The 57,671-nt window shown below is 34.7% G+C and carries 49 protein-coding genes and 1 tRNA gene (2 of these 50 cut by a window edge); 21 read left to right on the top strand and 29 right to left on the bottom strand.

The genetic code is table 11. The features are described 5' to 3' along the window. The 7 genes from PXD56_RS00310 to cobA form a co-directional block, all read right to left on the bottom strand. A protein-coding gene (locus PXD56_RS00310; RefSeq protein ID WP_276491367.1) for a 2Fe-2S iron-sulfur cluster-binding protein crosses the window boundary here: on the bottom strand, window positions 1–468 show its 5' end (the start). Its footprint begins 561 nt before the window's first position; only the first 468 of its 1,029 coding nucleotides appear in the window; it begins with the start codon at window positions 466–468; its stop codon lies off the left edge, out of view. 8 nt (window positions 469–476) lie between these two features. Beyond that, the gene (locus PXD56_RS00315) at window positions 477–956 is read right to left on the bottom strand and encodes a hypothetical protein (protein ID WP_276491368.1); all 480 of its coding nucleotides are present in this window, start codon (window positions 954–956) and stop codon (window positions 477–479) included. Window positions 957–973: 17 nt separating this feature from the next. Then, window positions 974–1,804 carry a c-type heme family protein gene (locus PXD56_RS00320; RefSeq protein ID WP_276491369.1) on the bottom strand — a complete coding sequence of 277 codons (831 nt, stop codon included), beginning with the start codon at window positions 1,802–1,804 and terminating at the stop codon, window positions 974–976. 25 nt (window positions 1,805–1,829) lie between these two features. Continuing rightward, the gene (locus PXD56_RS00325) at window positions 1,830–2,243 is read right to left on the bottom strand and encodes a globin family protein (protein WP_276491370.1); all 414 of its coding nucleotides are present in this window, start codon (window positions 2,241–2,243) and stop codon (window positions 1,830–1,832) included. A 240-nt stretch (window positions 2,244–2,483) separates the two neighbouring features. Next, window positions 2,484–3,242, bottom strand: a complete 759-nt coding sequence (locus PXD56_RS00330; protein ID WP_276491371.1) for a Crp/Fnr family transcriptional regulator — start codon at window positions 3,240–3,242, stop codon at window positions 2,484–2,486. A gap of 12 nt (window positions 3,243–3,254) precedes the next feature. After that, window positions 3,255–4,682, bottom strand: coding sequence for a NarK family nitrate/nitrite MFS transporter (locus PXD56_RS00335; RefSeq protein ID WP_276491372.1), 1,428 nt, complete (start codon window positions 4,680–4,682; stop codon window positions 3,255–3,257). A gap of 248 nt (window positions 4,683–4,930) precedes the next feature. Next, window positions 4,931–5,704 (bottom strand): uroporphyrinogen-III C-methyltransferase, encoded by a 774-nt coding sequence (gene cobA, locus PXD56_RS00340; protein WP_276491373.1) that lies wholly within the window; start codon window positions 5,702–5,704, stop codon window positions 4,931–4,933. A gap of 124 nt (window positions 5,705–5,828) precedes the next feature. Here cobA and nirB point away from each other — a divergent pair, with 124 nt between their 5' ends. From nirB to PXD56_RS00365, 5 genes are read left to right on the top strand one after another with little or no spacing between them, the layout of a single operon-like run. Then, on the top strand, window positions 5,829–8,348 hold the full coding sequence (gene nirB, locus PXD56_RS00345; RefSeq protein ID WP_276491374.1) for a nitrite reductase large subunit NirB: 2,520 nt from the start codon (window positions 5,829–5,831) through the stop codon (window positions 8,346–8,348). A gap of 36 nt (window positions 8,349–8,384) precedes the next feature. Then, entirely contained in the window at window positions 8,385–8,762 is a 378-nt protein-coding gene (nirD, locus tag PXD56_RS00350; protein WP_276491375.1) for a nitrite reductase small subunit NirD, read from the top strand. Window positions 8,763–8,783: 21 nt separating this feature from the next. Further along, the gene (locus PXD56_RS00355) at window positions 8,784–9,374 is read left to right on the top strand and encodes a DUF4202 domain-containing protein (protein ID WP_276491376.1); all 591 of its coding nucleotides are present in this window, start codon (window positions 8,784–8,786) and stop codon (window positions 9,372–9,374) included. Window positions 9,375–9,397: 23 nt separating this feature from the next. Beyond that, complete coding sequence (locus PXD56_RS00360) at window positions 9,398–11,248, top strand: ATP-binding protein (protein ID WP_276491377.1); 1,851 nt, start codon at window positions 9,398–9,400, stop codon at window positions 11,246–11,248. Beyond that, window positions 11,235–11,819, top strand: a complete 585-nt coding sequence (locus PXD56_RS00365; protein ID WP_276491378.1) for a precorrin-2 dehydrogenase/sirohydrochlorin ferrochelatase family protein — start codon at window positions 11,235–11,237, stop codon at window positions 11,817–11,819. Before PXD56_RS00360 ends, PXD56_RS00365 begins: the two co-directional genes overlap by 14 nt. A gap of 1 nt (window position 11,820) precedes the next feature. On the opposite strand, the gene PXD56_RS00370 is transcribed toward PXD56_RS00365, so the two are convergent. Continuing rightward, a complete protein-coding gene (locus tag PXD56_RS00370) occupies window positions 11,821–12,375 on the bottom strand; it encodes a hypothetical protein (protein WP_276491379.1) in 555 nt (184 codons plus the stop codon). Between the two features lie 182 nt (window positions 12,376–12,557). Between PXD56_RS00370 and PXD56_RS00375 the strand changes: the two genes are divergently transcribed. After that, complete coding sequence (locus tag PXD56_RS00375) at window positions 12,558–13,616, top strand: phosphotransferase enzyme family protein (RefSeq protein WP_276491380.1); 1,059 nt, start codon at window positions 12,558–12,560, stop codon at window positions 13,614–13,616. Here PXD56_RS00375 and PXD56_RS00380 read toward each other — a convergent pair. The 3 genes from PXD56_RS00380 to PXD56_RS00390 all read right to left on the bottom strand — a co-directional run bounded on the left by PXD56_RS00380 (window position 13,611) and on the right by PXD56_RS00390 (window position 16,553). After that, the gene (locus PXD56_RS00380; RefSeq protein ID WP_276491381.1) at window positions 13,611–14,468 is read right to left on the bottom strand and encodes an SdiA-regulated domain-containing protein; all 858 of its coding nucleotides are present in this window, start codon (window positions 14,466–14,468) and stop codon (window positions 13,611–13,613) included. The genes PXD56_RS00375 and PXD56_RS00380 overlap by 6 nt on opposite strands. A gap of 120 nt (window positions 14,469–14,588) precedes the next feature. Continuing rightward, window positions 14,589–15,863, bottom strand: coding sequence for a sensor histidine kinase (locus PXD56_RS00385; RefSeq protein WP_276491382.1), 1,275 nt, complete (start codon window positions 15,861–15,863; stop codon window positions 14,589–14,591). Between the two features lie 12 nt (window positions 15,864–15,875). Beyond that, on the bottom strand, window positions 15,876–16,553 hold the full coding sequence (locus PXD56_RS00390; protein WP_276491383.1) for a response regulator transcription factor: 678 nt from the start codon (window positions 16,551–16,553) through the stop codon (window positions 15,876–15,878). Between the two features lie 161 nt (window positions 16,554–16,714). On the opposite strand from PXD56_RS00390, the gene PXD56_RS00395 reads away from it, so the two are divergent. Further along, a complete protein-coding gene (locus tag PXD56_RS00395; RefSeq protein WP_276491384.1) occupies window positions 16,715–17,161 on the top strand; it encodes a PepSY-like domain-containing protein in 447 nt (148 codons plus the stop codon). A gap of 61 nt (window positions 17,162–17,222) precedes the next feature. Here PXD56_RS00395 and PXD56_RS00400 read toward each other — a convergent pair whose 3' ends face one another. The 8 genes from PXD56_RS00400 to PXD56_RS00435 all read right to left on the bottom strand — a co-directional run bounded on the left by PXD56_RS00400 (window position 17,223) and on the right by PXD56_RS00435 (window position 22,631). Next, window positions 17,223–17,789 (bottom strand): TlpA family protein disulfide reductase, encoded by a 567-nt coding sequence (locus PXD56_RS00400; RefSeq protein WP_276491385.1) that lies wholly within the window; start codon window positions 17,787–17,789, stop codon window positions 17,223–17,225. Window positions 17,790–17,921: 132 nt separating this feature from the next. Beyond that, window positions 17,922–18,110: a hypothetical protein gene (locus PXD56_RS00405; protein WP_276470627.1), complete on the bottom strand. Its 189-nt coding sequence runs from the start codon at window positions 18,108–18,110 to the stop codon at window positions 17,922–17,924. Window positions 18,111–18,155: 45 nt separating this feature from the next. After that, complete coding sequence (locus PXD56_RS00410; protein ID WP_276491386.1) at window positions 18,156–18,398, bottom strand: hypothetical protein; 243 nt, start codon at window positions 18,396–18,398, stop codon at window positions 18,156–18,158. A 36-nt stretch (window positions 18,399–18,434) separates the two neighbouring features. Beyond that, window positions 18,435–18,632: a hypothetical protein gene (locus tag PXD56_RS00415; RefSeq protein WP_276491387.1), complete on the bottom strand. Its 198-nt coding sequence runs from the start codon at window positions 18,630–18,632 to the stop codon at window positions 18,435–18,437. Then, a complete protein-coding gene (locus PXD56_RS00420) occupies window positions 18,598–18,990 on the bottom strand; it encodes a hypothetical protein (protein ID WP_276491388.1) in 393 nt (130 codons plus the stop codon). The genes PXD56_RS00415 and PXD56_RS00420 overlap by 35 nt, the downstream gene beginning before the upstream one ends. Window positions 18,991–19,029: 39 nt before the next feature. After that, window positions 19,030–19,299: a hypothetical protein gene (locus PXD56_RS00425; RefSeq protein WP_276491389.1), complete on the bottom strand. Its 270-nt coding sequence runs from the start codon at window positions 19,297–19,299 to the stop codon at window positions 19,030–19,032. Window positions 19,300–19,308: 9 nt separating this feature from the next. Continuing rightward, window positions 19,309–19,485: a hypothetical protein gene (locus PXD56_RS00430; protein WP_276491390.1), complete on the bottom strand. Its 177-nt coding sequence runs from the start codon at window positions 19,483–19,485 to the stop codon at window positions 19,309–19,311. A 530-nt stretch (window positions 19,486–20,015) separates the two neighbouring features. After that, window positions 20,016–22,631 (bottom strand): M14 family metallopeptidase, encoded by a 2,616-nt coding sequence (locus PXD56_RS00435; RefSeq protein ID WP_276491391.1) that lies wholly within the window; start codon window positions 22,629–22,631, stop codon window positions 20,016–20,018. A gap of 234 nt (window positions 22,632–22,865) precedes the next feature. On the opposite strand from PXD56_RS00435, the gene PXD56_RS00440 reads away from it, so the two are divergent. Further along, the gene (locus PXD56_RS00440; RefSeq protein ID WP_276491392.1) at window positions 22,866–27,629 is read left to right on the top strand and encodes an FG-GAP-like repeat-containing protein; all 4,764 of its coding nucleotides are present in this window, start codon (window positions 22,866–22,868) and stop codon (window positions 27,627–27,629) included. A 189-nt stretch (window positions 27,630–27,818) separates the two neighbouring features. Here the strand turns inward: PXD56_RS00440 and PXD56_RS00445 are convergent, their stop codons facing one another. The 3 genes from PXD56_RS00445 to mce form a co-directional block, all read right to left on the bottom strand. Continuing rightward, on the bottom strand, window positions 27,819–28,355 hold the full coding sequence (locus PXD56_RS00445) for a hypothetical protein (protein WP_276491393.1): 537 nt from the start codon (window positions 28,353–28,355) through the stop codon (window positions 27,819–27,821). Window positions 28,356–28,624: 269 nt separating this feature from the next. Continuing rightward, window positions 28,625–28,698: transfer RNA gene (locus tag PXD56_RS00450), tRNA-Ile, on the bottom strand. Window positions 28,699–28,832: 134 nt separating this feature from the next. Continuing rightward, complete coding sequence (gene mce, locus PXD56_RS00455) at window positions 28,833–29,237, bottom strand: methylmalonyl-CoA epimerase (RefSeq protein WP_276491394.1); 405 nt, start codon at window positions 29,235–29,237, stop codon at window positions 28,833–28,835. Between the two features lie 64 nt (window positions 29,238–29,301). Here mce and rbfA point away from each other — a divergent pair, with 64 nt between their 5' ends. Beyond that, window positions 29,302–29,694, top strand: coding sequence for a 30S ribosome-binding factor RbfA (gene rbfA, locus PXD56_RS00460; protein ID WP_276491395.1), 393 nt, complete (start codon window positions 29,302–29,304; stop codon window positions 29,692–29,694). Between the two features lie 4 nt (window positions 29,695–29,698). Then, entirely contained in the window at window positions 29,699–30,904 is a 1,206-nt protein-coding gene (locus PXD56_RS00465; RefSeq protein WP_276491396.1) for an ABC transporter permease, read from the top strand. On the opposite strand, the gene dusB is transcribed toward PXD56_RS00465, so the two are convergent. Further along, on the bottom strand, window positions 30,901–31,899 hold the full coding sequence (gene dusB, locus PXD56_RS00470; RefSeq protein WP_276491397.1) for a tRNA dihydrouridine synthase DusB: 999 nt from the start codon (window positions 31,897–31,899) through the stop codon (window positions 30,901–30,903). The genes PXD56_RS00465 and dusB overlap by 4 nt on opposite strands. A gap of 210 nt (window positions 31,900–32,109) precedes the next feature. Between dusB and PXD56_RS00475 the strand changes: the two genes are divergently transcribed. Genes PXD56_RS00475 through PXD56_RS00485 form a run of 3 tightly spaced genes read left to right on the top strand, consistent with a single transcriptional unit; the run spans window position 32,110 to window position 34,443 of the window. Beyond that, window positions 32,110–32,886, top strand: coding sequence for a prolipoprotein diacylglyceryl transferase family protein (locus tag PXD56_RS00475; RefSeq protein WP_276491398.1), 777 nt, complete (start codon window positions 32,110–32,112; stop codon window positions 32,884–32,886). Beyond that, on the top strand, window positions 32,858–34,252 hold the full coding sequence (locus PXD56_RS00480) for a radical SAM protein (RefSeq protein WP_276491399.1): 1,395 nt from the start codon (window positions 32,858–32,860) through the stop codon (window positions 34,250–34,252). Before PXD56_RS00475 ends, PXD56_RS00480 begins: the two co-directional genes overlap by 29 nt. Beyond that, complete coding sequence (locus PXD56_RS00485; protein WP_276491400.1) at window positions 34,249–34,443, top strand: hypothetical protein; 195 nt, start codon at window positions 34,249–34,251, stop codon at window positions 34,441–34,443. Before PXD56_RS00480 ends, PXD56_RS00485 begins: the two co-directional genes overlap by 4 nt. Window positions 34,444–34,449: 6 nt before the next feature. Here the strand turns inward: PXD56_RS00485 and PXD56_RS00490 are convergent, their stop codons facing one another. After that, the gene (locus PXD56_RS00490) at window positions 34,450–36,849 is read right to left on the bottom strand and encodes an outer membrane beta-barrel protein (protein WP_276491401.1); all 2,400 of its coding nucleotides are present in this window, start codon (window positions 36,847–36,849) and stop codon (window positions 34,450–34,452) included. A gap of 110 nt (window positions 36,850–36,959) precedes the next feature. After that, window positions 36,960–39,362, bottom strand: a complete 2,403-nt coding sequence (locus PXD56_RS00495; RefSeq protein ID WP_276491402.1) for an outer membrane beta-barrel family protein — start codon at window positions 39,360–39,362, stop codon at window positions 36,960–36,962. Between the two features lie 203 nt (window positions 39,363–39,565). On the opposite strand from PXD56_RS00495, the gene lepA reads away from it, so the two are divergent. Further along, the gene (lepA, locus tag PXD56_RS00500) at window positions 39,566–41,362 is read left to right on the top strand and encodes a translation elongation factor 4 (protein WP_276491403.1); all 1,797 of its coding nucleotides are present in this window, start codon (window positions 39,566–39,568) and stop codon (window positions 41,360–41,362) included. Between the two features lies 1 nt (window position 41,363). Here lepA and PXD56_RS00505 read toward each other — a convergent pair whose 3' ends face one another. The 4 genes from PXD56_RS00505 to PXD56_RS00520 form a co-directional block, all read right to left on the bottom strand. Beyond that, a complete protein-coding gene (locus PXD56_RS00505; protein WP_276491404.1) occupies window positions 41,364–42,128 on the bottom strand; it encodes a LytR/AlgR family response regulator transcription factor in 765 nt (254 codons plus the stop codon). Between the two features lie 10 nt (window positions 42,129–42,138). Beyond that, a complete protein-coding gene (locus PXD56_RS00510; RefSeq protein ID WP_276491405.1) occupies window positions 42,139–43,146 on the bottom strand; it encodes a sensor histidine kinase in 1,008 nt (335 codons plus the stop codon). Between the two features lie 13 nt (window positions 43,147–43,159). Then, the gene (locus PXD56_RS00515; RefSeq protein WP_276491406.1) at window positions 43,160–45,526 is read right to left on the bottom strand and encodes an outer membrane beta-barrel protein; all 2,367 of its coding nucleotides are present in this window, start codon (window positions 45,524–45,526) and stop codon (window positions 43,160–43,162) included. A gap of 179 nt (window positions 45,527–45,705) precedes the next feature. Further along, window positions 45,706–47,565 carry a cation:proton antiporter gene (locus tag PXD56_RS00520; protein WP_276491407.1) on the bottom strand — a complete coding sequence of 620 codons (1,860 nt, stop codon included), beginning with the start codon at window positions 47,563–47,565 and terminating at the stop codon, window positions 45,706–45,708. 555 nt (window positions 47,566–48,120) lie between these two features. Here PXD56_RS00520 and PXD56_RS00525 point away from each other — a divergent pair. The 7 genes from PXD56_RS00525 to PXD56_RS00555 form a co-directional block, all read left to right on the top strand. Beyond that, the gene (locus PXD56_RS00525; protein ID WP_276491408.1) at window positions 48,121–51,957 is read left to right on the top strand and encodes a PAS domain S-box protein; all 3,837 of its coding nucleotides are present in this window, start codon (window positions 48,121–48,123) and stop codon (window positions 51,955–51,957) included. A gap of 1 nt (window position 51,958) precedes the next feature. Continuing rightward, window positions 51,959–52,357 carry a response regulator gene (locus PXD56_RS00530; RefSeq protein WP_276491409.1) on the top strand — a complete coding sequence of 133 codons (399 nt, stop codon included), beginning with the start codon at window positions 51,959–51,961 and terminating at the stop codon, window positions 52,355–52,357. Between the two features lie 128 nt (window positions 52,358–52,485). Further along, on the top strand, window positions 52,486–53,346 hold the full coding sequence (locus tag PXD56_RS00535) for an MBL fold metallo-hydrolase (RefSeq protein ID WP_276491410.1): 861 nt from the start codon (window positions 52,486–52,488) through the stop codon (window positions 53,344–53,346). A 41-nt stretch (window positions 53,347–53,387) separates the two neighbouring features. Further along, on the top strand, window positions 53,388–55,037 hold the full coding sequence (locus PXD56_RS00540) for a S8 family peptidase (RefSeq protein ID WP_276491411.1): 1,650 nt from the start codon (window positions 53,388–53,390) through the stop codon (window positions 55,035–55,037). 18 nt (window positions 55,038–55,055) lie between these two features. Continuing rightward, window positions 55,056–56,909: a M1 family metallopeptidase gene (locus PXD56_RS00545; RefSeq protein WP_276491412.1), complete on the top strand. Its 1,854-nt coding sequence runs from the start codon at window positions 55,056–55,058 to the stop codon at window positions 56,907–56,909. A gap of 74 nt (window positions 56,910–56,983) precedes the next feature. Beyond that, a complete protein-coding gene (gene rnpA, locus PXD56_RS00550) occupies window positions 56,984–57,367 on the top strand; it encodes a ribonuclease P protein component (protein ID WP_276491413.1) in 384 nt (127 codons plus the stop codon). Next, window positions 57,348–57,671: the 5' end (the start) of a S41 family peptidase gene (locus tag PXD56_RS00555; RefSeq protein ID WP_276491414.1), read on the top strand. It continues 1,305 nt past the right edge of the window; only the first 324 of its 1,629 coding nucleotides appear in the window; the start codon lies at window positions 57,348–57,350; its stop codon lies beyond the right edge, outside the window. The genes rnpA and PXD56_RS00555 overlap by 20 nt, the downstream gene beginning before the upstream one ends.

Below are 57,671 nucleotides of genomic sequence, written 5' to 3' on the forward strand. Positions count from 1 at the left end.
TTTCTCTTTAAATATTATAGAATTTAAAAATCGATTGGCATAAATAAGGATAATTTTAGACTTAGGTTCTTTGGTTAAAACCGAATTAATTATTGAAAATATGGGCGTAATTCCACTACCTCCAGCAAAAAATACGTAGTCTTTTTGTTGTGCTTTCTCCGGTATTACAAAAAAGCTTCCGTCTGGTTTATCTATTTGTAGCTTATCTCCAACTTTTAAAGAGTCGTGCATATAATTAGAAACAAGTCCATTTTCAACACGTTTAATTGTAATTTTTGGCTCTTTATCTGTAAAAGGATTACTACTAAATGAATAAGCTCTTTTATGAATTTTATCATCTAGGTTAAAATGCAAGGTTACAAACTGCCCTGGTTTATAATTCAGCTTATTGAAAAAGCCCCCGTTTTTAAAACTTATACTTACAGTATCTGCCGTTTCTTGTTCAATATTTTTTACTGTTAGTTTCATCTTTATTTTTATTTATAATAAAAAACCATGGTAATATGAAAGAACATTAAGATGGTTATGACGATAGAAAAGGCAACGTGTGCTATCATCCACCCTTTAAACAAGACATCACTATTATTTTTTAAAACATCTAAATTCACGTATCCTAAAAGAGCATTTGCAAAAAACAAATAAGATAATAGTGCCAAGTAACCATAGCCAATACCCATACTGTGTGCATAGAAAAATATAGGACTCAACGCTCCGGCCCATTTATGCATTGCAGTCATTTTAATTGAATGCTTTCTTAACTTTTTAACCATCCTAAACAACGTTAACACCCATTGAAAGATTATAAAAAGTGCTATAAATAGACCAGACCATCTTTTATACATTTCTTGCTGCTGCTGTATTTTTAACCATGTCCATTCTAGTTTTAAAAAAAATTGTAAAAAGAACAAGAATAAAAGCAGTAGACCTAATATTGTAGTCAAGTTTTTGTTTTTCAAAAAATTGAGTTTTCTAATTATTTACTGGCTATTAACGTTTTCATGGTATCGTAAGAAGAAAGTTTTCTAACACTATCTAGAAAAACTTCTGGCGAAGGAAGGTAGTTCCCTTCTGCTGGCCACTTATCTCCAATTATTGGTTTCTCTGAAGATTTAAAAGCTGCTATTTCATCTAGGTATTCTACATAAATATCAACTGTTCCCTGCGCATAGGCATTTAATACTTCCACTGCACCCGAGTATGTTAAAGAATCTTTTGGATATTGCCATGTAGTGGCACCCATTACATCACCTAATTTCCAGTCTGTTTTTGCTGTTTGAGGATGGTCATTGTGGCAGGTAACACATGCTTGCGCACTTGCCAAATCTGCAAACATCGCTGTATGTAATTCTTGAGATTCATCGTAAAAAAATTTTGGTTCTTGTGTTACTTTTATATCTTCAAATAGAGACTCTTGTTCGCCTTCGAATTTATTTGCATTATTAATTGGAAAGTCTGACCCTAAGTATAAACCCAAAGGAACTGGTCCTTTACGGATACTTGTGGCAACACCACGTAAAAATAATGCTGGTAAAGGACCCGCTTCTACATCATCTTTACGCCAATCTTCATCAAATTTCATTCCTTGTAGCTTGCCTTTTCCTACAATTGCTTTGGTATATAAAGTTCTGGTAACATCATTTTCTTTAGATACCATTTCTAAAACTTCGTCAACAGAGAATACATTTTCTTCTGCAATACTGCCGCTACCTTTTTCTTCAGGAACACCACCACATGAATTTAGAACGATAAGGCTTACAACAAGAATTATTAACACAAGAAAGGGAGAGTTTTTTAGCTTTTTCATAGTCTAATGTTTTTAGGTTATTATGTTAGTAGGATGCTTTTATCATTACCGAAGACATGGTGCCATAAACTTTTGCCCAAGCATCTTTTACATCTGGAGTAAATTCATCGCCTAAGCCAGTTTCTAGTGTACTCAACAATGCTGAACCTACCGTATTATAATGCGATGGTTCTACTTTATAATCCACATGGCGTTTTCCTAAATTTTCTAAAACTGGAACTAGCATTTCTAAATTATTTAACCCAGCAACCGCACTTCCTAGCATGGTCATTAATTTGTTTCCCTGCATGGCCATAGCTTCTTCACTTTTTGGAAAAATGCTTTTTAAAGAAGGGTCTAATTTAAATAGCTTATCATAAAAAATTTTAGCTGCCGTATCTGCAATTGGCTTTACTTTTTCAAATGAATCTTGTACTAACATTATAGTGTTCTGTTCCATAATAGTATTTTGGTTTTTTAAAATGTTGATTAAATAAATAAGTACTTATACTTAATGATTAAAGCAAATATAAAACCTTGACTACGTACTTGTTATGGAATAACATAGTAGAAAAAAGACTTTTATACCATAGTTAAATCTGCGTTATTGCAGTTTTATTACAGAAATATGAATAAAATATAGGTCTGACCCACTTATTATATATAAGTAGATATACGATACGTATTTAAACTGAAGTTTTTAGTTGTCTAAGTAGAAATTGTGTTCTGCTATCTCTTTTTTAAGTAGTGCGATATTGGCAATGCCTACTCTTTTACCTTTGGTAATTAAGAGCTTTTCTTTCTTAAGAATTGAGAACATTCTTATAACTTGTTCTTCTGTAGTACCGGCATAATCTGCGTACTCTCGTCTACTTAATAGCAATGTAGAAAAACCATTTGTTTCTCCAAATTTGCGATTTATATATAATAAGGTATCTATGACACGTTCACGAACTGTCATTTGAGATAAAGATTTTACTCGAATTTCACTGCGATTAAGTTCATTCGCATAGAACAACATAAAATCATAGGTTAAACTAGGTGTTTCCCTTAATGTTTCTTGAAGTAATTCTTTAGAAAAATAACATAAGGAACAATCTACTAAAGCTATGGCACTTATGGGGTACGTCTCTTCTGTACCAAAACCTCTATGCCCTATTATTTCACCTCGTACCGCAAAACGAACAATTTGTTCTTTACCATGAAGCCCGGTCCTTAATACTTTTACCTTACCACTCAATAGAAAAAACAGACCTGTAACAGAAGCACCTTCCATGATAAACTGCTGCCCTTTTTTACATTTAATTTCCTTTCTAGCTTGAACTAATTTTTCAATATTAGAAGAATGAATGTTCTTTTGAATTAAGCATTTCTTATTGGAACAAACACCACAGGCACTATCAAGTAGCTCCGGATTTTCGGAAGAAAACTTTGATATGTTTGTTGTACCTGTACGCATAGATAATCTTATTTATATAGTACTTGGAGATAATTTAACAACTGGAGATTCCGTTTTTTTCAATTCTTCCTTCACCTGTTTTTCATCTTCAGCAGAGAATTTAATAGCCAAGGTTGTCAACGCGGTAACAATTACAAAACCGCCAATAATAAAGTAACCGCTAGAAACTGCTCCTGATGCGGCTGCAGATTGTGCCGCCTTCATAGCCTCTTCTCCTAAATTAGCATTCGCAGCCAAGGCGTTGGTCTCTGCCAATGCCGATTTAGATTTTAATAAAATGGCAGCTAAAAATGCACCTACATTTCCGCCAGCACCAACAATGCCAGATATAGAACCAATTGCTTTTTTGTTTATAAATGGTACTACCGAAAAGGTTGCACCTTCTGCCATTTGCACGGTTAAACTAAAGGCAATTAAGAATACGATACCCATTGCAAAACTTGTGGCTAAAGAGAATGTTGAAAGCATAACCCCTTCAAGCGCTAGTATCACGGTCAAAAAAAGTACCCTGCCGCGTAAGCCTTTAAGCCTACCAAAACGATCACCGAAGAATCCACCCAATGTACGTGCAAATATATTCATGAGTGCAAATGAAAGCACCAAGTTACCCGCAGTGGATCTTGTTAGTCCGAATGTATTCTGCAAATAATCATCCATAGTGCCGTAAACGGTAAGCTCCATTCCAAAAGATGCTGCGTAAACGATGAAGAGAATCCACACTCTATAATCTTTCAATACACTAACAAATGATTCTTCATCTTTTTTAAGCTTTGGCATTTTGCCAGCTTCCTTTAATTCTTTGAAGTTGCCTTCAGGAGTATCTTGTGTAAAAAAGTAGTATACAACACCCATTATCATTGCAATAACACCGGCAATAATCATAGAATACCTCCACGCAATTTCATCTGCAACTCCAAAACTTACTACTGCAGCTGCAATTAATGGCATACCAAGACGATTGGCACCACCACCTAAATTTCCCCATCCTGCGGAAGTAGCATTGGCAGTACCAACAATATTGGGGGCGAACATAATTGAAGTGTGAAACTGAGTAATTACAAATGATGCACCAATAAAACCTATAAACAGTCTACATATTAAGAATTGCGTAGGTGTTTGAACAAATCCTATCAATATTACGGGTATGGCACCCAAGATCAACAAATAGGTATAACACAATCTAGGACCATATTTATCACAAAGCTTACCAATTAACAGTCTAGCGAAAACAGTTCCTGTAACCGCCAATATAATAGAGTTCCATTTTTGATCAGGAGTCAACCCTAAATCCTTAACTACATCTGGCATAAAAGGAACTATACCAAACCATGCAAAAAAGCATATAAAAAATGCTATCGATGTAATCCAGAAAGTACGTATGGGCATGCTTTTTAAATCAGTTAACTTTAAAGTTGTAGATTTTTTGGATTGATTTTCCATGCTATATAATATTACGTTTATGAATCAGTGCAAACCTAACATATTTTATACGTAATTATACGTAGTTTTAAATATTTCATTTATTTACTACGTATAATTACATAATATCTAGAATGAGGAATACAAATTTGTAGTATTCGGAATTTCAGGATAACAAAAATCAATTATTACTAATTTTTGAATTTTAAACAGGTACATTTTTTAGTAAATACTAAGTAGTAACAAATCATTTACTGGGGAAAAATTCTTTAAATAGCATCATGTAATATGCGTTGCACTTCTTCTTCAAAAAAGGATGGATGATCAGCTACAACATCACCTATTACAATGATTCCGTGCATGTTTGTATCTATAGAAGATTGATGTTGGTGAATGGTATCTAAGGTTGCCACAACGCACCGCTCATTTTCTGTTGTTCCGTCTTGTATTACGGCAACAGGGGTCATTCTACCCCTATATTTACTAACCTCATCTATTATTTTACTTAGCTTTTTTATACCCATTAATATGACCATTGTGGTAGATGATTTAGCGGCATATTGTAAATCTTGAGAGAATGTACCATCTTTCTTAGTAGCGGTCATTACCCAAAAACTACTACTTACTCCTCTTTTGGTCATAGGTATTCCTTGACTAGACGGTACGGCAATTGAACTTGATATTCCGGGTATAATACTTACAGGTATACCAAATGCCTCTACATATTCTATCTCTTCGTTTGCCCTACCAAAAACAAAAGGATCTCCGCCTTTTAATCTTACTACATGTCCAAATTCAAACGCGTATTTGACTATCAATTCATTAATTTCATCTTGAGTATGAGAGTGCTTACCACATCTTTTTCCTGTATAAATCTTAGGGATATCAGTACGTAGTCCAGATAATAGTTCATCGTTAATTAATGCATCGTACAAAATAACATCTGCCTCTTTTAAAACTCTTAAACCCCTTACTGTTATTAGGTCTTTTGCTCCTGGTCCTGCTCCAACCAAACTTACTTTTGCTGTTTTCTCTAATTCCATCTTCATAGTATTTAGCATTATTAATTATCGATTCTGCAACAAGAATACGTATTTATTTTGGTATAATTATAGAATATATACGTATTTATACGTAATATTGCTGTGTAGCATAAATAATAAGGGTATGAAAACTATACTAGTTGTCGGTAATGGAATGGTAGGGTACAAATTCTGTGAGAAGTTTGTCGCTAAAGAGGAAAGCAAACAATTTAAACTTATTGTTTTTGGTGAAGAGCCAAGACCGGCGTACGACAGAGTTCACTTAAGTGAGTTTTTTGAAAACCAAGATGCTAAAGCTTTAGAAATGGCTCCTGCAGAATGGTACGCAGAAAATGGTATAGAATTAATCGTAGATGAACGCGTTGCGGATATCGATAGAACTAACAAAACCATAACTACGGCCAAAGACAGAGCGTTTTCTTATGACTACCTTGTTTTAGCAACAGGATCATCTGCTTTTGTACCACCCATTAAAGGCGTTGAAAAAGAAGGTGTTTTTGTATACAGAACTATAGAAGATTTAGAAGGCATGTTGGCTTATGCAGCAAAAATAAAAGCAAAGAACCCAAATGCTAAAGCTGCTGTATTAGGTGGCGGGCTGTTAGGGCTTGAGGCTGGTAAAGCGGTTATGGATATGGGTCTAGAACCACATATTGTGGAGTTTGCGCCTAAATTAATGCCAAGACAGTTAGATTCTAGAAGTAGTCAGGTACTACAATTGAAACTGGAATCTATTGGTTTAAACATTCACTTAAGCAAAGCCACCAATCAAATTCTTGGGGATGATGGATACATTACGGGAATGGAGTTTGGAGAAGATGACGTTCTCGATGTTGAAATGTTAGTAGTTTCTGCAGGTATTCGTCCAAGGGATGAACTAGGAAAAAATTCGGGATTAGAAGTTGGTGTTCGTGGCGGTATCGTCGTGGACAACAAAATGAAAACATCTGACAGTAATATATATGCCATTGGCGAAATTGCTCTTTACAATCAAATGATATATGGTTTGGTTGCCCCTGGATACGATATGGCCGGTATTGCCGTTGAGCAGATTTTAGGTAAAGCGGACGCTTTAATGCCCGCATCAATAGACATGTCTACCAAATTAAAACTAATTGGTGTTGATGTTGCTAGTTTTGGAGAGCCATTTATGCCAGCTTCAAAAGGACACTCTATAATATTTGAAAATAAAACACAGCACCTTTATAAAAGAATAAATGTAAGTCTTGACGGCAAAAAACTGTTAGGAGGAATTTTAGTTGGTGATGCATCAGATTATAGCATGCTGCACCAAATATTTTTAAATGGAATGGCTATTCCTGAAGATCCTGCACAATTAATTTTACCTGCAGGTGAAGGTGGTGGTTCTTTTGGTGATGTTATGGATTTACCAGATAAAGCACAAATATGTTCTTGTGAAAATGTTACAAAAGGACAAATTTGCGGTACTATTGAGAGTGGTGAATCTAAGGACCTTGCCGATGTGGTTTCTTGTACTAAAGCAGGTACTGGTTGTGGTGGCTGTAAACCCATGGTAAAAGACCTTACCGAAGCAACATTAAAATCTTTAGGTATAGAAGTTAAAGATTCAATTTGCGAACACTTTGATCTAAACAGACAAGATCTATATAAAATCATTCAAATAAAAGGCTATAAAACATTTAATGAAGTTCTTGATAATCACGGAAACGGTGGTCATGGTTGCGAATTGTGTAAACCGGTTGTTGCTTCTTTGATGGCTAGTATTAATGCAGATACTGCTAATAAAGAGTATGCCATACAGGATTCTAATGATAGGTTCTTAGCAAACATTCAGCGTAATGGAACGTATTCTGTTGTTCCTCGTGTTCCTGGCGGAGAAATTACACCAGATAAGCTAATTGCTCTTGGAGAAATTGCTAAAAAATATGATTTATACACCAAAGTAACTGGTGGTGTTCGTATCGATTTATTTGGTGCTACCTTAAACCAATTGCCATTAATCTGGAAAGATTTAATAGACCATGGTTTTGAAAGCGGACATGCCTACGGAAAATCTTTACGTACAGTAAAGACTTGCGTAGGTTCTACATGGTGCCGATACGGTATGGCTGAAAGTGTAAGTTTTGGTATTGAATTAGAAAATAGATACCGAGGAATACGTGCTCCACACAAAATTAAAGGTGGTGTTTCTGGCTGTATTCGTGAATGTGCCGAAGCTCGTGGAAAAGATTTTGGTTTAATTGCTGTAGAAGGTGGTTGGAACTTATACCTTGGCGGTAATGGTGGCGCTACACCAAGACATGCTGAGTTATTTGCAGAGCAAATAGATAATGAAACCGTAATTAAATATATTGACCGTTACCTAATGTTCTACATGCGTACTGCAAAACCTTTACAAAGAACAGCGGCATGGCAAGAACGTTTAGAAGGTGGTCTTGATTATTTAAAAGAAGTAATTATAGATGATAAATTAGGGATTGCAGAAGATTTAGAAAATGAAATGCAAACACTAGTTAATAAGTTTGAGTGCGAATGGACACAAGCTATTAATGACCCAGAAATGATGAAGCGTTTTAATCACTTTGTAAATAGTGAAGAAGAAGATGACAACTTAGTTTTTGTTCCATTAAGGGAACAAAAAATGCCAGAAAAATGGGTCTAACTACGTTTTAAACAACCAATTTCTAAAATTTAAACAATGACTATAGTTTCAGATAAATATAAGACCGTAAAACCAGAGGAAGTAGCCGTTTGGTTTAAAGCAGCACCAGTTACTGCGTTTCCAAAAGATGGAGGCGCTTGTGTAAAATATAAAGATCTACAAATTGCCGTATTTAATTTTGAACGACTAAATACATGGTACGCTTGCCAAAATCTTTCTCCTGAAAAACAAGAAATGGTTCTAAGCAGAGGTATGATCGGTGATCATAAGGGGATACCAATGGTAGCCTGTCCGTTACACAAAAAGACATTTTCATTAGAAAATGGCGAAAATTTAAATAGTGATTTGGACCCAATAGCGGTATATCCTATTAAAATTGAAGATGACTTTGTGTATGTTGGCTTTTCTGAATAGCTTTGAGTAAACATAAGACTTATGGCGACCACGGATAAATTATTAGTAGCATTTCAACATTTTGACGAAGCCAATAAGCAAGATCCCAATACCGAAGTTTTTGAAGGTACTACCTACCCCAAAGAAGTACTTTACGGTATTAGAATGACAGAGCGATTAAACGAATTTGAGCCAACAGCGTCTGAAGCTCTACGGTTAACCGCAAGATGTCAACATATCTGTAGATGGGAAATACCGAGAGAATCCTATGAAATGAACCGTGAGGGCTATTTGAGATGGCGACAAGAATTAAAGAAGTTTCATGCAAAAAAAGCTGCTTCTATTTTAGAGGATCTAGGTTATGATGACGAAACCATTGACAACGTTAAGTTTCTTTTAGAGAAAAAACAGCTAAAGAAAAACGAAGAAACCCAAGCATTGGAAAATGTTATCTGTTTAGTATTCTTAGAGTTTTATTTTGAGCCTTTTGCACATAAACATGAGGAAGACAAAACTATAGATATCCTTCAGAAAACATGGAGAAAGATGTCTATTAAAGGACAAGAAGCTGCATTAAAATTACCGCTTTCTAAATTTTCTTTAGATTTGATTACCAAGGCACTTCAAGCCTAATTACAATTTACTATACATTTTTTATGGCCAATAATGAGCAGAATATACCATTGGACACGGCTACGTTTTTACGTATTCGTAAATGGTATTTATTGGCATTGGCAGCCATAGCGCTTACCGTTATTATAGCTCAAGTACTTATTCAATTGCACCTAAAAGCACAGTCGGGTGATTCTGAACTTATAAACATAGCCGGTAGACAACGTGCCTTTAGTCAAAAATTGACCAAAGAGACCTTACTTTTAAAAGAACTTAGTGACCCAGAAGATAAAAAGATGGTGCTCTCTGAAATTGAGAAAACCCTCGCCGTTTGGAAAGTATCTCATGTAGGTCTTCACTTAGGCGATGCCTCTTTTAACCTACCATACGAAGATGATCTTAAGGTCCAGGCTTTATTTAAAAAACTTGATCCGCATCACTCGGCAATGGTCAACGCGTTAGAAAATGTACTGGCATCACACCAGCAGAATATTGATACGATTGTTCAGCAAAAAGATTTAGATGCCCTATTGAACAATGAGCGTCAGTTTTTAAAACTCATGGATCAGATCGTAAACGAATATGATGCCCGTAGCAATGAACAGCTTCAAAAATTAAAACAGAAAGAGTATTGGTTACTTGCTTTTTCATTATTAATTCTTCTATTAGAAATCTTTGTAATTTTTAGACCCTTATCCATCCAAATTAAAAATACCATTGGTCATCTTATGGGTAAGGATGAAGAGTCTAAAGGACAATTAGAAAAAATTCAAAGCCTTTATGATGAAAAGGAACGCTCATTAAAAGAACTGCAAGAACTGAATTTTGTTATTGATAATGCTGCGTTATTCGCCAGTATTCGCAAAGACGGCAGTATTGTTTTTATAAGTAAAAAGTTTTTGGATCTTTTAGGTCATGAGACCACTCCTGTAAATAAGCCTATTTCTGAAATATTGACTGCAGAAGAGGGTCAGCAATCGTACTTGAAAGAGGTGTTGAAAATCAACAGAAAAAACGTTATACGAACAGAAGAGTTACAAGTTGTGAACGCCAAAGGAAATAATCTTTGGTTAGATATGTCTATTGTACCCATGCACCAGTCTTCATTAGAGCAAGACATTTTAATTTTATGCTCAGATATTACCGAGCGTAAAGAAAACCAGCTTAAGGTACAGCAATTGACCAAGCAGAATTTTGAGGAGCGCATGCAGCAAAAGAAGGTGCAAGCTAGCCAGATTGTAGAAGGTCAAGAAGAGGAACGTAAGCGTATTGCCAAAGATATTCATGACGGTATTGGGCAAATGTTGACAGCACTAAAATTTAATATCGAGTCTATAGATATTGAAGACCAGGCTAAAACCGGAGAAAAAATCGCCTACTTGAAAGCCTTAACATCTGATCTTATAAAAGGGGTCAGAACTGCCACATTTAATCTTACTCCGCCAGAATTAAGTGATCATGGTATTTTCCCTGCAATACATAAAATGACCACCGAGCTTTCTAAACTCACAGGTAAAACCGTGTTATTCAAGAATAAAACAGATGCAAATATCAGGTTCGACTCTCTTGCCGAAACTAACATTTACCGTGTTACGCAAGAAGCCGTTAACAACGCTATAAAGTACGCCGAAGCCAATTATATTTTGGTTACTTTAAACTACTCTTATCCTATTTTAAGTGTTGTCATAGATGATGACGGTAAAGGTTTTGACGACTCTATTTTAGGCAAACTACCCAAAAATAATAGTGAAGGTGGTATGGGTCTGTTTTTTATGAAAGAACGTATAGATTACATCAATGGTAGGTTGTTCATTAATTCTGAATTAGGAAAAGGAACACGAGTAACCATCAATTATAAAACCGAAGAAAACAAAATTTTACATGGAACGGAATGAGCTTTACCCCGTATTTTTAAAAGTATCTAACCTTCATATACTAATCGTTGGTGGTGGAAATGTAGCCTTAGAAAAACTTACTTTTTTATTAAAATCTAGTCCTACAGCACAAGTTGAAATGGTTTCACCAATGTTTAGAGAAGAAACTATAGCATTGGCCAACAAATTCAATATAAAAATGAATGTAGCTCCTTATGATGTTTCTTATTTAAAAGATAAAAATATTGCCATTGCCACTACAGATAATGTACCTGTAAACGAGCAAGTATATCATGATTGCAGAGAAAGACAAATACTGGTAAATGTTGCCGATAACCCTCCATTTTGTGATTTCTATATGGGCGGTATCGTAACCAAGGGCAATGTAAAAATAGCTATTTCTACAAACGGGAAATCACCGACTACAGCCAAAAGACTACGTCAATTTTTTGAGGATGTTATCCCTGAAAATATTGATGACCTCGTAAAAAATCTTAATGAATTCAGAAAAACCATTAAAGGTGATTTTGAAGAAAAAGTAGAGACCCTAAACGAATTTACTAAAGGCTTGGTGAACAAGAAGGAGGACTGACCTAATTGTCAAAACTAAGGTGGGCAACGTCATGGCTACAACTATAATGTGCGTTGTCTGCCGCATACACTGAAGAATCTGCAGACTCTTGCGCATCTCGCATTAGGCGTTGCGCTTTGCGCATGTAAAACTGTAAATTGCCCAGGTTGTTTGCCTTTGCAGCATTTTTTACATTTTCAAAAGCCTCAGTAGAAAAATCACGGGAATCTATAGCGTGCCTTTCTGCATCGATCGTATAGCTTATAGCTTCTTCAAGACCACAAGTTTGAGAATCATATTGCGCTTCTGAAGCTAGTATAACAGCTTCGTCTGCAGCATTAACTGCTTGACCCATTAATAACATAGTTATTTTTGCATTTTTTCTAGCCTTACTTATAGAAGCATCAAAGGCAGCAATTTCAGCCGAACTACTTAAAGAATCTGACAATGTACTGAACTGAGACATGTAACGCTGTACGTCGCTAATTTCACTTTTAAAAACTTCGCATTGCGCTTGAACATATGTTGATGTAAAAAACAATACAGCAACTTTAAGGTAGGTTTTAATCGTAATCATATTTGGAGGAAATTTGATTGGTTAAATTACTAACTGCATAATTCTACAAATCGTATTATTATTAGACCAACCGCATAAAATAAAGAAAATTCCTATTAATTAAACCTTGTACCCACTAAAATCAATTAAAAATAATGTGCAAGTTTTCAATACCTTTAAAAATTGAATTGTATTGCTAAAACATGAATAAACTTTCTATCAAAAAAATACTTGCCGAATTTAACCTTAATGGAAGTTCTTTACAATGGATTCCTATGACCAGCGGGCTAATAAACGAAACCTTTTTAGTTACCAATGACGATGACCAGCAATACATTCTTCAAAAAATAAATACTAAAGTGTTTAAAAATGCTGGTGTTTTAATGGATAATATTCAATTTGCTTTGCCTGTTCTCAAAGCGGACGACTATAGCCAAATTACTTTTTTAAATACAACATCGGGTAAAAATCATCTTATTCAGAATAATGATTTCTGGCGAATGATGACCTACATACCCAACAGCACCACTTATAATACAACGACCCAAACCTCTACCGCTTTTGAGGCTGGCCGGATAATCGGTAAATTTCACCACCTTTTACAATCTGTAGATTCTACTCTTTTCAAAGACACACTTTCTAATTTTCATAACCTCTATTATAGAACCCAAGAATTTCAAGAGGCATTGCAAAATGCAACTATGCAAAAAAAGGAAACCGCCAGTGTTGCTATTAAACAGGCACATACATTCCTTAGCGAACTTCAACATTTAGATGCTGAAAAATTACCGATTAGAATTTGCCACAACGATACCAAACTAAATAATATCCTCTTTTCTAAAACCACCGATAAAGCTTTATGCCTTATTGACCTTGACACCATCATGAAAGGCTATTTCTTCTATGATTTTGGAGATGGCATTAGAACCGTGGTCAACAATGCTCCTGAAGATGAGCAGAATCATAGTTTAATATGCTTTAATGAAAACCTTTTTAAAGCCTTTATTGATGGCTTGGCTGCCAACGACACATTTTTAACCAAAGCCGATCAGAAAAGTATGCCTTTGGGTGCTGTTTTTATGCCCTTTATACACGGGTTACGAGCACTTACAGATTACTTGAACAACAATAAATACTACAAAGTAACTTACGAAAACCAGAATTTAGACCGTTGCCTAAGTCTATTTAATTTTGCAGAAAAGGCTCTTGATAAAAAAGAATTTATGGAAAATTATATAGAACTAAAACTTAATTGGTTATAGTAATAATTTCAATTTGGTAATTGTACCCTTTCCATCATTCTTACCTTCACTTGAAATATATAAATCGCCTTGAGGACTAAAAGTAATTCCCTCTGGTTGTGGAAATATTTTCTTATCCAAACTATACCCCTTTTTAGCTACTCCGTTTTCATCTAAGATTAATAGTTTAGGTTTTGAACCTTCTAACATATATATCTCTTTTGTTTGAGGATGAATAGCAATATCAGATGGTCTAAAGTTCTTATAAATTTTCTTCTCCCTAAAGTTTTTTAAAACCTCATCTTCCATATCTAATTGCAATACTGGTTTGTACGCCAACTTATAATCTTCTAAAGAAAAGGCATACACACCTTTCATATTATCTGAATCAATATCACGGTCTTTAGGTATGACCAATAACTGATTTCCTGGTAAATCTAACCACAGACTTTCCATGTTATTTTTTTCACTGAACTTGGTCTTATATGTGGTAACCTTTCTATTTGGATTTTGAAAGTTCTTAATAACGGTAATGGTACCATCGCTCTCAAGTGCATAGGCATTATTACCTTCTATTGCTAAACCTTCATAATCACCCGCATTACCAAATTCAATTTCGTTGACTACTTTTTTCTTCTTCAAATCATAAATAAATATGATTCCGTCTTCATCTTGTATGGCTGCTATTTCATTTTCATTCATCCAAGAAATACCAGATACTTCTCGCAGTTCTTTTGGCAGTTCCCATCGTCCTGAAATTTCATAAGTAACCTTTTCGGCACTATCATACGGTAACCAATCCCTAAAGTTCATAAAAAGGAAACCCATGCCCAGAAAAATGGCGGCAATGGTCCAAAATTTGACTTTTGCCATATTTACTGATGTATTCGTAGTTGTCATACTTCCTTTATTTAAAACTATATACATAAAGGTAGGCTTCAAATCTGTAAAGAATTGGTAAGGACTAGTATCACATCGAGTTTTATAAAAACCTTAACTACTTGATGGAAAAATTACCATAAAATTATGCTGATCCGTAAAAGAATACTTTAGCTGTAATAGATATTTATCTGCTATCGCCTTACTTATGGCAAGACCTAACCCTGTTGAGCGACTATCTGATGAGACTTTTTTAAATCGTGTGAAAAGACTGTTGGTATCCAATGCTTTTTCCTTTCCATAATTTGTGATACTTATTTGATTTGCATCAATTGTAATGGTCACTTCTTTACCTGCATCACCATGTATAATAGCATTTTTGATTAAATTGGTAATCATGATTACCGCTAGGTCAGCATTCATAGTATAATGTACGGTAGCATTTTCGATTACATTTAAACTGATGTTCTTATGCGTGGTAAAGTCTAAAAAGTCATTTGCAACCTCAGCAACCAAGATATTCATATCTAAATACTCTTCTTCTAAATATTGTTTGTTATCGATCTTTGAAAGCAACAATAACGACTTGTTTAAACGTGTTAATCGAGTAAGGTTATCTAAAACCCCTCCTACTTCTTGTGTCTGTGAACCAGATAATTGATTTTTCTCCACTAATAACTCCAATTTATTAATGGCTATGGCTAGTGGTGTTTGTAGTTCATGTGCCGCATTTTCTATAAACTCCTTTTGGGCTATATAACTATCCCTAGATTTTTCGGTTAAACGCTCTACACTTTTGTTCAATAAATTAAACTCATCTATAGCGGTCTGTTCAGATTTTATAGGGTCATCTTTCTCTATTCTAAAGCCTTTTAACCTATCAATCAGTGTATAGAAAGGTTTCCATACTTTTTTCATGACCAAGTTGTTAAGCACCACAATACTCAAAATCAATACTAGGTAAAGCCCTACCAAATACTTAAATAAATTTTCTATTTGGTCATCTTCTTCTACCATAGAAGTAATGAGCTTTATTTTATAATAATTACCGTCTTGTTGAAATGTACTTTCAAGCATACGAATAGGTTCATACTCATCTTCGTTCTGCATATACATTAAAGTATCCCTATAACTATCCTTTAAATTGGTATGATTACCAACATGGGTGTTTTTAATCGTGTAATTATTGACACCAAATTCGGTGTCCTGCAAGAGATCTGGGTTGTCTTTTACTGCTCTTATAATTAACTGTTTTTGGTTCTCCAAGCCGTCATCCAAACTGTCATATACCTCATCTAACATAGCAAAATAGAAAATTACCGCCCATACAGAAATAAGTACTATAAGGAGTAAAGCAAAGTATTTTGTAGTGTGGTTTAACAGTTTCATAGCTACTAAAATTTAGATAACCTGTAGTTTATACCCAACGCCATAAACGGCTTCTATCTCTATACTTGCCATAGTATCTGATAATTTTTTACGTAGATTTTTAATTTGAGAATAGATGAAATCAAAACTATCTGCCTGATCAATATGATCGCCCCACACATGTTCTGCTAAAGCGGTTTTGGTAACCAAACGTGTTTTGTTAGATATCATATATAATAGTACATCATACTCTTTACGATTAAGGGCAACTTCTGTTTTATTAACCTGTACACTTCTACTTTCTGGGTCAATACTAACATTACCGATTTCAATAAGCTTATTACCATCAAACGTTCTGCGACGTACTATTGCTTTTACCCGCGCATGTAATTCAGCCATATGAAAAGGCTTGGGCAAGTAGTCGTCTGCCCCTAAATTGAGTCCTTTTATACGGTCGTCCAAAGAGTCTTTCGCCGAAACTATGATTACACCGTCATCTTTACCCTGTTGCTTTAATTGTTTTAAAAGTTCTAATCCATTACCGTCGGGCAGGGTAATATCTAACAGAATACAATCATATTCATACACCCCAATTTTAGTGTTGGCAGTTGCAAAATTAGCCGCTGTTTCTACCGTATACTTTTCGCGCTCTAAAGTTTGGCGCATATTCTCTAGCATTTGGGGTTCATCTTCTATAATTAGAATTTTCATGGCACTATTGTTTGCAACAAAAATATAATAGAATTCTAGAAAGATATGGGAATTATAAGGTCGTGCATTTTAACGCTAAAAAATGAGCAAATTGAATTCTATTCCCAATTTCTTCTAGATTTAGCTCTTTTCTTTGAAGGGAATTTAAAAATTATCTGATTATGAAAAATAAGAGTATAGTAACATTGGCTTTGTCCGTATTGGGCGTATTTACTGTATTTGCACAAGATATAAACCCCAACTATGTGCCTACAAATTTAAGAGAGAGTTTTGAGCTTCATTACCCCAAGGCAAGTAATGTGGAGTGGGAGTTGGATGGACAGTCTTACAAAGTTGAATTTGATAATAACAGACTAGAGCATGAAATTTGGTATGCTATGGACGGAAAAGCAACCAGAGCGGAACATGAAATTACCGCAGCAGATTTACCACAAGCCATTACATCTATAATTGCCAGTAACTACGCCGGATACAAAGTAGATTCTGTCGAAAAAACTACTGTAAACGGATCTACCACTTATGATGTAGAGCTTGATAAAGGATGGAATGATGAAATGGATGTAGTCTTTAATGAAAGCGGAAAAGTACTTAGCGAAATGATTGATTAATGTTTCTTTGATTGGGAGATGTGGGAAAGGCCGGAATTCATTTTTCGGCTTTTTTTTTGCGTTATTCTTTTGTTAAATCATCTATTAACTCGCGAACTTTTGTACTGTTCCAATCTGCCGCACCGGTTTCTTTTATGATAATTTTACCTGCGGTATCTATGACATAATTCGTTGGAATGCTATTTTCTTGTAATACATTAGGCGCTTGCATTTGCGGGAAATAGATAGGTAACTCATAACCTTTCTTTTTAATAAACCGCTGCACTCTTTCTGGTTCTTCTTGGGTCAATAGTATAAAATTGACTTTGCCTCCATAGTCTTTATACAACTCTTGAATTCCTGGCAATTCTGCAATACATGGCGGACACCAAGTTGCCCAATAACTGATAAAAGTAACCTTGCCCTTGCCTACCGCTATACTTTTAGTTTGACCCTGCATATCAACAACGGCATATTGAAACGGAGCCACCTCATTCTGGTCTTCTTCATCTTCAACACTAGGCGACCAAACAGCTACTTTCAGTTTATTGACCGCTACCTGAATTGGTGTTCTTGTCTGTGGAATTATCAACAACAAAATGAACACGACAAATATGATATCACTGATTTTAAATTTTCGCTTTTTCATGTGATGTGTGAGTCGAAATACTTGGTGATTGTTTACAGAAAATTTCAATTTGAGCTACAAAATGACACTATATTATCACTAATTCATTTAAATAAAATCTGAAACAGTACTATTGTTCAATTTAAAAGATAATTATGTGTTTTTCCGCTCTTGCAAATATCCATTCAAAATTACTCCAAATAAAGCAAGCCAAATTAAGCGATACATCCAAATATCAATTTCATAACCGAAGAATCGTCCTGTATCTCCCATACCCCAAAAACTGTATGCAATGGTTATTAAAGCTAATATCATTCCAATAATTGACAGTGTTTTTCTCATAATGATTAATGTTGTTTTTCTAATTACTGGACTAAAACTTAACCCTTATTTTCTGGAATCTAACTCTTTTTTTAACGTATTCATATTCTTCACATTCAAAGGAATAATAGCTGATAAAGCTAACGGAACTGCTAGTAAAGGAGTAATCCCATCTTTAATAGACATATAGATAAAGAAAAGTAAGCACCCTGTTAGAACAATTGCCAAAAGCCACACCATAGTTTTCGCAGCAGTATGTTTTTTAAGTAATTCTTCATTACTTAATTTAGAGAGTGATTCTTTGTTCATTTTTAATAATTAAGACGGTCTATTAAATAAATTTTGCTATTTGTTACAACGAATTTGGGTGTTCTTATTCCTCCACTGAATCCAATATTCCTGTAAACCTTCAGGGGTCTTTTTCAGCTTACTGATATCTAAAGATTCGCCTGGCAGTAAAAGAGAACTTAATTCCTTTTTTCTTCTAGGTAATGAAGGAGCATGATTCCTACCCACCAACATGATCAAAAGATGTGTAGGCATCGCATTTAGTAGCCACAGTAACAAACGGAATCCTAAGCTTATATGTCACCATACCAGAACCCATACCTTCAGTAGTCATATCTATGTTCGTAAAGTCTACTTTTACGTACTTATCCTTAGAATAGAGTTCCTTTAATTTATCCCCAACTTTGGCAGACATGGTGTTAGAAAACTGATGAGCAACATCTGACCCATTTATAAATTCTTTGCCATAATAACTGCCAAAACAACCATCATTAGTACATTCAATACTAACCGTAGTTTGTACTTGAGTTTTCACTGTTACTTTTTGGGAATAGGCAACATGAGATACCCAAACAGAAATAAGAAATACTTGTATGTACTTTATAAATCTCATTTCTCCTGGGTTATAGCCAATGAATCTACTCAAAGAAAACTACTCTGCCGTTTCTTCTTTAGACTTATTGTATTTGGTAAATTCTATCTTTTTATCCTCTAAAATCTTATAGAACCTACGGTGACTAATTTTAAGGTCTTTGGTGATTTGAGCTACCTTTTTCTTTTTCTTCTTGTACAATTTAATCTCTGCCGTTACAGCTTTGTTGAAGTAATATTTTCGTAACGCATCTACTACTTCTAGTTCGGTTTTGCTGCTAGTACTAGTCAACAATTCTATCTCAGATTTTATTTGTTGTAAGCCTTTCATGCCGCTGAGTTATTTTTCTGGAACCGGGTCAGAAAACATAGTTTTTAAATGCTCATACTTTTCTAAATCTTCTAAAGAATGATTGCCATAGTCATTGGCGATATCAAATTTTACATTGTTGTTTGCTAAAAATGTAGCTACTCTTTCAAGCTCTTCGGGGGAACCTTTAATTTCAATCTTTGCCATTATTTACAAGTGCATTTTATATAGTGCTTGCCTAATTTAATACTATTCTTTGAATTCTGTGTGGTAAAATACCCTAGTAAGGTATATACCTATTAAAGTTAATTGAATTTTTAGAATTTTCGCTCTTACGTTACCAATTCAGTAGATTTTCTTTAAAGTAACGTTAATTGGGGTAAAAAGTAAAGGTTAATTAATTCGTAGTTGTGCATCAATAAAAAAAAGCCCATTAATAAAGAGCAACACTAATAGATTCTGGGGGAACTTTAGTACACTAATATTAAGGGCTGCTTCAATTTAACATTTTATTAGGAAATACAAAAATCGGTTTTTTGAATTTGATGGAATTCGTTTATATATAAATCACTTAAAAACCAAGAAAGCAGCCATTTAGACTGCTTGAATTATTAAAAAATATTTTAAAAAGAAAAATGCCCATCAAATTGAGATAGGCATTTTTATTAAATATTCTCGAAGCTTGCGTTAAATATCTTCAACTGCGCCTGAATATGACTAGCGTTTCTAGTAATCAACTATTCTGCAGCTCCTTCAAAAATGGAGTTAAAAATAAGCTTATACGTTCCTCTTGGTTGTGCTCTAAACTGTGGTCTAAAAGCGAACAACACTACTGAACCTTTACCATATGTTGCTTTTACCATAGCCGGTTTTTGGGCGATGTACTTTTTCTCGCCCATTGCCCAACCGCTCATCAATAAATCTTTTGCTGCATAGTTAGCAATAACCTCAACTTCTGGCAATGGTGCATCTTTAATATCTTCTGTACCACCTTCGCCTTTTTTTGATTGCTTATCTATTACGAAAGCACGACTCTTGTTGAAAGAAACCGCAACGGTGTCTTGCATACCAAATGCCAGCGGATGTGAGGTTTCTATGCCCGTTTTAATCAGTGATCCTGGTATAAAAAATTCATTGCTATCTGTGCCTGCTGTAGCATCTTTTAACGGCAAACCAAATTGTTCTATTACATAGTTACTTGCCTCATCAAAAGCCAATAAGGTACCTCCATTTTTCACATAATTACTTAAGGCTACCGATCCTTCCAAACCAATACCGCCCGTAAATTTCTCTGGCATTTTTAGAGGCGAATTACCATGAAGAATAGATTTTGGTCGTTGCGATGGTATAATCAATACATCATACTGAGATAAATCTTTTGTTTGAATATCGGTATCGTGAAGGGTATCTGTTTCAAATGAATATTCATCCATAATAAAACGCGTCCATCCTTCATCCATATTTGAAACCCACGACTTATACAGACCTACTTTTGGCGCGTGAACCTTTGTCATTTCTACCTTTGGTTCTGCAGATAAACCTGTTACCTCTAAACCATACTCAGCCGCTAAGTCTTCCACAGAAGCACTACCACCCGATACGATATAAGCACCTGCCGGATATGTTGTTTTCCCTGATTTAAAAGACGCTTTTGTCTTGTACGCCGTACCACCTGCTTTCAACACTTTGTTGGTTACAATTACCGATGCATTACTGTTAGCACTCAATAAATATCCGAAAGATGCATTTCCTTTTACTTCACCTTCATAATATGGTGCTTCTTCTGATACTTTTTCTGTAGCTACTTTAAAAGGTTCAGCAATTTTATCTACCGTGATGCCCATTTGCATAGGTAATGTCCAACCTGCTAAGTCATACGGAGTATCTGGCGGGCCACCTGGATATTGAAAACGTGTTGGGTAATTTTGTTTTTCCATTAAATCCATTAGGTAAGGACTAAAGGCTTGTGCCGTGTAAATTACATAGGTACCTTTTTCATATTTCTTTCCGTCAATCTCAAAACTCTTGGTGGTTTTTTCAATTTCAATACCACCTTTCAACAATACATTTACCAAGTTTACAGACTCAAAAGCATCCCATTGATCTTTACCGATCACATAAGCGAACGGACCTTCTTCTTTTGATTTCTCAATTGCTGAAGCACCCATTTTGTAAATGTTATATAGGTAATTGCTCTTTCTGTCAGCAGCTAAATCCAAAGTTGCCCAAGTTGCGGTCAACATATAATCTACAGCATCACGAAAGTGAGATTCGCCACCTTTCCATGGGTCTGGATACATGATATCCGTACCATCTGTTGGTGTGCCACCAGCAACGGTTTTAGGTAATTTTTTAGGATCGTAAAATCTCGGCGTCGGACTCGTATGACCAACTTCGGTTAAAATTCCGATCATGTTATGGTAGTAAGGTACGGTACGCCCACCACCGTTCCAAAACATGGTATAAAAATTATCGGCAATTGCACCTGGCATATTCTCCAATGAAAATCTTTTGGTCATGGCGGAACCCACTTCACTTACACCCGCAGTAATTGCTGGATGAATTCTTGGATTTACTGGATCTGCATATGGTGGTAATGAAATTTTTGTCCAAGAAGGAGATGATTGGTGGTGGTTATACACAATCTGTGGATACCATTCATTATACAAGATCTTAGTAACATTATAGGTCTCTGGCATGGTATTCATAAACCAATCTCTATTGTTATCATGACCCATATAGTAGTGATATAAAATTGGAGGTCGCGATGTTTCATAAGCGGTACCTAAATTCTTTTTGTACCAATCTACAACAATGTCCAACCCATCAGGATTCATAACGGGCATTAGTATGGTAATTACATTGTCCCTAATTTTCTTTATTTCTGTAGTTTCAGCAGTAGCCAAGGTATAGGCAAATTCAGAGGTCATTTGACCATGTGCCAACTCCGTAGAGTGCATACCACCATCAATCCACACAACAGCCTTACCTTCTTCAGATAGCTTCATGGCTTCGTCATCAGATACTTGTACACGTGCCAACTTAGTGCTGATGTCTTTCCATTTATCCAAATCTTTAAGATTCTCCTCGCTAGAGATAAACAAGATGTACATTTTTCTACCTAGTACCGTTGTACCAATTTCAACTTTTTTTACACGATTAGAAGCAGCATCTAGTTGCCCAAGGTAATCTTCAATTTGGCTGTAATCTGCCAGTTTGTAGTCGGCACCTACTTTAAAGCCAAAAACATCTTCTGGCGAAGGTACGGTTTGCGCAATCGTCATAGATATGCACGAAATGGCGAGTACAAGGGTCAGCAATACCGCCTTGTAACAAGAGTTTTTTGTAGTCATTTTTCGAATTAGTTTGTTTGAACTAGGAAATTAAGAAATAGTAGAGAGCTAGGTAAATCTATCAAACAAAGATTATGTTAAAAGAAATGTTAATTTCTGATTGAGTAATCTGATAGGTGTATTATTGAGGAATTGGTTTTCTTAAAGGCAACCTACTTGATTTACACTTTCTTTAAGATTTATACTATCCTTAAAACAATTTCGTTTCTATTACAATCCAAATCCCAATGACTTATGAAAAAAAAGCTACTTGTTTTTTTCTCTTTTCTTTTTTCCCTCACAATATCGGCACAATTTAATTTTGAGGAACGAACTATCATAGATAATTCAAATTCAACAAATAACCCTACCTCCATATTTTCGACTGACCTAGATGGGGATGGGGACAATGATGTTCTTGCCTCGATAGGGGAAGATAACAAAATTGTTTGGTACCAAAATCTTGATGGGAAGGGAAACTTAAGTGCACAAAAAAAAATTAGCGTAGAAGTTGATGAACCACGTTATGTTTATGCTGGTGATGTTGATGGTGACGGCGATCTTGATGTTTTGTCTATTTCTAAATTGGATAATAAAACTGCCTGGTATGAAAATATAGATGGTTTAGGAAACTTTGGGGCGCAGCAATTAATTACAAATCAAGAAGCAGTTGCCATGTTGTCCCTAAAAGATATAGATGGAGATGGGGATAATGACCTTCTATTTTTATCAGATTTTGAAATTTCCTGGCTTGAAAATATAGACGGAAACGGAAGTTTCAGTAATAAAAGAATAATCGCTTCAAAGGTAACTCGCTTTTTTGGTTCTTTTTATTTAGCAGACATGAATAATGATGGTTTCTTAGATATAGTAGGCACTTCAAAAGGAGGTTTTAATACTGTCTTTTGGATTCAAAATGAGGATGGTTATGGAACTTATGGGAATTTAATAGAAATAGATAATACGGCACGAGGAGCGAAATTTGCAGAAACTGGCGATATGGATGGCGATGGCGATTTGGATATTGTTGCAGCAATACCTAATAACGATGATATTTTATGGTACGAAAATATAGATGGGTTAGGAACATTTACAAAGAAAGTAGTAACCTTGAATTTTGATAATGTTGCTATTGCACGCGTTGTTGACATAGATAATGATTCTGATTTAGATGTTATAGCTGGAGCTAACTATCTATACGGTGATGATATCGCATTGTATGAAAATATCGATGGCTTAGGCACGTTCAGACTAAAACAAATAGTCACGAACATTCCTAAAGGAGTAGTGTGGCTTGACACCGGAGATATGGATGGCGATAATGATATGGACATTTTACAGGCGTCATTCAGTAGTAATAATCTAGTTTGGTACGAAAATATAGACGGGTTGGGGGAGTTTGGCAAAGAAAAAATGATAACTAGAATTCCGAGCATACCGAGGTCTATTATTACCGTGGATATAGATGGTGATGGTGATGAGGATGTGGCATCTACGGGAATGGATGCACGTATTTCTTGGTACGACAACTTAGACGGAATTGGAACCTTTAGCCCTCAAAAAATAATAACATCAGGTTTATTACAGGCACTTTTTATTACGGCAGGGGACGTAGACCAAGATAATGATATAGATTTATTGGCAATCCATTCCTCCGTTGATTCAGGTAACATCTTGGTTTGGTATGAAAATACTGATGGGAATGGGAATTTTGACGAAGAAAAAGTGATTAAAGTTGGTCTTAACGCGTATGAAATACATATGGCGGATATGGATGGTGACACAGATATGGATATCGTCAGTAATTCAGAAATTGCTGAAATTGTTTGGTACGAGAATATAGATGGAAATTTTAGCACTAAACATGTAATACTACCCGACGCTAATGCAGCTACCATACTACCATTAGATATAGATAACGATGGCGATATTGATGTGGCATATGGAGTTGGCAACGCTACGCGTGGTGAATTTCAATGGGTAGAAAATATTGATGGTAATGGGAACTTTGGATCATTTAATCTGATATCACCATATGAGGGGTTTATTAGGCATATGACCTCAATAGATTTTGATAGTGATGGTGATTTCGACATCGTAGGAAGTTCAAATCAATTGAAATTATCTGAAAATAGAAATGGTCAAGGTCGTTTTAGTCATAAAAGTACTTTTCAGACATTTAGTTCCGTTGATGAATCAATAGGGGCTGATTTAGATGGTGATGGGAATATAGATGTTTTGTATATAAGTAGAGTGGATAGGAAAATAGCTTGGTATAAGAATCTGGATGGCACTAATTTCAGTGATGAAATGCTAATATTTAATCGGTCTCAAATTGGTGATATAGAGGTGACAGATATTGACAATGACGGTGATACTGACATTGTTCTAACTTCAATTACAGATGGCAAAATATCTTGGCTTGAAAACAAGGATAATGCAGAACCTCTAAATCTTACGGCAACACTTATTACACCCAATTGTAACGTTAGTGATAGTGCCACTATTCAAGTAGATGTCTCAGGTGGTTCAGTGCCATATAATTATACCCTATTAGATGAAAGTGGAACAGTTACTATAGTGCCGTATCAAACAACCAATCTTTTTGAAAACTTAGCAACAGGGCAGTATATAGTTCGTGTTATGGATTCTAATGATCAAGTAATAAATGATTCTTTTTCTGTTCCTGATTCAACGCCTATTGCCCTTGAACTTTTAGTTGATAAAGGAGAATGCTTAGTAGATCCAACAGATGGTATTTATAAGAGTGGGAGAATAAAAATAGAACCTATAGGAGGTATTCCGCCTTATCAGGCTTATATAGCCAGAACTTTCGGAGGCATTAGCAATCCTTCGGTTTCTGATCCTTTGTTGTATGAAGGTTTAGGACAGGGTATATATGAGGTTACGGTTATTGACGCTGGCGGTTGTTCCGTATTTGAAACTGTCCAAATATCAGATAGCAGTTGTGCCCCGGCTGAATTACAATTCACTACATCTATCGAAGTAAATGAAGGGTCACAGTCGCTAACCATTCCTTTTGAACTAACTGGCGAAATCACTGACGGTTTTACCGTAGATTTTACTATTAATGCCTTAACCGCTGAAAATACTACAGATTTCGATGGAACAAATGGTACCCTAACATTCGCAGGTACAGATGAGGAGATTCAGAATATTACTGTCTCTATAATTGACGATAATGCAATAGAGGCAAATGAGAGTTTCAACATCGTACTATCTAATCAAAGCTCAACAGATGTTTTACTTTTAGAGGATACGGTTATAGCTACAATTTCAGATAACGACCTAATACCTGGTAGCTCTGGTATCTCATTTGAAACTTCAAATATAGTTGTAGATGAAGATGCAGAATTTGCCACGCTAAATGTGACTCTAGTGGGTAATGTTCAAGAAAGTTTTACTATTGATTATTCAACAGTAGATAATGACGCACAGTCCGAAGAAGATTACATAACTACAAGCGGCAGCTTAACCTTCGCTGGTTTTAATGGGGAATTACAACAAATCTCCATCCCAATAGTTAATGACAACATTGCCGAAATTCAAGAAAATTTTTCGGTATCGTTATCCAATATTTCTACAACTTTAATCCCAATTATAGAAAATATTGCAACCGTTGCAATTAAAGATAATACTATAGCAACTCCTTTATCTATTACAAATTGGGAGCTATCAGTAATTACATGTAATGGAGCAAATGATGCTAGTATATTAGTTAACGTTTCTGGTGGTACGCCACCTTATAGCTTTTCTTTACAAGACCAAATGGGTAATACTATCGTAGATGCACATAATACCAACTATTTTGAAAATCTATCTAGTGGAGATTATTACATTTCAGTAGAAGATGCCACGAACGAAACAACTACAGGAACTTTGATCAATATATCAGAACCTACTATAATATCTGCTTCATATACTATTGGTAATGCATCGTGCTCAGCTACTGCAGATGGAACTGTTGAAATAATGGCTACAGGAGGTTTTGGTTCTTTTGAGTACAGTCTAGACGGTATTTCATTTAACTCAAATAATAGCTACAATAATTTAATGGCTGGCAATTACAACATATTCATTAGAGATTCAAATGGTTGTGTGCTATCAGACGAGTTCATAATCTCACTAAGTGACGGTGTAGATTATGATAACGACGGTATCTTTGATTCATGCGATGACGACATCGATGGAGACGGAGTCTTGAATATTAATGACAATTGTCCAGAAACTCCTTTGGGAACACAAGTAAACGCTACTGGTTGCGAAATATACACTTTACCGAACGATGCTATTAGCATACAAACAACTAGTGAGACCTGTGCATCTAGCGACAATGGCAGCATCTTGGTAACAACGGTTGAAAATTTAGACTACGTTGCCACATTAACCAATGCATCTAGTATTATAGCTAGTAAAGATTTTAGAAGTTTCGCCAGTTTTCAAAATTTAAATGCTGGCAGTTACGAGGTTTGTATAACGATAAAAGGAGAAACTGATTTTGAACGTTGTTTTACAGTTACTATAGATGAACCGGAGCCTTTGTCCGTTTCTGGTAAACTTGACCCATCAGGGAAGTCAATTACATTTAAAATGAGCGGTGGTGAAAGTTATTTTATAACTATCAATCAAGAAACGATTTCAACTGTACTTAACGAAATTACTTTACCTATTTACGATATTGAAAATGTCATCGAAGTAAAAACGGATAAAGATTGTCAAGGGGTATTCAATGATAACATCATAGTTAATACTTCTGAACTATTGATTTATCCTAATCCTGTTACAAATGGCGAATTATTTGTATCGCTACCCAATTCGCAAGATGAAAATACCTTAGTTGCTCTCTATACCGGTAATGGAAGTTTGGTTGTGCAAAATGTATTAAATTCAAACGAGACAACGCTTAGATTAAACGTTCAAGGATTAACATCAGGAATGTATAATTTAAAAATAGAAACTGATAATAAGACTGAATATCGCAGAATACTGATAAAATAAATTGACGGAGAATCCTTTCGAGATTATTAATAAGCGCTTGGAACGAATTGAACTTTTATTAAAACAATTAGTTCCTCTATCAACTGATGTGTATATTGTTTAAAAAAATGTCAACTTTCAAGGAAATGGAGGCGTATTTAATGGAGCATGTTTTTAGCAAAAAGAAAAAATAGTCGAACTTATTTATTACTAATAAAACCTAACCCCATTTATCGCTCTAGTTATAGCAGTGTATTGATATTTCAAAGACGGCATGTAAAAGCCGTTTACCAATACATAGTCCCATTTGCCCCTTTGGGCTTTGTTACAGGTGATTGAGTGTCCATAAGTAGCTCGTATTGCCCCTATGTATTTATCATCCCAAGGTTTCAAACTTACACGATAAACCATATTCCTCTTAAAACGCTCATGTCGTAAATTATTTTCTTGTCTAAGGGTTAAGCCTCCTGGATTAGTAATAGTTTCTAATAGAATATAATCATCGATTATTTCTTCTTCAACTTTTAGATTCTTAGAAACTAACTTTATTGCGGCGAAAGTCAAACCCGCAACATATTCAATATTGTTTAAGTTAACCTCCTTAACAGTTACATGATCTCCACTATATAATTGGCAACCATTTCTCTTCCAAGTCTGTGTTAACAATAACAAATCATCTACTTCTATCAATTTAGCATTATTACCATAAATTTTTGACCTAACCTTCCCATTGAACATTTTGTTCATATTATGTGTTGTTCCTATAGAAATAATGGAATCTTGACCATTTGCTAAATACCCTAAAACATAACTTCTCGAAGCGTCTTCTAGAGATATTTTAGGTATGCCGCTTAAGTACGCTATTGCGAATTAGATACTTTAGCTATGGTTATGATATATGAACATTTAAAAGAACTTTGCGAAGATTAGAATAAGACTCAGTAAAAATTCGCCCCCTTATTTGCCCCCTTAAAATAAAAAACCTCTCAAAAACAGATGTTCTGAGAGGTTTAATGTGGTCCCACCTGGACTCGAACCAGGGACCACCTGATTATGAGTCAGGTGCTCTAACCAGCTGAGCTATAGGACCGGTAACAATTCTATATGTTGTTCTGTAAAATCGTATTTAGATTTAAACCGGTGCTCAAACCAGTTATTACAAAACCCGCGAATTGCGGATGCAATATTACTACTTATTTTTAACTGTCACAAACAAAATAAAGCTTACTCTTTAATTTCTTGACATAACTCTACCAACACGCCATTTGCAGTCTTTGGGTGAACAAAGGCTACTAACTTATTATCGGCTCCTTTTTTTGGTTCTTCATTTAATAGCGTAAAGCCTTCTTTCTTCAATCGTGCCATTTCCGCTACAATATCGTCTACCTCAAATGCAACATGATGTATGCCTTCTCCCTTTTTTTCCAAAAATTTGGCAATAGGTCCGTCTGATTTTGTGGCGGCTAAAAGTTCTATCTTGTTAGGTCCGTTTTTAAAGAAAGATGTTAGTACACCTTCAGACAATACTTCTTCTTGTTTATACGAGGCTACACCCAATAGTTTCTCAAAAAGCGCATTAGAATCTTCCATGTTCTTCACCGCAATACCTAAATGTTCTATCTTTTTCATGCCTTATTTGCTTCAGTGTACATTATATAGGGGTTAAGATACAATTTCTATGTATTTTTGCGGTATGGAAACGCAAAGACAACGTAAAATAGCTGGGGTCATTCAGAAAGATATTGTAGACATTCTACAAAAGGCTGCCATTGATGGCGGACTACGCAATACGCTTATCTCCGTTTCTAAGGTTGCGGTGACTACAGATTTATCTATCGCAAAAATTTATTTGAGCATTTTCCCTAATGAAAAAGCGGGAGAATTGATGGAAGGTATCAAGTCTAACCAACCACTTATTAAACACGAACTTTCTCAGCGTACACGTAACCAATTACGTAGAGTACCTGAACTCTTGTTTTACCTTGATGATTCTTTAGATTACATTGAGAATATTGAAAAGTCATTGAAACGAGAAGAAAACCCTATAGAAAACAGAGATTTGTTAACTAAACGTAAAAAGAGCTGATCGGTTGAATTTTCCTCTTTATATCGCTAAAAGGTATGTACGTTCTAAAAGTACCCAGAACGCTGTCAACATCATTAATTTTATCACCTTTTTAGTTATAGTTATTGGCTCTGCTGCACTGTTTATTGTGCTTTCGGCTTTCGCCGGATTAAAAACTTTTAGCCTTTCCTTTACAGAATCTTTTGATCCAGATTTAAAAGCTTCTCCCGTAACCGGAAAGATTTTCACCCTTACTCCAGAACAAGAACAACGTTTGCAGTCTGTTGACGGACTAGCATTTTTCTCCAAAGAAATAGAAGAAAAAGTATCTCTTGAGCACCGCGGCAAAAACCATATTGCCTATATAAAGGGAGTTGATAGTAATTACACTAAAGTAACCGGAGTTGATAGTACTCTCTACATTGGCGATTGGACCATTAACGATACTCAAGTTGTTTCTGGTTTGGGTATTGCCAACATATTAGGAGTAACCATCAACCAGTTTCGTAGTCCTATGCAGATTTATGCTTTTAAGCCTGGCAAGGGTTCTATATCACAGCAAAGCATTTCATCGCTTTATAATCAATTACCAATGGTTATTGGTGGCGTATATGCTGTAGAGGCTGATTTGGATAATAAATATGTATTTGCCGATTTACGGTTGACACAGGCTTTGTTAGAAAAAGATTCACTCTCTATTTCCGGCATTAATTTTAAGATGGATGAAGGTGTTGAGCCTAGCGCCGTACGTGATGAAATTCAATCTATTCTGGGAGACAACGTACAATTGAAAAATAGACAGCAATTGAACAGTACGCTCTACAAAATGTTAAACACGGAAAATGTAGCAACGTATCTTATTTTCACCTTAGTACTTATCATTGCCCTGTTCAATGTGGTAGGTGCTATCATCATGATGATTTTAGATAAGCAACAAAATTCTAAAACGCTATATAGTCTTGGTACAACGATAAAAGAATTACGTAGAATATATTTTGTGCAAGGAATTCTGGTTACCGGTTTTGGCGGATTTATAGGTGTACTAATAGGTGTATTGATTGTTTGGTCACAACTTGCTTTTAGCTGGCTGAAGATTACGCCGTCGTTGGCTTATCCTGTGAAATTTGAATTCATCAACATTGCAATTGTATTGGCAACTATTATTGTACTAGGTATTATTGCTTCTAAGATTGCAAGTAGCCGTATCAATAAAAAACTGGTAGATCTTTAAACGTTTGTAAACTGATGGTCGCCAAACTTCTGCAACACCTCATCAAAAGCAGCAAATACTGATGCAGAATCATCACTAGTCACCATTTTCATACGATACTCCTTAAAATTAGGAATCCCTTTAAAGTAGTTTGTATAATGTCTTCTGGTTTCAAAAACACCTAAGATTTCACCTTTCCAATCTATAGACATTTGTAGATGACGACGAGCTGCTTCTACACGCTCTGCCATAGTTGGGGGAGCTAAATGTGTACCTGTTTCAAAAAAGTGCTTTATTTCTCTAAAAATCCAAGGGTAGCCAATACTTGCACGACCGATCATGGCGCCATCCAATCCGTATTCATCACGCATTTTCATAGCTGTCTCCGGGGAGTTTACATCACCGTTACCAAATACAGGTATATGCATTCTAGGGTTGTTCTTCACGTCTCTAATAGGGTTCCAATCTGCACTTCCCTTATACATTTGAGCACGTGTTCTACCATGAATTGCAATTGCGGCACAACCTACATCTTGTAAGCGTTCTGCAACCTCAATAATTTTAATACTACTATCGTCCCAACCCAATCTTGTTTTTACGGTAATAGGCAATTTGCTATGTTCTACCATAGCCTTGGTCAAAGAGACCATTAAATCAATGTCCTTTAAAATTCCGGCTCCGGCTCCTCTTGATACTACTTTCTTAACAGGGCAGCCAAAATTAATATCAATAATATCGGGCTTAGACTTTTCTACAATCTCTACAGATTGCAACATACTATCTAAATTGGCACCAAATATTTGAATACCTACCGGACGCTCCTTTTCATAAATATCCAATTTCATGACACTTTTAGCTGCATCACGAATTAATCCTTCCGATGAAATAAATTCTGTGTATACCACATCTGCTCCCTGCTCTTTACAAAGGGCGCGAAACGGCGGGTCGCTCACATCTTCCATCGGTGCTAAAAGCAACGGAAATTCTGGTAATTGTATGTCTCCTATTTTTGGCACTGGTATCTTCTATTTTTCGGGTGCAAAGTTATATAAAAATACGTGAAGGGCATTTCATGTTGTTTTTGATATAAGACAGTGTTCTACCACCTAATTTAATGCACTTAGCCTTTACTTTGAGTTAATACGGTAAATTAGTGCTTGATTAGGTTTTGTTCCACAATAAAAACTTAATCTTTTTAATTATTTTCAGATGGTAATTTTATGAGCATGTCCCTACTTATTGTTTCGCTACCATTTGAGCCAGTTGTGTTCGGTGTAAAACTAAACATGCATCTTATTCTAGAATATTTGGCATTCTTTATTGGCTTTAGATATTATGTTTTTCTACGAAAAAAAAGCACCGATGTCATTTCATCAAACAACAGACTCTCCATAATTATAGGTGCGGTTTTTGGAGCTTTATTTCTGTCTAGGTTAGTAGCATTTTTTGAGAACCCAGTAGCGCATATTCAAGAAGGTTGGCTGTATAACTTGAACAATAAAACCATAATGGGCGGTCTCTTTGGTGGTTTACTGGGCGTTGAATTGGTTAAGAAGATTATTGGCGAGAAGCACTCTTCTGGAGATCTGTTTACATTACCTATTATCTTAGGTATAATCATTGGCAGGGTTGGTTGTTTTTTAGCAGGTATTAAAGAATTTACCTTTGGAAAAGAAACTACCTTTTTTACAGGAATAGATTTAGGTGATGGTCTTCTTAGACACCCTATTGCATTATATGAAGTGGTATTTTTAATTTTTCTATTTGTTATTATCCAAAGACTTCAAAAATCAACGATTAAGCATAGAAACGGAGACCTTTTTAAGCTATTTATGGTCAGTTATTTCTCCCTACGTTTCTGTATCGAATTTCTAAAACCAAACAGTTTTTATACCCTTGGTCTAAGCAGCATTCAAATATTATGTTTAATTTGTTTGGTTTACTACTATAAATTTATCCTACGGGGAATTACTTATGTCCGAAAAAAACTATACGTATTATGATTTCACATTAAGCCTTTGCCCAGAATGTTTACGACGGGTAGATGCTAAAATCGTTTTTGAAAACGAAAAAGTATACATGCTAAAAAATTGCAAAGAGCATGGTAGATCTAAAGTACTTATAGCTGATGATATTGAATATTATAAGAACATAAGAAACTATAATAAGGCTTCTGAATACCCTAAAACATTTAACACACAAACACATTACGGTTGCCCATATGACTGTGGTCTGTGCCCTGATCACGAGCAACATTCTTGCCTAACGGTTATTGAACTTACAGACCGCTGTAACCTTACCTGCCCAACTTGTTATGCAGGGTCTTCACCAACTTATGGCAGACATAGAACTCTTGAAGAAATCAAGAAAATGCTCGACGTTATTGTAAAAAATGAAGGCGAGCCAGATGTGGTTCAGCTTAGTGGTGGTGAGCCTACCATACATCCTAACTTTTTTGAAATATTAGACTATGCAAAATCGCTCCCTATTCGGCATTTAATGTTAAATACTAATGGAATTAAAATTGCGAAAGATTTTGAATTTGCAAAGCGATTAGCCACCTATGCACCAGATTTTGAAGTGTATTTACAGTTTGATTCTTTAGACAACCAAGTTCTGCAAACTTTACGTGGTGCAGATTTGGCAGATATTCGTTTACAGGCATTGGAGCACCTGAACAAGTTGAACCTATCTACGACACTAGTTGTTGTTCTACAAAAAGGATTGAACGACCATGAAATGGGAGACACCATAGATTTTGCACTAAAGCAAAAATGTGTACGCGGAGTTACTTTTCAACCCACCCAAATAGCAGGTAGATTAGAAAACTTTGAAGTGGATGAAAATCGAATTACCTTGACAGAAGTTCGCCGTAATATATTAGAACAATCGCCCATTTTTGAATCGGACGATCTAATACCCGTACCCTGTAATCCTGATGCATTGGTGATGGCATATGCTCTAAAATTAGGCGATGAGGTAAACCCGCTAACCAGGTTCATAAACCCAGATGATTTACTGAACGAAGGAAAAAACACCATTATCTACGAGCAAGACGAGCAATTACACGGTAAAATGATCGAACTTTTCAGTACTGGAAACTCGGTTGAAAAAGCATCGGAAAACTTGAAGAGTATTATGTGCTGCCTACCTGAAATTGATGCTCCAGAACTTGGCTATGACAATCTATTTCGCATCATTATCATGCAGTTTATAGATGCCCATAATTTTGATGTCCGCGCCATTAAGAAATCTTGTGTACACATTGTAAACAAAGATTATAAAATTATCCCCTTTGAAACTATGAACTTGTTTTATAGGGATGATAAGATTGAACGACTAAAGGAACTACAAAACGAAACGATATGATTTTAGAAGGCAATTTAGATGGTCTAGCAACCTTTTTGTTTCTTATAATGTTTGGTCCGGCAATAGTGTTCATTCTTATAGGTGCCGTTTTATTTTATCATAAGAAGAAAAAAGCGGGTAAAGTATTTATGATTTTAGCAGGAGTGTATTGCCTTATCAGTGTTGGTATATGTGGAGCAATGATGGCCTAACATGTTTTATAATCGCTTGCTCTCATCAGTATCCTTATTTTTAGAATTATCGCGAATTTTCGTATTCCCAAACTTATATCTAAAGCCCACTACCAATAACCTATTCTCTATCCGTGTAGCCGTTGTATTTTTCTGATCCAAATAATTTCTTCTTGAGAAATTATTGCCATTATTAAATATGTCTTGAACACCTAAAGAAATGCTTATGTCCTTATCCATAAAGGTTTTCCTAAATGACACCCCAACCTTACTAAAGGAATCAAACTTTGCATTACCACTAATAAATGGAGAATAATACAGATACGTTACATCAGCAAAAAGTGATTCATCTTTTAATAAGGTAAAGTAATTATTTGCCCTTATTGAGGTTAACCAGACCGAATTTTCAACAAGGCTATTGGTCTCCACATCTGTAAAGCTATCCTTGTCATAGTACTGCCTTAATAGAAAATAAAGATACCAATATGAAGTAAACTGTTTTGAAACACTAACATCATAACCATAATTATAATTTGTTTCCAAATTAATATACCTTGTTACAAGTGTATTGTTCTCATTGTCTTGGGTTATCTGTTGTGCGACATCACTAGATCTTCTATTAACAAATAATACCAATTTGTAATCGCGATCAAACACATAATCGAACTGAACATAATGATTATAAGATGGTTTCAAATTGGGGTTTCCTTCAAAAAGGGAATTCGCAGATATGTAAAATTGAAAAGGATTAATACTACTATATCTTGGTCTTCTTATTCTTCTGTAATACTTTAAATAAAAAGCATTTTTCTCTTTCTTATATGATAACGACATATTAGGAAACAAGTTCAAATAGGAAGTTTCATTTAATGAAGAAAGAGCGTCTAAGCTCGCTTTTGTGTTGGTATACTCGGCACGTAGTCCTAAGTTTAATTTCCACTTTTCCCAATTGTTGTTTAAACTAACATATCCAGCATATATTTCTTCATCATAATTAAATATACCCGAACCTGTTGGAGATATGCCTTCTGCCATTTCATCAAAACCAGACTGCGATATATTTGATTCTGAATTAATAATGGCAACCTTTACCCCGGTTTCCATAGTAGACTGCTTGGAAAATGGTAGAGTGAGGTCTGTTTGCGCACTAAAAAGATTAATAATTTGATCGGTATTAACCACCAAGGTATTTTCAGAAGTGTTATCTGTAATTCCCTGTACAATAGTATTGTTTAGTTCTTGATCTTGCTTAGAGTCGTAATATGTAAAATGTAGGTTTGAACTTATTTCTGCACCATCATCATTTAATTTATGAATCCAATCTAAATAGTTAGATGAATTATATGTATCATCATCTATAACGTTTAAACCGTCTAGCTGGGCTAATAAATTTCCTTCCGTATTCTCTATATCGGTTATTGAAAAGTAATTTGTAATTCCGTCTGGCGATAAACTAGAGGTAGAGGTAAGGCTAATGGTATTCTTTTCATCTATTTGAACATCTAAGAATAGATTTAGGTTGTGACTATTTTTATTGCCAATTAATTTCTGTTCCGCTGACCAAATCTCGCTTTCTTCACCATTTTCAAAATATGTGGTAATATCAGAATATCTAGTCCAGTTTCTATTATGGCTAAAGCTATAATTTGTAGTAAAATCTACCTTTTTACCTTTAAAAAAATGGTCTGTACCAAAAGTATGTTTTGGTAATACCCCTTGTGTATATTTATTAAATATTGCTCCGTTATATCCAGCAATGAGGTTTTTTTTCATTTTAATATCTATAAGCAAACCACCCTCTGCACTGTATTTCGCAGGGGGACTAGTAATGACCTCAATAGATTCTACATTACTGGCAGAGCTTCCGGTAAGAAGATTAATAATATCATCTTCTGGCAAGTTTACCCGCTTTCCATTAATCATAATAGTTACATTAGGGCTACCATTGATATATAAACGGTTGTTCATTACCATAACTCCTGGGGTACGTTTTAAAACATCCCAAATATCACCATCTGAAAGTGCTGTATTTTCAATATTGAATATATGTCTATCGGCAAGCTGTTCTATAACTGGTTTTTTTTGAGTTACAACCACCTCATCTAATTCTTGTGAGCTTTGTAATATAAGTGGTTCTATCTCCATGCTATCAGCTATGGAAAGCAATTCACTTTCTACAGTATTTGCTATATAACTAGCGACTACACGGTAGTTGCCAGTGGTGACGGACTTAATTTCATAAGCTCCTTGATCATTTGTGACCGTTCCTTTAATAAACTCACCATCCTCACTTAATAAAATGATATTGGCAAGAACAACAGGTGCTTGGTTATCGTCCACTACAAAACCACTAATAATAAATTCTTGAGAAAACGCTAAGGAAAACGTAAGACAAAAAAGAAGCGTTAATAATAATTTTCTAAGCATTTAGTGTTCGTATTCTAACTAAATGTAGGAAAGTAATATTGAATTATCTTACAATTTATTTATGTTTTTCTTAACTAAAAAATAAAAGGCTGATTATTAACCCGTTATAGTTAATCGAGACGTTCACGTTCTATTTTATCTATATCACGTTGGTTGTCTTCTAAGCGAAAATTACCAAAGTTGTACGTGAAGCCAAATTTTACATATTGGGTTTCAGGAACCGTCAGATACCCATTGTCTTGATTTAAATATTTAGAAGATACATACCCATTGTATTTACCTAATAAGTCATTAGCACTTACACTTAAAACTGCTCTATTATCTAGAAATGATTTTCTCAGCCCTACGGTTAAATTTGTAGTCTCTTCTTGAATAAATGATCCTTGTAACCAGCCAGATAAATAAACTAAACCTAATTCTCCTTTAAATGTTCCATCTTTAGAAAGGGTCAAATAATTGGTTAGGTCAACATAAGCTCCATTAAAATCATTTTTATAAGAATATTCATCGCTCTGTAATGCTATAAAAGATTCTTCTTCATGAAAAAGAGAAATATAGCTGTACAAATACCAATTGTTAGTGATTGATTTACCATAAGAAAAATCAAAGCCGTAAGAGGTGCTTTCTAGAACATTCTGTGTAATATCCCTTAAAACAAAATTATCATTGTCTTGAAAAGTAAGTGTAGAAATATACATGCCATTATCTCGATAATAGAAATCAAAATAATACTCTTGATTTAAAGTATAGTTCAAATTAAAATTATGACTAAAACTAGGTCTTAAGTTAGGATTGCCTTCTTCGAAAGTACGTTCATTAATATATGTTCTAAACGGATTTAAATCTTCATATCTAGGACGTTCTAACTTTCTAGAATAATCAAAAGCAAGACTATGGTGGTCATTAATAGTATGAAGTATGTACAACGAGGGAAATAGTTCAAAATAGCTAAGATTATTAATAGTCGAAATATTTACTGAAAGCCCTGAACTCTCTGTGTGCTCTGCTCGTAAACCTGTTTTAATACTCCAGTTTTCCCAATCTTTAGAAAAATTAAAATAACCGGCGTATACACTTTCATCATACGTATAGTCATCAGATAAATTTGGGACAAACTCTGATCCATTATTTTGTAAAAAATACTCTAGCTTACTTTCAGAATCAATAAAAGAGCCTTTTACCCCTGTTTCAAAAAATACACTGCCTAAATAATCAGTGTAATCTATTTGAGCTGTTTTTATTTCTATCTGCTGATCGGCAATAGTTGAGAAATTAAAATCCCTCAAAAATGACCCGTTAGGTTGAAAATAATCTGAGTTTACATCTTGATTTCGGTCTAAATCAAAATTTGTATAGTGCGCATTTACAGATAAGTTTGCCTGATCTTTAAATTGATGTTTGAAAGTAAGGTCGCCAGAAATATTGTTCTTTTTTTCACTAAAAAAACTACCGGTCGTAAATAAAGAATCTAAAGCCCCTACACTATTTTTAATTGTAGTTTCTTGGAAAAAATCAGCATCCTTTTTTGGTTGAAACTGTGCGTTACTAGTTAAACTTAGTGAGTTCTTGTCATTGAATTCATAATCTACCGACACCCCTGCGCTATGGGTATTAGTGCGTATAACTTGATCAAAATCTGTATCCCAAATAGAAACAATACCACTATCACCCATATAGTTGGTGTTATTTAGGGTATTCTTAAATTCTTTTTTGGGCGTGAAATTATAGCTTGCGTTTACATTTAACTTTTTGGTCTTGTAAAAATGAGATGTTCCAAAATTGTACTTAGGAAATACCCCTTGTGTATACCCAGCATTTACATTCCCCTTATACCCTACAGATAGATTTTTACTGGTAACGATATTTAAAATAGAACCCCCTTCGGCATCATAACTCGCTGGTGGATTATGAATAACCTCAACAGATTTTATATTTTCACCTTGGTAATTTTCTAGAAGGCTTCTTACCTCTTCAGAAGAAAGTTGAACTTTGCGGTTATTGATATAAACGGTTGTTGCCTGGTTTCTAACTTTCAGTTCATCATTCATCATAATTACGCCGGGCGTTTGACGAAGAATATCCCACGAGCTATTCTGAGAAATAACCGTATTTTCTACATTAAAAACAATGCGATCAACCTCTCTTTTTACCACAGGTTTATTGCTAGTTACGGTGACCTCATTCAATTGTTCCGCTTGCTGCTCAATTATTACAGCTCCAATTTTAGTATCCTTTAAAATCTCAATCGCTAAGTTTTCTGAGGTTTGACCTACATAAGACGCTTGTAAAAAATAGAGCCCCTCTGCAACATTAGAGAACACAAATACACCGTTTTCATCGGCAGAACTTCCTTTGACCAATGCAGAGTCTGTAACGGTCAATAGAAATACAGAAGCAAATGCTACGGGTTCTTGGTATTGGTCTTTAACCTCACCTTTTAATTCAAAGGTTTGACTATACCCAAAATTGGACATGCCTATGCAAAAGAATAAAATAACTGTTAGTAGTTTCAATGGTGACTCGGGGTTTGTAATCAAATCTAACTAAAAAAACGTTGTAATTTTCTACAATATATGTAATCCTAACTAATCTATGCAATAATAAATAGCATAGCACACTAAAGTTTAGCGCTATAAATTAGATTATATTTGCAACTGCTCTTTAGTGCCGGGCGTTATTCTTGGTATAAATTAGCATTATTATTACCGTTACCGCTATGAAAAACATTAGAAACTTCTGCATTATTGCACATATTGACCATGGTAAAAGTACCTTGGCAGATAGACTGTTAGAGTTTACCGGATCTGTTACTGATCGAGAGAAAAAGGAACAGCTACTGGACAGTATGGATCTTGAAAGAGAACGTGGTATCACTATAAAAAGTCACGCCATCCAAATGGATTATACCTATAAGGGTGAGCAATATATATTAAACTTAATTGACACCCCTGGTCACGTAGATTTCTCATATGAGGTTTCTAGATCTATTGCGGCTTGTGAAGGTGCATTGTTAGTTGTAGATGCAGCGCAAAGTATTCAAGCACAAACGATATCTAATTTATATTTAGCCCTAGAGAACGACCTAGAAATTATACCTGTTTTAAACAAGGTAGATTTACCAAGTGCCAACCCAGAAGAGGTGACAGATGACATTGTTGATCTTTTAGGTTGTGATGCAGAAGAGGTTATACCTGCATCTGCAAAAACCGGTATTGGTATTGAAGAAATATTAGCAGCTATAATTGACCGTATTCCTGCACCACAAGGTAACCCAGACGAAGCATTACAGGCTTTGGTCTTTGATTCTGTTTATAACCCGTTTAGAGGTGTTGAAACATATTTTAGAGTTATTAACGGTGAAATTAAAAAAGGACAAAAGATAAAATTTGTAGCTACCGACAAGGACTACTTTGCCGATGAGGTTGGTACTTTGAAGTTGACCCAAGAAGTTAAGAAGAGTGTAAAAGCAGGAGATGTTGGTTACTTAATAACAGGAATAAAAGATGCTCGTGAGGTTAAAGTGGGTGATACGATAACCGATGCGGCCAACCCTACCAAAAATGCTATTGAGGGATTTGAAGATGTTAAGCCAATGGTATTTGCAGGTATTTACCCTGTTGATACCGATGAGTTTGAAGAGTTACGTGCATCAATGGAAAAATTGCAGTTAAATGATGCCTCTCTTGTGTTCGCTCCAGAAAGTAGTGCTGCTCTAGGATTTGGTTTTAGATGTGGTTTCTTAGGAATGCTACACATGGAAATCATTCAAGAGCGTTTGGAACGTGAATTCAATATGACGGTAATTACTACGGTACCCAATGTTAGTTATCATGCATTCACTAGAAAAGATCCTGAAACACCTATTATTGTTAACAACCCTACAGATTTACCAGATCCATCTGGGATTGATCGTGTAGAAGAACCATATATTAAAGCTACGATTATTACAAAATCTGACTTTGTTGGTAATGTAATGTCTTTATGTATAGAGAAAAGAGGTCTAATTACGAACCAAACGTATTTGACCACAGAACGTGTTGAACTTAATTTTGACATGCCTTTGGCAGAAATAGTTTTTGATTTCTATGACAGACTTAAAACGGTTTCTAAAGGCTATGCTTCTTTTGATTATACGCCAATTGGCATGCGTACTTCTAAATTAGTGCGAGTAGATATTCTTTTAAACGCTCAACCAGTTGATGCCCTATCCGCCTTAATTCATGCAGATAATGCCGTCCATATTGGTAAAAAAATGTGTGAAAAGCTAAAGGAACTGATACCAAGACAACAGTTCGATATTCCTATTCAAGCAGCTATTGGTGCAAAAATTATCTCTAGAGAAACTACTAAAGCTTTGCGTAAAGATGTAACGGCTAAATGTTATGGTGGTGATATCTCACGTAAACGTAAGCTTCTTGAAAAGCAAAAGAAAGGTAAAAAACGTATGCGTCAAGTAGGTAATGTTGAAGTGCCACAAGAAGCTTTTATGGCGGTATTGAAATTGAACGATTAAATTACTCTAGCCACTTTCTAAAATCTGAGGTGCTTGAAGTACTTGTCATTGCCTTTTCTGTACATCCTTTTATAGTGATGAGCAAACGGTTTTTAAAGTGACTCTCTATTTGCGCTATAAAATCTATATGTACAATTTGGCTACGATTAATTTTAAAGAACTTTTTGGGTGGTAGCTGTTGAACTATACTCCCAATTGTTTGCGATATGGGGTGTCGTTTGCCTTCTTGATCTACTGCAATGCAGAAATCTCCAGAAGCCTCTATCAAACTAATATCAGAGGTGTTCAGTAGTTGAATACCATTGGGTCGTTTTATCACAAATCGTTTCTTATAATTGGTCTGCTCTTCTTGTAGCGCCGTTTTTAACGCACTTAATGTTTCATTGCTTAGTTTACTATTGTATTCTCCCTGCTTAAAAAGAGAATTATACTTTTCTAGGGCTTTTACGAAATCTGCATTCGTGTATGGTTTTAAAATGTATGCAATACCGTTGGTATTAAATGCCTGAAATAAATAATTATCATAGGCGGAACAGAATATTATAGGGCAATTCACTTGAACTTCATTGAACAAATCAAAGGAAATACCATCTAACAACTTTATATCGGATAAAATAAGGTCATAAGAATTAACTTCTAAAAGAGTTTTACCTTCTACGATAGATCTAGCCCAATGATTAGTTAAGGCTGCATCAAAAAACGTTTTAAGATGACTTAATAGTTTTTGATATGCCGGGATTTCATCCTCTAAAATTAAAAGTTTCATGCGCCTCTAATTAGTTACTTAATTTAATAATTGGAATTGAAATTTTAAACTCCGTATCGCTTTCCTCTATTTTAGGTGTTTCTACTGAGAGTAATTGATATCTAGCCTTTAAGTTGATGAGCCCCGTACCCAAACTATCGTTGGTTGTTATAACTTTTGATTTGTTATTTACTACCGTTACCCAATCTTCATCAATGGCTATGCTTGTTTGTACTTTTTTTTCTCCTATTACCTTATTATGCTTTACCACATTTTCCAATAACGCCTGTATAGCACCTGTTGGTAAAAATTTGTTCGAAAAGTCGATGTTCTTATTGATGTGAAAACTATAATCATCACCAAAACGCGTTTGAATCAAGAACATATAATTATCCGCTAAATTCATTTCTTCAGACAGCTCCATGACCTCAGCGTCTTTTGTTTGAATTAAGTATCTGTAGATTAAAGAAAGACGATTTATATATTCCTTTGCCTTATCAGCATTACTATCTATTAAGGCATCTAGAGTGTTGAGATTATTAAAAAGAAAGTGCGGGTCTAGTTGCGAACGTAGAAGTTTTAGCTCATTTTCTTTTTGTTGTTTTTGAATTTTTACAACTTGGGTTTGGCTTTCATAAAACTTTTTGGTTAATAATATTCCCAAGGGAATACCAACATTATCTGCACCGGCAAAAAGACCGTTTAGTAGCGCTTTGTGCCAAATAGGATAAGTACTACAATCATTTTCACATGACCAATACCCGGCAAGATTCTCAATGAAGCCAGTAACGGTTAATATTATAATTGCCAAGCTTATCAATAGAAAGTAGTTCGTTTTCTTCAATAAGAAATTTGGCAACAACCAATACATAAACAACCCAATAGCAATGCACGCCATTACTATATATGTTGGAATATCAACTATGTACTCTAACAAATCATTACCATAAACATAATACTGCCATACATTAAAAAGAGATGTTACCCCAATAATAATACCCAGCAATATAAAGTCTGACCTGTTTAGTTTCGTATTCATCTAATGCGCTGCGTTAATTGTCTTGTTTAATACGGTCTTGTTCTTCTTTTGAAGCATTTCCTCGTTTTTTATCTTTCCCAAACTTTGACCCAAAACTATAGTTCAATTGTAAAAATACATTGTTTCTTGCCCAATTAGAAACCACCGTTGCATCTACATTATCATAGCTTACACTACCGGTAAAAGGTCTTTGAATCAACTCTTCATACTCTAAACTAACCTTTAATTTATCATCGAGAAAACTTTTACTTATTGCAATATCAATACCGGCTAACCACTCATATTCAATAATACCTTCTAAACCGCCAGAAGTATAATAGCCTGATATTTCTGAATTGATTTCCCAAGGTAATTCATACTCGGCGCTAGTAAACCAGGTAATACTCCATTTAGACAAATCTAGCTCAGGATCTAGATTTTCTGATGCATAACGATTATGATTAGCAATCACACCCGTATAACCATCCAATCCGTTAATAAAACTTAAGGGGGCAAAAAGACTAAAATTCCAATTTTCATTCTTTGCCAAATTGATCATCGTTCTTGAAGTTTCTGCAGATGTATCGTTCTGGGTAATTATTTCAAATAACTGATCTGAAGTTTCTCTATAACTTATATTAAAAAACGGTTGATTTTCATACGTCAAATTAAACTGATAGCTATTTGTAAAAGCAGGTTTTAAATTAGGGTTCCCTTCTTCAAAAGTAAACGGATCGTAGAAGTACACAAATGAATTTAAAGAGCTGTATGATGGTCTGCGAATACGATAACTGTATGCAAGATTAGCGCTGATCTCTTCTGTAATTTCTCTACTAACACTTGCACTTGGAAAAAGCTTTGATATTTTTCTAGTTCTTGTCTCGCCTGTAGTTGTTGCCGTACCCTCTGTATCGCTTTCTTCCCAACGCAATCCGCCAGAAAAACTCCATTTATCAACCTTTACATTTAATTTTGAATACAAGGCTACTATTGTTTCGTCTACCAAAAACCTATTACTCTCCGCTGGCTGAAATTGAAAAACTCCTTCGTCATCTTCGGTTAAAGATTGTAAATCGCTGTCAGATTCCACATCTGAAAATTTTGCGCCGGCATTCCAAGAGAAATTTTCATTAACCGTACGTTTATAGTCGGTTTTATAGGTGTTGATCTTATAGGATGCATCTTGAAAATAGCGCCTATTATCATAAGGTAGTTGCGATGTTCCTACCTGAAATAGATTGTTTTCATTATCATACCCATAGTCCACAAAATTATAATCTAACACTAATTTATTTTTGTCATCTTTAAACTCATAATACGGATTCAAAGATTTAATGTTTCTATTTCTATCGAAACTATTGTCGGTCAACAAAGTAATATCTGATGTTGGGTTTGATATTGTTGTATTGTTATTAGATATTCTGTCAGAATCGCTATTGACTATTCTACCACTCACACCTATAGAATGCTGTTCTGTTAAGTAATAATCCAAACCTGCACCAACATTAATAATTATAGGATCAAAAGCAGACTTTGAGGTTTGCTTATAGGTGTCATCCAATACTTTTCTTGACAGCGTTAAATCATCTCTAGAAGTAGATTTTCTATACCCAGCGCTTAATTGCCAGTTAAGTTTGTTTTTATAGCTCGCCACCGAAGCACTTGTGGCATATTCAAACCTATTCTCATATCCTACCATTTGCTTAACATTACCATGCGTGCCTAGTTTTACATTATTCTTTAAAATAATGTTTAGTATTGGTCCGGCACCCTCGGCATCATATTCAGAACCTGGTTGTTGTATTAATTCTACTTTAGAAATATTGTCAGCTGGCAAATCTCTCAACAAACTTGCGGTATCCATATAATCTGTAGTCTTGCCGTTGATCAGTATTCTAATATTACCCTGACCGGCATAACTTACATTACCATTGGTCAATATGATACCGGGAACCTTTTTTACAACATCCTGAAGATTGGTATTCACCATATCTGAATTTTCAAGATTTACTATAAGTTTTTCTGCAGTCTGCTTAATTTGTGGTCGTTTACTTTTTACAACAACCTCATCTAAGTTTTGGGTTTCTTCTTGTAAAGTAAAATCAACTTTTAAATTTGATTCTGATAATTGAAGTTCATCAGATTTTTTGGTTTCGAACCCTAATACCGATACTTCAATCACATAAATACCATTTGCAATGTTTTCAAATATGAAAGCTCCATTATCATTACTAATTACACCGGTAACCGCTTCTTCTTTTCCTACTTCATAAAGTATGATGTTGGCAAAAGAAAGAGGTGTTTCTAATGTGTCCGTGATAGTACCGTTGATTGTGTTCTGTGCAATAGTAACAGCTGTGATGAATAGTGCTACTGTTAAAAAGGTTAATTTAAATTTCATGACTGATTGTTTTTAATGATACCGTAAAACTATAGTCAATACGTGCTTAAATAAAGTAGATTCTGCCCAATTGGGACAAAAAAGGGATGAATTGGGAGTAACTCTGGTGAAAAGAGTTCTGTAACACCAAATGTTTTTAGTGTAGAAATAATTTTTATGGATGTAAAGTAAAAGTGTGCTTATTTACTTTCTTTAGCTTCTTCTTTATCTGGGTCTTCGTTTGGAAACATTTTACCCAAATACGCCAACTTATACCCTTTTTGAATGTCTGTAAATTCCTTACTGAACGCGGTAATAATTTGAATATCGCCTTCTGGGTCTAACAAGAACAAAGGAACTATATCGGCATCTGCCTTCGTTATTTCTATCAAGCCTTCATAGTGTTCTGTATCATGAAGTTCAATTTCATGAATGGCCGGAAATTTTCTTGCAGCTTCTGTCAATTTAATAAAATCATCTGTATGAGAGAACAAGCCTTCTTTTGGGTTATTCTCTGGATCAGACATTTCATCTGTATCTACCAATCTAAATGACCCATTCTCACCAAATGCATCTTGAAATTTATTTATGGCATACTTATTTATATCAGAATTTGCAGTCAAGGCCATCAAGTATCCAATATCATTTAGCTCTATGTTATCGGTTAAATTGTCTGAATATATATTCGCTGAAATAGCTTCTAAGCCTAATTTTTCAGTTTTATCAATATTAGACTGGTTATTGTCTATTAATACTACGTGCCTTTCGTTTTTATGTAAATATTCACCAATTAGACGCGATACTTTTGATGCTCCTAAAATTAAAATTCCTTCAGACTTATTTAGAAAAACACCTATTAGTTTGGCAAAAATTCTAGCCGTTGTAGCATTTAATAAAACGGTACCAAGCACAATCATGAACACTAATGGTGTAATATACTCTGCCCCAGCTTCTCCTCTAGCCAGTAATTTTGATCCAAATAAAGATGCTATACCAGCGGCTACAATACCTCTAGGACCTACCCAACTGATAAATAGTTTTTCATTGAACTTTAAATTAGAACCAATAGAACTTAAAAAGACTCCAAGTGGTCTAATAATCAATACAATGGATAAGAACAGTGCTATCGTTTTCCATGTAAAAATTAATTCTAGATCAGAAATATCAATATTGGCAGCCAGTAAAATAAACAGAATGGATATTAAAAGAATACTTAAAGATTCTTTGAAATATAATAGCTCTTTAATATTCGGTAAATTGGTATTACCCATCACCATACCCATTACAACTACCGCTAATAGACCAGATTCATGTGCAAAGACATCTGACATTACAAAAACCCCTAAAACTACGGATAACGATACTACGTTTAATAAATAGTGTGGTATAAAGTTCTTCTTGATTAAAAATGTAAGCGCATGAGCAAAAGTAAAACCGAAAGTAAAACCGAATAACAAGATTTTAGCAAATTCAATCAAGGCGGTCATGGTATATGCTTGACCTTCGCCTACACTAATAAATTCATATACTAAAACTGCAGCCAACGCACCAATGGGATCAATTAAAATACCTTCCCATTTTAATATGGCAGAAACATCTTTTTTAAGTGGAATATTTCTTAAAATAGGAGTAATTACCGTTGGTCCTGTTACAATTATTAAGGCAGAAAACAAGAAACATAGTTGCCATGATAGCCCGAATAAAAAGTAGGCTGCCAATGCCGCACCAAAGAAGGTTGTTAAACTACCAAGGGTAATCAGTTTAGTAATTACCGGACCAATATTCTTAATCTCTGAACGCTTAAGCGTAAGTCCGCCCTCAAAAAGTATAATACTGATTGCTAATGACACAAAGTAATACAGCCCTTCACCAGGAAAAAGACCTTTGTCTCCGTTCCATATAGGTTCAATAATCTTAGAACCATCTTCAGTATACAATGTTGATAATGGTCCTACGATTAAACCTATAAGAATTAAAGGTAAAATTGCAGGTAATTTTAAGCGCCAAGCCACCCATTGAGCAAGTATTCCTAAAATGATGATTCCAGCAAGCTCTAGCATTTATTCGATTTTGGATAAAAATAACAATTAAACGCCACTATATTACATAAAAGCACAGGGAAACAGCGCATTTTTACATGCTAACTTTGAATGCTAATTTTAAAAATATTGAATTTATACCTAATTGCTTAAAGAGATAGATGCCGGTAATTATTACATCATCTTTAAGTATTTTGTTTCATAAATATTATAAAAACATATGTTAATCCCTTTAAATCTAGATTAACTGTTAAACAGTTTTGCCATAAACCTATTAAAAAAGTAGATTTTAAAAACCAAGTTAATTTATGTAGCCTTAATAAGTGTAGCGTTTACACTAAGTTATATCCTACAAAAGACCAAGAAAACACCCTTTATGTGCTATACTTTTTTAACTTCGTATAAAACCTAAGAATTCAATTAATCAATGTTTAAAACAACTTTGTTTTTTAGAATTTGGAGTTTTAAGAACACTATAAATTAATACTATTAAATGAAAGCCAAATACCTGTTTAAACATTTCACGCAGGATTAGAATAATATATAACCAACCATAGTATAACCGAAATTATAAGAATGTCTGAATCCGTTAATCGGTCTATCTTTAAAAGCCCATTATTTTATGGTTTTTTGGCATTTATGCTAGTGTTTATTATATCTCAGTTTGTAGCCTTTCAAAAATATCAGCTTTATCAAAAATCAGAGCAACAAGAGGTTGAACAACGAGTTTCTAAACTAAAGGTTGATCTACAAAATATATTGGGGCAAAGTTTTAATGCTACCCAAACTTTAGCATTTATAGTTGAACATTATGGTGTACCAAATAATTTTGACAGTGTAGCCCAGTTACTTTTAAATAGTAATAATGGTGTAGATGCATTGGAGTTGGTAAATGAGCACGGTGTAATTACCCATGTACATCCTTTAAAAGGAAACGAAGTTATTGGTCTAAATATTCTAAAAGATCCAGACAACAAATTTGGAGCAAAAAAAACTTTAGAAGAACAAGATTATTATACCGCTGGACCTTTATATCTACAACAAGGTGGTTCTGGAATCATTGGTCGTAAACCTTTATATAAAGATGGTAAATTCAACGGTTTTGTAGCGGCTGTAGTCAGGTTGTCAACAGTTATAAAAGCAATACAGTTAGATACTGTCAAAGAAAAACGTTTCTCTTATAAATTAGTAAAAATTAACGCTGATAAAACTGAAGAAACATTTTTTGCTTCTCAGGATATCAATTATGAAAATGCCATTGGTATACCACTTACGGCAAGCAAGGGAGAGTGGAAATTGTATGTGTTCTCAAAACAACACCGCACTAACTCTACTACCATATTGTTTTCTATTTTAGGCTTCTTATTATCATTTGTTTGTGGAATTCTCGTATGGTTTTTAATGAAACAACCAGAGAAGTTAAACAGACTGGTTGAAGAGAAAACAGCTTTACTTAAGTTAAGTCAAGATAGATATCGATTACTAATAGAAGAGGCTTCAGATGCTATTATATTAAGCGATTTCAATGCTAATATTTTAGACATTAATCCTTACGGTGTACATATTTTTGGTTATTCTAAAGATGAGTTATTAACTAAAAACCTGAAAGAACTTGTTTCTCCAGAAGAGGCTGATAAAATACCTGCTAGATATAAAGAGATGAGGACGGGCAAAACAGTACGTTCAGAGAGAACTTTGGTTAAAAAGGATGGCTCTTTGTTTCATGCTGAAGTAAGTGCCAAAAAATTAAGCAATACCACAGTTTTAGGTATCATAAGAGATATTACAGAAAGGAAAAGAGCAGATATTGAAAAGCAGAAACTTGTTTCTGTTATTGAAAATAGTCCAGGGTTTATAGGCTTGGCAACTTTAGAAGGAAATCCTCTTTTCATGAACGATGCAGGTAAGAGACTAATTAATCTACCATGTGATTTTGACATAAACAATGCCTCTATATTCGATTTATTTCCTGAAAAATATAAAGATGTTGTTCAAAATGAACACCTACCTGCAATAATGGAAAAGGGATTATGGACAGGCGAAGCACCTATTAGAGACTTTAAAAACAATACCACTATTCCATTAGAATTTTATGGATTTCTAATTAAAGACAAAACATCTAATGAGCCTATTGGTATAGGATCTATAGGATTTGATATTACCGAACGAAAAAAAACTCAGAAAGAGATTTTGGAACTTCAGGGTAAAATGAATTCTGCTATACGTATCGGTAAAATTGGGTACTGGGATTTTGATATTGAATCTGCTACTTTTAATTGTTCTCCGCTCATGTACTCTATTTATGAAATGGATGAAAGTACAATTTTAACCATAGCGTATTTAGAAAGTATTATTCACCCAGATGATCTAGAGTTACATAGACAAAATGTCAAAGACATTATAATAGACAAAACTACCCATGCCTTTACTTACCGAATCATAGTAAACGGAAACATTAAATATTTAATGGTAGAAGTAGAGGTGATAAGAGATCCTGAAAATTTAGCTATAAAATATAGAGGTACGGTCATAGATATAACAAAAGAGAAAGAAGCTGATATTGAAATTTTAGACCTAAAGAATAAAATGGAAATAGCCATGCGGATTGGTAAAATTGGTTATTGGGATTATGATTTTAATACTAAAATACTCTATTGGTCTCCCAGACTTTATTCTATTTATGACGTTGACCCTCAAATCAAAATAAGTTTACCCTTCGTTGAAAGTTTAATGCATCCAGACGATTTAGAAAGTCATAGAGAACTTTTAAGGAGTGTTACAGAAGATGTTGACACCTATTCTTTAAATTATAGAATAATACTTAAAGATGGTTCCATAAAGCATATTATAGCTGAAATGGAGGTTTTAAGAAATGAGGATAAATCCCCAATAAAATATAGAGGCACCATCATAGATATTACCAAACAAAAAGAAGCGGAAGAAAAAATTCTATCACTTCAAACTAAAATGAATGCGGCTATTAGAATAGGCAAGTTTGGTTACTGGTATTGGGATATGAGCGAAGAGGTTGTAGAGTGGTCTAAAGAAATGTATGAAATACATGATATAGCGCCAAGTACAATAATGACACCAGAAATTATAAAAGAACTAATTTATTCTGAAGATGTTTCATTAATAGAATCAAGAATGGCTTCTACCAAAGAAGCGCAAAATTCAGAATCGGTAATTTATAGGATTCAAAAAGATGACCTTACTTTTAAATACTTTTTAGCTTATGCTGAAATAATATTTAGTGATGATGGTCATCCTCTAATTTATCATGGTACAGCCATGGATATTACAAAAAGCGTGTTGGCAGAAAAAGCGTTGAAAGAAAGTCAAGAAAAATTTTCAAAGGCATTTCAGACCAATCTTATGGGTATGATCATATTAGACGAACACAGAAGGGTTACTGAAGCCAATAAAATGGCCTATCACATATTGAATACAACAAATCAAAAAATTATAGGAAAGACTATAGTAGAATCTGGTGATATTATTATTGATGAAAATGAGCGAGAACGACTTTGGAACAAATTTAATAATGAAGGAGAAATAGTTAATCAAGAATATAAGATAGAACTTAAAAACGGTTCCAAAAAAACACTTTTAATCTCCATGGTACCACTTTCTTTAAATAATACTAAAAGCTATTTGGTAAATATATTTGATGATTCTAAAAGAAAGGAAGCAGAAGGCAACTTAGAAAATCAATACCTAGAATTACAAAAGACGAACTCTGAACTAGATAGTTTCGTTTATAGTGCATCTCATGAACTAAGAGCGCCTTTATCATCAGTACTAGGTTTAATTCATTTAATTCAATTAGAGGAGATAGAGCCAAAACTGTCCCAACACTTGAATATGATGAAAAAATCAATTGAGCGGTTAGATAGCTTTATTAAAGATATCATTGAATATTCACGCAACAAACATCTTAGCGTAAGACTAGAAACAATTAATTTTACTACCTTGATCGAGAACTCACTTGAAAGTTTTTGGTATTTAGATAACACAAGTAAAATTAACATAGAAGTAAATATTGAAGATGATATAAGTTTTGTTTCGGATAGTAAGAGAATTTCAGTTTTATTGAATAATTTTATATCTAATGCAATAAAATATCATGATTTAAATAAAGATAGACCCTCTATTTGGATCAGTATTAAAACAAGTAAAAAGCAAGCAATTATAGAAGTTAAGGACAATGGGGTAGGTATGGCAGAAGATCAGCTGGACAAAATTTTTGAAATGTTCTATAGAGTATCTTCTAAAGTAATGGGTTCTGGTATTGGTTTGTTTATTGTTAAAGAGATTATTACAAAACTAAGGGGTACTATTGAGGCAACATCTAAGGTAGGTGAAGGCACAAAATTTACCCTAAAAATACCAAATGAATTAGGCAGATTATAATATGAATAAGAACGTAAATATTTTGTTGATAGACGATTCTGATGTAGATAATTTCATTAACAAAGCCATTATTTCAAAAGAGGATAATATATCTCAAATAACCACTATGACCTCTGGTCATGATGCTCTGGAATATTTGAAAGGAATAATTGATAACACTGAAGCTTACCCAGACGTAATTTTTCTTGATATAAAAATGCCAAGAATGAACGGTTTTGAATTTTTAGATGAATATCAAAAACTAGCAGACACCCTTACCGATTACTGTAGAATATATATTTTAAGTTCTTCAATAGATTCAATAGACTCTGACAAAGGAAAAGATTACCCAGTGGTTAAAAGACATTTAACCAAACCTTTGGCACATCACCAGATTGGTGATATACTTGCCGAAGATTAGCCGTCTTGATCGTAATACCATATTTCTTTAAGGTTTAAAGGCTAATAACACTAGTATACTGAGCGTTAAATGATAATATATTCTTAATAACTCTAAGATATCATAGCACTTTTATTATTTTGCCAATTATGAACATTTATCCTATTGAAACCGGTAATTTCAAATTGGACGGCGGAGCTATGTTCGGTGTGGTACCCAAAACCATTTGGCAAAGAACAAACCCGGCAGACGATAATAATTTAATTGATATTGCTGCAAGAAGCCTATTAATTGAAGATGGTGATAGGTTAATATTGGTAGATACCGGTATGGGCAATAAACAATCTGACAAATTTTTTGGCTATTATTATCGCTGGGGAGATTTTACCATAGATTCTTCTTTAAAAAAATATGGATTTCATAGAGATGATATTACCGATGTCTTTTTAACCCATCTCCATTTTGATCATGTCGGTGGTTCCATTCAGTGGAATAAGAATAGAACCGGATACGAACCTGCCTTCAAGAATGCTAAATTCTGGACCAATGAAAAACATTGGAAATGGGCAATGGAAGCTAATCCAAGAGAAAAAGCATCATTCCTTACTGAGAATTTAATGCCAATGGAAGAGAGTGGTCAATTGAATTTTGTTGATGATGCCAATGAGAGTTTCCTTAAAAACAGTCCGCTAGGTTTTGATATCCGCTTTGTTGATGGTCATACAGAAAAACAAATGCTGCCCCAATTCTCATATCAAGGTAAAACAATAGCCTATATGGCAGACCTGATACCTACCGTTGGTCATATCTCATTACCTTATGTTATGGGGTATGATACTAGGCCGCTAATGACAATGTCAGAAAAAAAGATATTCTTGAACGAAGCTGCAGATAATAATTACTATCTCTTTTTTGAGCACGATGCACATAACCAACTTTGTACCTTAAAACACACGGATAGGGGTGTTCGTTTAGATAAAATTTATTCTTTTAACGAGCTCTTCAATTAATAATAAACTAACAATAAACATTAACTAATAGTTGCCCATAAATGACAAATTCATATTATAAATCAATTTTTGCCCTTTCAATAGCTGCAATATTAACAGGGTGTGGAAGCACTAAAACAGCTGGTGGAAGTGGATTAATTCTTACCCCAGTAGAAAACATAGATGCTACTCCCTTAAAAATTTCTGACCTTACTACCAGTGAAAAGAATAACTGGGGGCATTTAGATCTTGTTACCGATACCATACCGGGTATGAGTGTAGATAAAGCATACAGCGAAATCATTAAGAACAAAAAAGGAACCAAAACAATTGTTGCCGTACTTGATTCTGGTATTGATTTAGATCATGAAGATCTTGTAAACGTATTATGGACCAATACCAAAGAAAAAGCTGGTAATGGTATAGATGATGATGGTAATGGCTTTATTGACGATATACACGGTTATAATTTCTTGGGCGAATCTTATAACGAGCAGTTAGAATACGTTCGTATGCTTCGTTTAGGCATTGGTGACGCTGCTACTTTAGCAAAGGCAAAAACCAAATTAGATACCAAATACAATGAGGCTCTACAGGGTAAAGAACAATATGAATCTATATACCAAGCCGTAAAAAATGCAGATGAAGATGTAAAGAAGTATCTAAAAAAAGATACATACACAAAAAAAGATCTTGCTGCCATAACCGCTACTGATGAAACCATGCAACGTAATGTTGCCATTCTTAATCAAATGTTCGGCATTAATGAAACGATACCAGGTGTTCTTAAAGATTTAACGAACGGACTTAAATATTATAATGAGCAACTTAACTATAATCTAAATAAAGATTTCAATGGTAGGTCATCTGTTGGTGATAATGCCTATGATATTACCGATGTAGACTACGGTAATGGCAACCCAAATAACAGGGTAGATGACGAAAGTCACGGTACGCATGTAGCAGGTATAATCGCTGCTGAACGTAACAACGGCAAGGGTGTTAACGGTGTTGCTAATAATGTTGCTATTATGAGTATTAGAGCCGTGCCTAATGGTGATGAGTATGATAAGGATATTGCTAGAGGTATTCGTTATGCAGTTGATAACGGTGCGCGAGTTATTAATGGAAGTTTTGGTAAATCTTTTTCTCCAAATGCTGATTGGGTGTATGATGCTATTAAATATGCTGCCGACAATAATGTTCTTTTTGTTCATGCGGCCGGTAACGATGGTGCAGATTTAGATAACCCTGTCAACGCCAACTTCCCTAATGATCAAATTAATAACGGACCAGAAATTGCCGATAACGTAATAACTGTAGGTGCTTTGAACCCAAAATACGGATCTGAATTGGTAGCAAGCTATTCTAATTACGGAAAAATTAATGTAGATATTTTTGCTCCAGGTACAGATATCTATTCTTCATACCCTAATAACGAATATGAATATTCTCCTGGTACCTCTATGGCAGCACCCGGTGTTGCAGGTGTTGCTGCCTTGGTAATGTCTCAATATCCAAGCTTAACCGCTGCGCAAGTGAAAAAAATAATACTGCAATCTGGATTACCGATTAAAACGAAAGTAGTTCTAGGTAAAAACACGGGTAAAAGTGGATCTTTAGATGAAATTTCTACTTCTGGTAAAATAGCAAATGCCTACAATGCATTGGTTTTAGCTAGTAAAGTAGCTGCAGGACAGATTAAATTATAATACTTACACAACTCATATATGACTAAATCATTTTTTACATTTCTAACAGCAATTTTCTCTATAGGATTGCTAGCTCAGAACAAGACAGATTATTGGCAGCAACATGTTGATTATACTATGGATGTTGATATGGATGTTGAGACTTTTCAATATACCGGTACTCAAACCTTGGTATACACGAACAACTCACCCGATGAGTTAAAACGTGTCTATTTCCATTTGTATTTTAATGCTTTTCAACCAGGTAGTGAAATGGATATTCGCCTGCAGACAATTGCCGATCCAGATGATAGAATGACTACGCCTGATAAGAATAGTAGAATTGCTTCTCTAACCGATAGTGAAATAGGTTACTTACATGCTACTTCTTTAACACAAGATGGCAGCAAGGTTTCCTTTTCTGAAGAAGGTACCGTATTGGTTGTTGATTTAGCCAAGCCGATAGCAGCTGGTGCAAAGTCAACCTTTAATATGGAATTTAAAGGTCAAGTACCTTTACAGATTAGACGTTCTGGTAGAAATAGTGAAGAAGGCGTTGCCTTGTCAATGAGCCAATGGTATCCAAAATTGGCAGAATATGACTTTGAAGGCTGGCATGCGGATCCCTATATTGCACGTGAGTTTCAAGGTGTTTGGGGTGATTTTGATGTAAAATTGACTATTGACAAAGACTATACTGTTGGTGGAAGTGGATACTTACAAAACCCTAACGAAATTGGTCATGGGTATGAAACACCTGGCACTAAAATTAAAAAACAAAAAGGAAAGACATTAACTTGGCACTTTAAAGCCCCAATGGTACATGATTTTATGTGGGCAGCAGACCCAGAATACATTCATGATATTCAACAAGTACCTGATGGACCTGTACTTCATTTTCTTTATAAAGACAATGCTAAAATTTTAGAGAATTGGAAAAAACTTCAGCCTAAAACTATTGAGGCTATGGAGTTCTTTAGTAAGAATATAGGTAAATATCCTTATGATCAATATTCTGTTATTCAGGGTGGCGATGGTGGTATGGAATATGCCATGTCAACACTTATTACAGGTAACCGTAAGTTCGGTAGCCTTGTAGGTGTTATGGCTCATGAAATGGCGCACTCTTGGTTTCAACACATTTTAGCTACTAATGAAGCTAAACATGAGTGGATGGATGAAGGGTTTACTTCTTTTATCTCTAAGCTTTGTATGACTGAAATTATGGACTATGAAAAAGAAAATCCATTTGAGGGTACTTATAAAGGCTATAGAAATTTAGCGCTGTCGGGCAAAGAACAACCTCAAGGTACCTATGCCGATCGTTACGCTCTTAACTTTGCTTACGGTATTTCTGCGTATAGCAAGGGCTCTATATTTTTATCTCAGTTAGGCTATGTTATAGGTCAAGATAAGTTGATGGAAACTATTCGTAAGTATTATGAAGAGTTTAAATTTAAGCACCCTGTACCTAATGATTTTAAACGTGTTGCTGAAAAGGTATCTGGTTTTGAACTAGATTGGTACCTAACAGATTGGACACAGACAACAAATACTATTGATTATGGTATTAAAGACGTTTCGGCATCAGAAAACAACACTAAAGTTACTTTAGAACGTATTGGTCTTATGCCAATGCCTTTAGATGTTTTGGTGGTTTATAATGATGGAACCAAAGAAACTTTTTACGCTCCTTTACGTATGATGCGAGGCGAAAAAGAGAACCCATATGAGGGTATTGAAAGAACTGTAATTGAAGATTGGCCATGGGCTTACCCAACCTATGATTTTGAAATTAATAAACCAATGTCTTCAATACAAGCAATTGTAATAGATCCTTCTCAGTTAATGGCAGATGTTAATTTAGAGAATAATGTTTGGCAAACAGAGTAGTATCTTTTGCTAATCTTTAAGATATAAATGCCCCCATATTGGGGGCTAATTCTTTTTTAAAACTTCTTTTATAAATGGATGCATCCTTCGGAAAAAAGGAAAAACTAAAAAGTAAAATACTCATAACCCAATTGTTTGAAGAGGGTAGGGGTATTTCCGTTTATCCGTTGAAATTAATATATCTATCCGTAGAGCAAAAAGAAGTTCCTATTAAAACCGCCGTTACGGTATCTAAGCGCAATTTTAAAAGTGCCGTAGATAGAAATAATATTAAACGTTTGCTAAGAGAGTCTTACAGACTCAACAAAGGCTTGGTTTTTAACAATACAGAAGCAAACTTTGCGTTTCTATTTTTATACCTTGGTAAGGATATGCCCACCTTTGAGCAGTTAGATCATAAAATGAAGCTCGTTTTAAACAAGTTTAAGCTACAGATTGATGAAAAAAATAGTAAGTAAAAAAGTACTTGTACCCATAATTGCCATCGCTTTTCTATTTGTTGGAAGTAGTTATAAGAGCGACTTTTTTGAGATAGCCAAACAGATCGAAATCTTTACCACTTTGTTCAAAGAATTGAACATGAACTACGTGGATGAAACCAACCCGGCAGAATTAATGGATACCGCCATTAAAAATATGCTGAATGAATTGGATCCCTATACTAAATTTTTAAACGAACAAGATGTTGAAACGTATCGCATAAACAACGCCGGTGAATACTCAGGTATTGGTGCCATGGTGCGTTCTTTTGATGATAAATTG

The organism is Maribacter zhoushanensis (genome assembly GCF_029350975.1).
In the GTDB taxonomy this organism is placed as follows: domain Bacteria; phylum Bacteroidota; class Bacteroidia; order Flavobacteriales; family Flavobacteriaceae; genus Maribacter; species Maribacter zhoushanensis.

Bases quoted from the DNA above. Each gene is read 5' to 3' on its own strand.
- PXD56_RS00475 (WP_276491398.1), top strand. From the start codon at position 32,110: ATGTCCCTACTTATTGTTTCGCTACCATTTGAGCCAGTTGTGTTCGGT.
- PXD56_RS00520 (WP_276491407.1), bottom strand. From the start codon at position 47,565: ATGCTAGAGCTTGCTGGAATCATCATTTTAGGAATACTTGCTCAATGG.
- mce (WP_276491394.1), bottom strand. From the start codon at position 29,237: ATGAAAAAGATAGAACATTTAGGTATTGCGGTGAAGAACATGGAAGAT.
- PXD56_RS00535 (WP_276491410.1), top strand. From the start codon at position 52,486: ATGAACATTTATCCTATTGAAACCGGTAATTTCAAATTGGACGGCGGA.
- PXD56_RS00480 (WP_276491399.1), top strand. From the start codon at position 32,858: ATGTCCGAAAAAAACTATACGTATTATGATTTCACATTAAGCCTTTGC.
- PXD56_RS00420 (WP_276491388.1), bottom strand. From the start codon at position 18,990: ATGAGATTTATAAAGTACATACAAGTATTTCTTATTTCTGTTTGGGTA.
- PXD56_RS00435 (WP_276491391.1), bottom strand. From the start codon at position 22,631: ATGACTACAAAAAACTCTTGTTACAAGGCGGTATTGCTGACCCTTGTA.
- PXD56_RS00330 (WP_276491371.1), bottom strand. From the start codon at position 3,242: ATGCGTACAGGTACAACAAACATATCAAAGTTTTCTTCCGAAAATCCG.
- PXD56_RS00400 (WP_276491385.1), bottom strand. From the start codon at position 17,789: ATGAAAAAGCGAAAATTTAAAATCAGTGATATCATATTTGTCGTGTTC.
- nirB (WP_276491374.1), top strand. From the start codon at position 5,829: ATGAAAACTATACTAGTTGTCGGTAATGGAATGGTAGGGTACAAATTC.
- PXD56_RS00510 (WP_276491405.1), bottom strand. From the start codon at position 43,146: ATGAATACGAAACTAAACAGGTCAGACTTTATATTGCTGGGTATTATT.
- rnpA (WP_276491413.1), top strand. From the start codon at position 56,984: ATGGATGCATCCTTCGGAAAAAAGGAAAAACTAAAAAGTAAAATACTC.
- PXD56_RS00355 (WP_276491376.1), top strand. From the start codon at position 8,784: ATGGCGACCACGGATAAATTATTAGTAGCATTTCAACATTTTGACGAA.
- PXD56_RS00425 (WP_276491389.1), bottom strand. From the start codon at position 19,299: ATGAAAGGCTTACAACAAATAAAATCTGAGATAGAATTGTTGACTAGT.
- PXD56_RS00525 (WP_276491408.1), top strand. From the start codon at position 48,121: ATGTCTGAATCCGTTAATCGGTCTATCTTTAAAAGCCCATTATTTTAT.
- PXD56_RS00505 (WP_276491404.1), bottom strand. From the start codon at position 42,128: ATGAAACTTTTAATTTTAGAGGATGAAATCCCGGCATATCAAAAACTA.
- PXD56_RS00385 (WP_276491382.1), bottom strand. From the start codon at position 15,863: ATGAAACTGTTAAACCACACTACAAAATACTTTGCTTTACTCCTTATA.
- PXD56_RS00540 (WP_276491411.1), top strand. From the start codon at position 53,388: ATGACAAATTCATATTATAAATCAATTTTTGCCCTTTCAATAGCTGCA.
- PXD56_RS00545 (WP_276491412.1), top strand. From the start codon at position 55,056: ATGACTAAATCATTTTTTACATTTCTAACAGCAATTTTCTCTATAGGA.
- PXD56_RS00375 (WP_276491380.1), top strand. From the start codon at position 12,558: ATGAATAAACTTTCTATCAAAAAAATACTTGCCGAATTTAACCTTAAT.
- PXD56_RS00440 (WP_276491392.1), top strand. From the start codon at position 22,866: ATGAAAAAAAAGCTACTTGTTTTTTTCTCTTTTCTTTTTTCCCTCACA.
- PXD56_RS00410 (WP_276491386.1), bottom strand. From the start codon at position 18,398: ATGAACAAAGAATCACTCTCTAAATTAAGTAATGAAGAATTACTTAAA.
- PXD56_RS00490 (WP_276491401.1), bottom strand. From the start codon at position 36,849: ATGCTTAGAAAATTATTATTAACGCTTCTTTTTTGTCTTACGTTTTCC.
- cobA (WP_276491373.1), bottom strand. From the start codon at position 5,704: ATGGAATTAGAGAAAACAGCAAAAGTAAGTTTGGTTGGAGCAGGACCA.
- PXD56_RS00365 (WP_276491378.1), top strand. From the start codon at position 11,235: ATGGAACGGAATGAGCTTTACCCCGTATTTTTAAAAGTATCTAACCTT.
- PXD56_RS00530 (WP_276491409.1), top strand. From the start codon at position 51,959: ATGAATAAGAACGTAAATATTTTGTTGATAGACGATTCTGATGTAGAT.
- PXD56_RS00370 (WP_276491379.1), bottom strand. From the start codon at position 12,375: ATGATTACGATTAAAACCTACCTTAAAGTTGCTGTATTGTTTTTTACA.
- PXD56_RS00415 (WP_276491387.1), bottom strand. From the start codon at position 18,632: ATGCCTACACATCTTTTGATCATGTTGGTGGGTAGGAATCATGCTCCT.
- PXD56_RS00335 (WP_276491372.1), bottom strand. From the start codon at position 4,682: ATGGAAAATCAATCCAAAAAATCTACAACTTTAAAGTTAACTGATTTA.
- PXD56_RS00515 (WP_276491406.1), bottom strand. From the start codon at position 45,526: ATGAAATTTAAATTAACCTTTTTAACAGTAGCACTATTCATCACAGCT.
- PXD56_RS00445 (WP_276491393.1), bottom strand. From the start codon at position 28,355: ATGAACAAAATGTTCAATGGGAAGGTTAGGTCAAAAATTTATGGTAAT.
- PXD56_RS00380 (WP_276491381.1), bottom strand. From the start codon at position 14,468: ATGGCAAAAGTCAAATTTTGGACCATTGCCGCCATTTTTCTGGGCATG.
- PXD56_RS00405 (WP_276470627.1), bottom strand. From the start codon at position 18,110: ATGAGAAAAACACTGTCAATTATTGGAATGATATTAGCTTTAATAACC.
- lepA (WP_276491403.1), top strand. From the start codon at position 39,566: ATGAAAAACATTAGAAACTTCTGCATTATTGCACATATTGACCATGGT.
- PXD56_RS00360 (WP_276491377.1), top strand. From the start codon at position 9,398: ATGGCCAATAATGAGCAGAATATACCATTGGACACGGCTACGTTTTTA.
- PXD56_RS00485 (WP_276491400.1), top strand. From the start codon at position 34,249: ATGATTTTAGAAGGCAATTTAGATGGTCTAGCAACCTTTTTGTTTCTT.
- PXD56_RS00395 (WP_276491384.1), top strand. From the start codon at position 16,715: ATGAAAAATAAGAGTATAGTAACATTGGCTTTGTCCGTATTGGGCGTA.
- rbfA (WP_276491395.1), top strand. From the start codon at position 29,302: ATGGAAACGCAAAGACAACGTAAAATAGCTGGGGTCATTCAGAAAGAT.
- PXD56_RS00430 (WP_276491390.1), bottom strand. From the start codon at position 19,485: ATGGCAAAGATTGAAATTAAAGGTTCCCCCGAAGAGCTTGAAAGAGTA.
- PXD56_RS00390 (WP_276491383.1), bottom strand. From the start codon at position 16,553: ATGAAAATTCTAATTATAGAAGATGAACCCCAAATGCTAGAGAATATG.
- PXD56_RS00325 (WP_276491370.1), bottom strand. From the start codon at position 2,243: ATGGAACAGAACACTATAATGTTAGTACAAGATTCATTTGAAAAAGTA.
- PXD56_RS00320 (WP_276491369.1), bottom strand. From the start codon at position 1,804: ATGAAAAAGCTAAAAAACTCTCCCTTTCTTGTGTTAATAATTCTTGTT.
- nirD (WP_276491375.1), top strand. From the start codon at position 8,385: ATGACTATAGTTTCAGATAAATATAAGACCGTAAAACCAGAGGAAGTA.